General features: G+C 72.4%; 52 protein-coding genes and 3 tRNA genes (1 of these 55 running past the window's edge). 16 read left to right on the top strand and 39 right to left on the bottom strand.

The genetic code is table 11. From position 1 onward, the window contains the following. Positions 1–1,449: the 5' portion of an Rne/Rng family ribonuclease gene (locus tag DS079_RS04355; RefSeq protein ID WP_126985202.1), read on the bottom strand. Its footprint begins 1,245 nt before the window's first position; 1,449 of the gene's 2,694 nt are visible here — the first part of the coding sequence; it begins with the start codon at positions 1,447–1,449; its stop codon lies beyond the left edge, outside the window. Positions 1,450–1,783: 334 nt separating this feature from the next. On the opposite strand from DS079_RS04355, the gene DS079_RS04350 reads away from it, so the two are divergent. From DS079_RS04350 to DS079_RS04330, 5 genes are read left to right on the top strand one after another with little or no spacing between them, the layout of a single operon-like run. After that, positions 1,784–3,340: a cytochrome ubiquinol oxidase subunit I gene (locus DS079_RS04350; RefSeq protein WP_126985200.1), complete on the top strand. Its 1,557-nt coding sequence runs from the start codon at positions 1,784–1,786 to the stop codon at positions 3,338–3,340. Between the two features lie 18 nt (positions 3,341–3,358). Further along, positions 3,359–4,441 (top strand): cytochrome d ubiquinol oxidase subunit II, encoded by a 1,083-nt coding sequence (gene cydB, locus DS079_RS04345; RefSeq protein WP_206516134.1) that lies wholly within the window; start codon positions 3,359–3,361, stop codon positions 4,439–4,441. After that, positions 4,438–6,120, top strand: a complete 1,683-nt coding sequence (gene cydD / locus DS079_RS04340; RefSeq protein WP_241237543.1) for a thiol reductant ABC exporter subunit CydD — start codon at positions 4,438–4,440, stop codon at positions 6,118–6,120. The genes cydB and cydD overlap by 4 nt, the downstream gene beginning before the upstream one ends. Next, positions 6,117–7,766: a thiol reductant ABC exporter subunit CydC gene (gene cydC / locus DS079_RS04335; RefSeq protein WP_126985198.1), complete on the top strand. Its 1,650-nt coding sequence runs from the start codon at positions 6,117–6,119 to the stop codon at positions 7,764–7,766. Before cydD ends, cydC begins: the two co-directional genes overlap by 4 nt. After that, positions 7,763–8,872, top strand: coding sequence for a sensor histidine kinase (locus tag DS079_RS04330; protein WP_126985196.1), 1,110 nt, complete (start codon positions 7,763–7,765; stop codon positions 8,870–8,872). The genes cydC and DS079_RS04330 overlap by 4 nt, the downstream gene beginning before the upstream one ends. 3 nt (positions 8,873–8,875) lie before the next feature. Here the strand turns inward: DS079_RS04330 and DS079_RS04325 are convergent, their stop codons facing one another. From DS079_RS04325 to DS079_RS04295, 7 genes are all read right to left on the bottom strand, one after another. Continuing rightward, complete coding sequence (locus tag DS079_RS04325; RefSeq protein ID WP_126985194.1) at positions 8,876–9,505, bottom strand: response regulator transcription factor; 630 nt, start codon at positions 9,503–9,505, stop codon at positions 8,876–8,878. Positions 9,506–9,568: 63 nt separating this feature from the next. Further along, positions 9,569–10,507, bottom strand: a complete 939-nt coding sequence (gene mutM, locus DS079_RS04320; RefSeq protein WP_126985192.1) for a bifunctional DNA-formamidopyrimidine glycosylase/DNA-(apurinic or apyrimidinic site) lyase — start codon at positions 10,505–10,507, stop codon at positions 9,569–9,571. A gap of 4 nt (positions 10,508–10,511) precedes the next feature. Continuing rightward, positions 10,512–11,264, bottom strand: coding sequence for a ribonuclease III (rnc, locus tag DS079_RS04315; protein WP_010552233.1), 753 nt, complete (start codon positions 11,262–11,264; stop codon positions 10,512–10,514). Continuing rightward, positions 11,264–11,851, bottom strand: coding sequence for a YceD family protein (locus DS079_RS04310; RefSeq protein WP_126985190.1), 588 nt, complete (start codon positions 11,849–11,851; stop codon positions 11,264–11,266). The genes rnc and DS079_RS04310 overlap by 1 nt, the downstream gene beginning before the upstream one ends. Before the next feature lie 4 nt (positions 11,852–11,855). Continuing rightward, positions 11,856–12,347, bottom strand: coding sequence for a pantetheine-phosphate adenylyltransferase (coaD, locus tag DS079_RS04305; RefSeq protein ID WP_126985188.1), 492 nt, complete (start codon positions 12,345–12,347; stop codon positions 11,856–11,858). A gap of 31 nt (positions 12,348–12,378) precedes the next feature. Beyond that, a complete protein-coding gene (locus DS079_RS04300) occupies positions 12,379–12,759 on the bottom strand; it encodes a DUF3224 domain-containing protein (RefSeq protein WP_010552236.1) in 381 nt (126 codons plus the stop codon). Further along, positions 12,756–13,583 carry an AraC family transcriptional regulator gene (locus DS079_RS04295; protein WP_126985186.1) on the bottom strand — a complete coding sequence of 276 codons (828 nt, stop codon included), beginning with the start codon at positions 13,581–13,583 and terminating at the stop codon, positions 12,756–12,758. The genes DS079_RS04300 and DS079_RS04295 overlap by 4 nt, the downstream gene beginning before the upstream one ends. A gap of 80 nt (positions 13,584–13,663) precedes the next feature. Between DS079_RS04295 and DS079_RS04290 the strand changes: the two genes are divergently transcribed. Further along, positions 13,664–14,071 (top strand): VOC family protein, encoded by a 408-nt coding sequence (locus DS079_RS04290; protein WP_126985184.1) that lies wholly within the window; start codon positions 13,664–13,666, stop codon positions 14,069–14,071. Positions 14,072–14,075: 4 nt separating this feature from the next. On the opposite strand, the gene DS079_RS04285 is transcribed toward DS079_RS04290, so the two are convergent. The 4 genes from DS079_RS04285 to DS079_RS04270 all read right to left on the bottom strand — a co-directional run bounded on the left by DS079_RS04285 (position 14,076) and on the right by DS079_RS04270 (position 19,646). After that, a complete protein-coding gene (locus DS079_RS04285) occupies positions 14,076–14,591 on the bottom strand; it encodes a GNAT family N-acetyltransferase (RefSeq protein ID WP_271190680.1) in 516 nt (171 codons plus the stop codon). A gap of 56 nt (positions 14,592–14,647) precedes the next feature. Beyond that, entirely contained in the window at positions 14,648–16,159 is a 1,512-nt protein-coding gene (locus DS079_RS04280; protein ID WP_126985182.1) for an HNH endonuclease signature motif containing protein, read from the bottom strand. A 651-nt stretch (positions 16,160–16,810) separates the two neighbouring features. Next, positions 16,811–17,428, bottom strand: a complete 618-nt coding sequence (rsmD, locus tag DS079_RS04275; RefSeq protein WP_241237541.1) for a 16S rRNA (guanine(966)-N(2))-methyltransferase RsmD — start codon at positions 17,426–17,428, stop codon at positions 16,811–16,813. A gap of 1 nt (position 17,429) precedes the next feature. Then, positions 17,430–19,646: an ATP-dependent DNA helicase RecG gene (locus DS079_RS04270; RefSeq protein ID WP_126985178.1), complete on the bottom strand. Its 2,217-nt coding sequence runs from the start codon at positions 19,644–19,646 to the stop codon at positions 17,430–17,432. Between the two features lie 260 nt (positions 19,647–19,906). On the opposite strand from DS079_RS04270, the gene rpmB reads away from it, so the two are divergent. Continuing rightward, the gene (rpmB, locus tag DS079_RS04265) at positions 19,907–20,104 is read left to right on the top strand and encodes a 50S ribosomal protein L28 (RefSeq protein WP_082358657.1); all 198 of its coding nucleotides are present in this window, start codon (positions 19,907–19,909) and stop codon (positions 20,102–20,104) included. Between the two features lie 237 nt (positions 20,105–20,341). Here rpmB and DS079_RS04260 read toward each other — a convergent pair whose 3' ends face one another. From DS079_RS04260 to thiL, 3 genes are all read right to left on the bottom strand, one after another. Continuing rightward, positions 20,342–21,253 (bottom strand): GNAT family N-acetyltransferase, encoded by a 912-nt coding sequence (locus DS079_RS04260; protein ID WP_126985177.1) that lies wholly within the window; start codon positions 21,251–21,253, stop codon positions 20,342–20,344. After that, positions 21,250–22,326 (bottom strand): NAD(P)-dependent alcohol dehydrogenase, encoded by a 1,077-nt coding sequence (locus DS079_RS04255; RefSeq protein WP_126985175.1) that lies wholly within the window; start codon positions 22,324–22,326, stop codon positions 21,250–21,252. Before DS079_RS04255 ends, DS079_RS04260 begins: the two co-directional genes overlap by 4 nt. Positions 22,327–22,407: 81 nt before the next feature. Then, the gene (thiL, locus tag DS079_RS04250; protein ID WP_126985174.1) at positions 22,408–23,412 is read right to left on the bottom strand and encodes a thiamine-phosphate kinase; all 1,005 of its coding nucleotides are present in this window, start codon (positions 23,410–23,412) and stop codon (positions 22,408–22,410) included. 52 nt (positions 23,413–23,464) lie between these two features. On the opposite strand from thiL, the gene DS079_RS04245 reads away from it, so the two are divergent. Then, positions 23,465–23,965: a DUF3515 family protein gene (locus DS079_RS04245; RefSeq protein WP_126985172.1), complete on the top strand. Its 501-nt coding sequence runs from the start codon at positions 23,465–23,467 to the stop codon at positions 23,963–23,965. Between the two features lie 23 nt (positions 23,966–23,988). On the opposite strand, the gene DS079_RS04240 is transcribed toward DS079_RS04245, so the two are convergent. The 7 genes from DS079_RS04240 to leuC all read right to left on the bottom strand — a co-directional run bounded on the left by DS079_RS04240 (position 23,989) and on the right by leuC (position 30,984). Further along, positions 23,989–25,104 carry a D-alanine--D-alanine ligase family protein gene (locus DS079_RS04240; protein ID WP_126985170.1) on the bottom strand — a complete coding sequence of 372 codons (1,116 nt, stop codon included), beginning with the start codon at positions 25,102–25,104 and terminating at the stop codon, positions 23,989–23,991. A gap of 14 nt (positions 25,105–25,118) precedes the next feature. Continuing rightward, positions 25,119–26,126, bottom strand: coding sequence for an NAD(P)H-dependent glycerol-3-phosphate dehydrogenase (locus tag DS079_RS04235; RefSeq protein ID WP_126985168.1), 1,008 nt, complete (start codon positions 26,124–26,126; stop codon positions 25,119–25,121). Beyond that, the gene (locus tag DS079_RS04230) at positions 26,123–26,926 is read right to left on the bottom strand and encodes a lysophospholipid acyltransferase family protein (protein ID WP_164736104.1); all 804 of its coding nucleotides are present in this window, start codon (positions 26,924–26,926) and stop codon (positions 26,123–26,125) included. Before DS079_RS04230 ends, DS079_RS04235 begins: the two co-directional genes overlap by 4 nt. Beyond that, a complete protein-coding gene (locus DS079_RS04225) occupies positions 26,926–27,507 on the bottom strand; it encodes a DUF2867 domain-containing protein (protein ID WP_010552249.1) in 582 nt (193 codons plus the stop codon). Before DS079_RS04225 ends, DS079_RS04230 begins: the two co-directional genes overlap by 1 nt. Further along, positions 27,504–28,826: a UDP-N-acetylglucosamine 1-carboxyvinyltransferase gene (murA, locus tag DS079_RS04220; RefSeq protein ID WP_126985166.1), complete on the bottom strand. Its 1,323-nt coding sequence runs from the start codon at positions 28,824–28,826 to the stop codon at positions 27,504–27,506. Before murA ends, DS079_RS04225 begins: the two co-directional genes overlap by 4 nt. A gap of 119 nt (positions 28,827–28,945) precedes the next feature. Further along, positions 28,946–29,560 carry a 3-isopropylmalate dehydratase small subunit gene (gene leuD / locus DS079_RS04215; RefSeq protein WP_010552251.1) on the bottom strand — a complete coding sequence of 205 codons (615 nt, stop codon included), beginning with the start codon at positions 29,558–29,560 and terminating at the stop codon, positions 28,946–28,948. A gap of 11 nt (positions 29,561–29,571) precedes the next feature. Next, entirely contained in the window at positions 29,572–30,984 is a 1,413-nt protein-coding gene (leuC, locus tag DS079_RS04210) for a 3-isopropylmalate dehydratase large subunit (RefSeq protein ID WP_126985164.1), read from the bottom strand. A 138-nt stretch (positions 30,985–31,122) separates the two neighbouring features. Here leuC and DS079_RS04205 point away from each other — a divergent pair, with 138 nt between their 5' ends. Next, on the top strand, positions 31,123–31,857 hold the full coding sequence (locus DS079_RS04205) for an IclR family transcriptional regulator (protein WP_010552253.1): 735 nt from the start codon (positions 31,123–31,125) through the stop codon (positions 31,855–31,857). Positions 31,858–31,868: 11 nt separating this feature from the next. Here the strand turns inward: DS079_RS04205 and DS079_RS04200 are convergent, their stop codons facing one another. The 6 genes from DS079_RS04200 to DS079_RS04175 all read right to left on the bottom strand — a co-directional run bounded on the left by DS079_RS04200 (position 31,869) and on the right by DS079_RS04175 (position 35,584). Next, positions 31,869–32,687 (bottom strand): universal stress protein, encoded by an 819-nt coding sequence (locus DS079_RS04200; RefSeq protein WP_126985162.1) that lies wholly within the window; start codon positions 32,685–32,687, stop codon positions 31,869–31,871. A 99-nt stretch (positions 32,688–32,786) separates the two neighbouring features. Beyond that, positions 32,787–32,859: transfer RNA gene (locus DS079_RS04195), tRNA-Glu, on the bottom strand. A gap of 28 nt (positions 32,860–32,887) precedes the next feature. Further along, positions 32,888–32,960: transfer RNA gene (locus DS079_RS04190), tRNA-Glu, on the bottom strand. A 33-nt stretch (positions 32,961–32,993) separates the two neighbouring features. Further along, a tRNA-Gln gene (locus DS079_RS04185) sits at positions 32,994–33,065 on the bottom strand. Positions 33,066–33,254: 189 nt separating this feature from the next. Continuing rightward, a complete protein-coding gene (gene gltX / locus DS079_RS04180; protein WP_126985160.1) occupies positions 33,255–34,772 on the bottom strand; it encodes a glutamate--tRNA ligase in 1,518 nt (505 codons plus the stop codon). 32 nt (positions 34,773–34,804) lie between these two features. Beyond that, positions 34,805–35,584 (bottom strand): fumarylacetoacetate hydrolase family protein, encoded by a 780-nt coding sequence (locus tag DS079_RS04175; protein WP_053916783.1) that lies wholly within the window; start codon positions 35,582–35,584, stop codon positions 34,805–34,807. Between the two features lie 110 nt (positions 35,585–35,694). Between DS079_RS04175 and DS079_RS04170 the strand changes: the two genes are divergently transcribed. The 3 genes from DS079_RS04170 (at position 35,695) to DS079_RS04160 (ending at position 38,413) form a co-directional block, all read left to right on the top strand. Further along, a complete protein-coding gene (locus DS079_RS04170) occupies positions 35,695–36,456 on the top strand; it encodes an SDR family NAD(P)-dependent oxidoreductase (RefSeq protein ID WP_126985158.1) in 762 nt (253 codons plus the stop codon). Next, a complete protein-coding gene (locus DS079_RS04165) occupies positions 36,453–37,238 on the top strand; it encodes an enoyl-CoA hydratase-related protein (RefSeq protein ID WP_126985156.1) in 786 nt (261 codons plus the stop codon). The genes DS079_RS04170 and DS079_RS04165 overlap by 4 nt, the downstream gene beginning before the upstream one ends. A 98-nt stretch (positions 37,239–37,336) precedes the next feature. Next, positions 37,337–38,413 carry an Atu2307/SP_0267 family LLM class monooxygenase gene (locus tag DS079_RS04160; RefSeq protein ID WP_126985155.1) on the top strand — a complete coding sequence of 359 codons (1,077 nt, stop codon included), beginning with the start codon at positions 37,337–37,339 and terminating at the stop codon, positions 38,411–38,413. Between the two features lie 30 nt (positions 38,414–38,443). On the opposite strand, the gene DS079_RS04155 is transcribed toward DS079_RS04160, so the two are convergent. Next, on the bottom strand, positions 38,444–38,974 hold the full coding sequence (locus tag DS079_RS04155) for a DUF2199 domain-containing protein (RefSeq protein ID WP_126985153.1): 531 nt from the start codon (positions 38,972–38,974) through the stop codon (positions 38,444–38,446). 192 nt (positions 38,975–39,166) lie between these two features. Between DS079_RS04155 and DS079_RS04150 the strand changes: the two genes are divergently transcribed. After that, entirely contained in the window at positions 39,167–40,051 is an 885-nt protein-coding gene (locus DS079_RS04150) for a hypothetical protein (protein ID WP_126985151.1), read from the top strand. Between the two features lie 16 nt (positions 40,052–40,067). Here the strand turns inward: DS079_RS04150 and DS079_RS04145 are convergent, their stop codons facing one another. Beyond that, complete coding sequence (locus DS079_RS04145) at positions 40,068–41,009, bottom strand: hypothetical protein (RefSeq protein ID WP_126985150.1); 942 nt, start codon at positions 41,007–41,009, stop codon at positions 40,068–40,070. A 121-nt stretch (positions 41,010–41,130) separates the two neighbouring features. Between DS079_RS04145 and DS079_RS04140 the strand changes: the two genes are divergently transcribed. Together DS079_RS04140 and DS079_RS04135 are read left to right on the top strand one after the other, a co-directional pair. Next, positions 41,131–41,658 carry a PH domain-containing protein gene (locus DS079_RS04140; RefSeq protein WP_126985148.1) on the top strand — a complete coding sequence of 176 codons (528 nt, stop codon included), beginning with the start codon at positions 41,131–41,133 and terminating at the stop codon, positions 41,656–41,658. Next, positions 41,655–42,587, top strand: a complete 933-nt coding sequence (locus DS079_RS04135) for a 3-methyladenine DNA glycosylase (protein ID WP_126985146.1) — start codon at positions 41,655–41,657, stop codon at positions 42,585–42,587. The genes DS079_RS04140 and DS079_RS04135 overlap by 4 nt, the downstream gene beginning before the upstream one ends. Before the next feature lie 59 nt (positions 42,588–42,646). Here the strand turns inward: DS079_RS04135 and DS079_RS04130 are convergent, their stop codons facing one another. Further along, positions 42,647–43,585: a trypsin-like serine peptidase gene (locus DS079_RS04130; protein WP_010552265.1), complete on the bottom strand. Its 939-nt coding sequence runs from the start codon at positions 43,583–43,585 to the stop codon at positions 42,647–42,649. 146 nt (positions 43,586–43,731) lie between these two features. Next, positions 43,732–43,989 (bottom strand): hypothetical protein, encoded by a 258-nt coding sequence (locus tag DS079_RS04125; RefSeq protein ID WP_126985144.1) that lies wholly within the window; start codon positions 43,987–43,989, stop codon positions 43,732–43,734. Positions 43,990–44,067: 78 nt separating this feature from the next. On the opposite strand from DS079_RS04125, the gene DS079_RS04120 reads away from it, so the two are divergent. After that, positions 44,068–46,623: a DEAD/DEAH box helicase gene (locus DS079_RS04120; RefSeq protein WP_126985142.1), complete on the top strand. Its 2,556-nt coding sequence runs from the start codon at positions 44,068–44,070 to the stop codon at positions 46,621–46,623. A gap of 113 nt (positions 46,624–46,736) precedes the next feature. Here the strand turns inward: DS079_RS04120 and DS079_RS04115 are convergent, their stop codons facing one another. The 7 genes from DS079_RS04115 to DS079_RS04085 form a co-directional block, all read right to left on the bottom strand. Beyond that, on the bottom strand, positions 46,737–46,985 hold the full coding sequence (locus DS079_RS04115) for a hypothetical protein (RefSeq protein WP_126985140.1): 249 nt from the start codon (positions 46,983–46,985) through the stop codon (positions 46,737–46,739). Positions 46,986–47,085: 100 nt separating this feature from the next. Beyond that, positions 47,086–47,370, bottom strand: a complete 285-nt coding sequence (locus DS079_RS04110) for a DUF6457 domain-containing protein (protein ID WP_126985138.1) — start codon at positions 47,368–47,370, stop codon at positions 47,086–47,088. Further along, positions 47,370–48,101 carry a respiratory nitrate reductase subunit gamma gene (gene narI, locus DS079_RS04105; protein WP_126985136.1) on the bottom strand — a complete coding sequence of 244 codons (732 nt, stop codon included), beginning with the start codon at positions 48,099–48,101 and terminating at the stop codon, positions 47,370–47,372. The genes DS079_RS04110 and narI overlap by 1 nt, the downstream gene beginning before the upstream one ends. After that, positions 48,098–48,943, bottom strand: coding sequence for a nitrate reductase molybdenum cofactor assembly chaperone (gene narJ, locus DS079_RS04100; protein WP_126985134.1), 846 nt, complete (start codon positions 48,941–48,943; stop codon positions 48,098–48,100). Before narJ ends, narI begins: the two co-directional genes overlap by 4 nt. Continuing rightward, positions 48,943–50,577: a nitrate reductase subunit beta gene (gene narH / locus DS079_RS04095; RefSeq protein ID WP_126985132.1), complete on the bottom strand. Its 1,635-nt coding sequence runs from the start codon at positions 50,575–50,577 to the stop codon at positions 48,943–48,945. The genes narJ and narH overlap by 1 nt, the downstream gene beginning before the upstream one ends. Positions 50,578–50,603: 26 nt before the next feature. Then, the gene (locus DS079_RS04090) at positions 50,604–54,344 is read right to left on the bottom strand and encodes a nitrate reductase subunit alpha (RefSeq protein WP_126985130.1); all 3,741 of its coding nucleotides are present in this window, start codon (positions 54,342–54,344) and stop codon (positions 50,604–50,606) included. Between the two features lie 42 nt (positions 54,345–54,386). Continuing rightward, positions 54,387–55,274 carry an MFS transporter gene (locus DS079_RS04085; RefSeq protein ID WP_241237540.1) on the bottom strand — a complete coding sequence of 296 codons (888 nt, stop codon included), beginning with the start codon at positions 55,272–55,274 and terminating at the stop codon, positions 54,387–54,389. Positions 55,275–55,418 lie beyond the last annotated feature (144 nt).

Raw genomic sequence — 55,418 nt, 5'->3', positions numbered from 1 at the left:
CAGCACGGGGTCGCCGCTCTTCAGCGCGAGCTCGATGCGGCGCGGCTGGCCCTCGAGGCCCACCGCGTCCCAGTTGACCTCGCCGGCGTAGAGCACGGCGTTGCGGCCCTTGCCGATGTCCACGAAGGCGGCCTCCATGGAGGGCAGAACGTTCTGGACCTTGCCGACGTACACGTTGCCGACCATCGAGGTCTGCGACTTCTGGGCGACGTAGTGCTCGACGAGCACGTCGTCCTCGAGCACCGCGATCTGGGTGCTGCCCTGGCGCTCGCGCACCACCATCGAGCGCTTGACGGACTCGCGGCGGGCGAGGAACTCGGCCTCGGTGATGACGCTGCGGCGACGGCCGGCGTCACGGCCCTCGCGGCGGCGCTGGCGCTTGGCCTCGAGCCGGGTCGAGCCCTTGACGGCCTTGACCTCGTCGCGCGCCTCGCGCACCTTGACCACGGTGTTCGGCGGATCGTCCGGGGAGGAGCCGTCGTCCCCGCTGCTCCCCGAGCGGCGGCGACGGCGGCGACGGCGCGAGCTGGAGCTCGAGCCGCCCGAGGAGGAGCCGGAGCCCTCCTCGCCCGAGCCGTCCTCGGTCTCCTCGTCCTCGGAGGAGTCCTCCTGCGCGCTGTCCTCGGCGCTGCGGTCGCCGCTCGGGGAGTCGTCCTCCCCGCGTCCGCGGCCGCGACGGCCGCGGCCCCCGCGACGCCGGCGCCGGCGCGAGGAGCCCGAGCCGCTCTCGGCGGAGCCGTCGGCGCTGTCGTCCTCGCCCTCGGAGTCGGTGTCCTCGGAGTCGTCCTGGTCCGTGTCCTCGTCCTGCGGCGCGTCCTGCTCGCGGGAGGAGGAGCGGCGGGAGCGGCTGCGGGACCGGCTGCGGCGCGAGGGCCGGGCGTCCTCGTCGCGGGTCTCCTCGGCCTCCTCCTCGTCGCGGGAGTCCTCATCGTCCTCGTCCTGCGGGGCGACGGTGGTGCGGGGCTGCGGGGTCGGCGCCTGGAAGAGGAGGGAGGCGAAGTCCATCTGGACCTGCTCGCGGCGGCGCGCCCGGTCCTCGTCGACCTCGGGCTCGGCGGCGGAGGACGTCTCGGACGCGGTGCCGGTCGCGGAGGCGAGGGCCTTCAGATCGTCCAGGACGGGGTTCGCGGCGGTCCCCTGCGCCTGCTCCTGCTGCTCGTCGGCCTCCGGCTCCTCCGTCGGCTGGGCCGTCGGCGCCTGGAAGGTCGGCGCTCCCGCCGGCGCCCCGGCCCGGCGGCGACGGCGCGTCGGCGCGGCGGGCGCGGGCTCGAGGGGCTCCTCGGACTGGGGGGCGACGACGGTGCGCGGCGCGGCGTCCTCGGGCGCCGCAGCGGGCTCCGGGGTCACGGCGGGAGCGCCGGCCGGGGCTCCCGCGCGGCGGCGTCGCCGTGCCGGGGGTGCTGCATCGTTCGACGCGTCGTTCTCGGGATTCTGGGTGCTGTCAGCCATGCGGCCGTCTCCTTCTGGAGGGCCAGCGCACCCTGGCCCCGTCTGGTCATCGTCCCTGGGGACGGAAGTCTCTGGCCCTCGCCGTCGCGCAGCTCCACGCGGGAGCGCTGCGATGCCGATCGCGGGGAGCACTGCGGTCGCGGTGAGTCCGCGTGGCCGGTGCTCGACGTCACGACGCCGGGAGGTTCCCCCGCCCGGTACGGAGCAGGAGAGTGCCTCGGCCAGTATGGCACAGCGTGCATCTGCCGCCGCGGAAGGGGGACCATGGTCCCCGGGGCGGTGCGCGCGGCCCCTCTAGTTTTCATGACAGCGTGTCGTCCACTCGGGAGGATCCATGGAAGCCCTCGACCTGGCACGGTGGCAGTTCGGCATCACCACCGTGTACCACTTCATCTTCGTGCCGCTGACGATCGGGCTGTCCCTGCTCGTCGCGATCATGAACACCCGTGCCGTGTTCGCGAAGGATCCCGTGCGCAAGGACGCCTGGACCCGGATGACGAAGTTCTTCGGCTCGATGCTGATCGTGAACTTCGGCATCGGCATCGCCACCGGCATCGTGCAGGAGTTCCAGTTCGGGATGAACTGGTCCGAGTACGCCCGCTTCGTCGGCGACGTCTTCGGTGCGCCGCTGGCGCTGGAGGGCCTCGCCGCCTTCTTCCTCGAGTCCGTCTTCCTGGGCCTGTGGATCTTCGGGTGGGGGAAGATGCCCGAGAAGATCCATCTGCTGACGATCTGGGCGGTGGCGCTGGGCACCACGCTCTCGGCCTACTTCATCATCGCCGCGAACTCGTTCATGCAGCATCCCGTCGGCGCGCTGCTGAACCCCGAGACCGGGCGGGCCGAGCTCGACCCCTCGCAGGGCTCGATCCTCGCCGTGCTCACGAACGTCACGGCAATGGCGGCCTTCCCCCACGTCGTCTCCGGCGCCTGGCTCGTCGCCGGCGCGTTCCTCACCGGCGTCGCCTCCTGGCACATGGTCAAGCATCACCGGGCGGCCCGCGAGATGGGGCTGGAGACGGAGGAGGGCCAGGAGCAGCACCGCGCCGCCCGTGACCTCTACCGGCCCACCGTCCGCTTCGGCGTGGTGGCGATGTTCGTCTCCGCGATCGTGCTGGTGATCTCCGGCGACTTCCAGGCCCAGATCATGTTCAAGCAGCAGCCGATGAAGATGGCGTCGGCCGAGGCGCTGTGCGAGACGGAGACCGGTGCGAGCTTCTCGATCCTCACCATCGGCGGCCCCGACGCCTTCGCCGAGCAGTGCGGGGACGTCACCCACCTCATCGAGGTGCCGTACGTGACCTCGTTCCTGGCCACCCGCACCTTCGATGCGACGCTGCAGGGCGTCGACGACCTCAACGCCCAGTACAAGGAGGAGTTCGGCGAGACCGCGACGAACATCCACGGCGAGGAGGTCGAGGTCGACTACCGCCCGAACCTCTTCGTCACCTACTGGTCCTTCCGCCTGATGATGGGCCTCGCGGCGTTCAGCGGGATCCTCGCCCTCTGGGCGCTGTGGGTCACCCGCGGCAAGGGCGAGAACGCCCGCACGACGGGCTCGAAGGCCTTCCAGTGGTTCGCCGTGCTCGCGATCCCGATGCCGTTCCTCGCCAACTCCGCCGGCTGGGTGTTCACCGAGATCGGGCGTCAGCCCTGGGTCGTCCACCCCAATCCCGACGACCCGACGGTGCGGCTGATGACGCTGCAGGGCGTCTCCGCCCATCCCTCGTGGATGGTGCTCGCCTCGCTGGTCGCCTTCACCCTCGTCTACGGCGTCCTCGCCGTGATCTGGTTCCGGATGATGCAGAAGGCCGCGCTGAAGGGCGCGCCGCTTCCGCAGCGGGACCCGGAGACCGAGGAGCTCGACACGCCCACCCTCTCCTTCGACTACTGAGAAGGGACCCACCTGCTCATGGACACCATGCTCGACCCCACGGTCCTGCAGACCCTCTGGTTCGCGCTGATCGGCTTCTTCTTCCTGGGCTACTTCGTGCTCGAGGGCTTCGACTTCGGCGTGCAGATGAACGTGGCCGCCTTCTGGCGCCGCGGCCCCGGCACCCGCGGCACGATCCTGCGCACGATCGGCCCCGTCTGGGACGGCAACGAGGTGTGGGTGATCACCGGCGGCGCGCTGCTCTTCGCGGCCTTCCCCGAGTGGTACGCCACCCTGTTCTCGGGCTTCTACCTCGCCCTGCTGCTCCTGCTGCTGGTGCTGATCGTGCGGGTGTGCGCCTTCAAGTGGCGCGAGAAGCACGAGGACGACCGCTGGCGCACCTCCTGGGACGTGGTGCACGTGATCGGCGGCTTCGCACCGGCCCTGCTGTGGGGCGTGGCCTTCTCGAACATCGTCGCCGGCGTCGCGATCGACCAGAACCACTGGGTGACCACCTCGCTGCTGGGTCTGCTGAACCCCTTCGCGCTGCTGGGCGGGCTCGTGTTCGTGCTGCTGTTCTGGCTGCACGGCACCCTGTACCTGACCCTGAAGATCGAGGGCCCGCTGCGCCAGGACGCCCACCGCCTCGCGAGCCGGCTCGTGTGGCCGACGATCGTGGCCGGCGCCGCCTACCTGCTGTGGTTCCAGCTCGCGCACTCGAACACGCCGTGGACCCTGATCCCGCTCGCGATCGCGGCGGCGGCGCTGGTCGCGGTGGTGCCGCTGGGCCGTGCCCGTCGTGAGGGCCTCGCCTTCGGAGCGACCACCACCGCGATCGCCGCGGCGACGATCACCCTGTTCGGCGGCCTGTTCCCGTACGTCATGCCGGCCTCGAACGACCCGGCGAACTCGCTCACCGTCGCGAACGCCTCCTCGACCGAGCACACGCTGACGGTGATGCTGATCGCCCTCGCGATCCTGCTGCCGATCGTCATCGCGTACACGATCTGGACCTACCGGGTCTTCCGCCATCGGATCACCGACGAGGACTCCCCCGCCCCCGGCGAGGGCCTCGTCGAGAAGGCGCGGGCGGGCTACCGGGAAGCGTTCGGCCAGGAGTGAGCACCCCCACGCGCGTGCGGCGAGCACCTCTGGACCCCCGACTGGTCCGGGAGGTGCGCGCCGCGCGCGCCCATGTCGCGCGGACCGTGGTCCTCGGGCTCGTCCAGGCCGCGTCCGTGATCGTCACGGCGCTGGTGATCGCGCACCTCGGCGCGCGGCTGCTCGTCGAGCGGGACGTCCCCGCGGACGCCCCGGGGATGCTCGCCCTGCTGGTCCTCGCGCTCGCCGTGCGGGCGGGGGCGGTGCTGGTCGAGGAGGCGACCGCGCACCGCGCCGCGACCGCCGCGATCAGCGACCTGCGCGCCCGGGTCCTCGCCCACGCCGCCCGGCTCGGCCCGCGGGCCGGGGCCGGCCGCGGCGCGGACGTGACGGCGCTGGCGACGACGGGGCTGGAGAAGCTGCGCCCCTATCTGGTGGGCTACGTCCCCCAGCTGATGCTCTCGGCGACGGTCACCCCGCTGTGCCTGCTGACGATCGCGCTGCTCGATCCGCTCAGCGCCGTGATCGCCCTGGTCACCCTACCGCTCGTGCCGCTGTTCATGATCCTGGTGGGGAAGATGACCGTGGGCCGCTCCGAGAGGCTGCTGGCGGACATGCGCTCCCTGTGGTCCCAGCTGCTGGACCTCGTCGAGGGCCTGCCCACCCTGCGCGCCCTCGGCCGCGAGCGCGGCCCGGAGCGGGTGGTGGAGACCCTCGGCGACCGTCACCGCTCCTCCGCCATGGGCTCGCTGAAGTTCGCCTTCCTCTCCTCGATGGTGCTCGAGCTGCTCGCGACCCTGTGCGTGGCGCTGGTCGCCGTCTCGATCGGCATGCGGCTCGTCTACGGGGAGATGGACCTCGCCCCGGCGCTCGCGGTGCTGGTCCTCGCCCCCGAGGTGTACCAGCCGCTGCGCAATGTCGGCTCCCAGTACCACTCCTCCACCGACGGCCTCGCCGCGGTCGGCGCGGCCTTCGAGGTGCTCGACGAGCACGCCCCGGCCGACGGGACCCGCCCCTCCCCCGACCTCGCCGGCGCGACCCTCGCCCTGCGCGGCGTGAGCGTCGCCTCGCGCGACGGGCTCGCCCCGCACGCGGCCGAGCTCGAGGTCCACCCCGGCCGCATCACCGCGCTGACCGGCCCCTCCGGAGCCGGGAAGACCACCGCCGTGCAGGTGCTGCTGGGCCTGCTGGAGTCCGAGCAGGGCCGCGCCGAGGTGATCGCCGCCGACGGCACCGTGACCGACGTGCGCGAGCTGGAGCGCCGCAGCCTCTGGGACCAGATCGCGCTGCTCCCCCAGCGGCCCGTGCTCCCGCCCGGCACCCTGCGCGAGGTCCTCGCCGGCGCCCGCCCGGACGCGGACGACGACGAGCTCAGGGCCGCCGCGGCCGCCGTCGGCCTCGACGCCGTCATCGCGCACCGCGGCCTCGACGCGGACCTGGGCCGCCGCGGGCAGGGACTCTCCCTCGGCGAGCGGCAGCGCCTGGCGCTGGCCCGCGCCCTGCTCTCCCCCGCCCCGCTGGTCGTGCTCGACGAGCCGACCGCCCATCTCGACGGCGCCGCCGAGCAGATCGTGCTGGACCTGCTGGGCGAGCTGCGCGCCCAGGGCCGCACCGTGCTCGTCGTCGCCCACCGCTCCCGCCTCGTCGAGGCGGCCGACGACATCGTCTCCGTCGACTCGCGAGCGGAGGTCTCCGCATGACCGCCCAGGCCGCCCCGCTGCGCCGCGCCGAGCGCGCCCTCGCGATCCCGCCCGCGCGGCTCCTCGCCGCGGTCCTCGCCGCGGTCGCGACCCTCGGCTCCGCCTTCGCGCTCGCCGCGGTCTCCGCCTATCTCGTCACGCGCGCCTGGACCATGCCGCCGGTGCTCGACCTGACCGTCGCCGTGGTGATGGTGCGCGCCCTCGGCGTCTCCCGCGGCGTGTTCCGCTGGCTGGAGCGGATGCTCACCCACGACGTGGCGCTGCGGGGCGTGGTCTCGCTGCGCACCTCGCTGTTCACGGCGCTCGCCTCCCGCACCGACGACGCCCTGACGCGGCTGCGGCGCGGCGAGCTGCTCTCCCGGCTGGGCGATGACGCGCAGGAGCTCGGCGACCACGTCATCAAGGCGATCGTGCCCGCCCTGGTCGCGGCCGTGATGCTCGTCGTGGTGCTGGCGACCTTCGCACCGCTGTCCCTGCCCGCGACGGCCGCGATGGCGGCCTCGCTGCTGCTGGCGGCGGTGGCCGCGCCGTACTTCGCGCACCGCGCCGCCGCGCTCACTGAGCAGGCCCTGCTCACCACCCGCGGCGACGTCACCTCCCACTCCCTGGAGATCCTCGACGACGCGACCTCGCTGCGGGTCGACGGCCGGCTCGACGGGGCCCTCGCCCGCCTCGCCGCCGCGCAGTCCGCGCACGACGCCGCGATCGACCGGGCCGCCCGCCCCGCCGCGTTCGCGGCCGCCGCGGTGCCCGCGAGCATGGTCCTCGCGGTGACCGGATCACTGCTGGCCGCGGGCGCCGCCTGGACCGCCGGGGACCTCTCCGCCGGGCAGATCGGGATCCTGCTCCTGCTGCCCCTGTCCTCCTTCGAGGCGGCGACCGCCCTGCCCGCCGCGGCGACCCAGCACGCCCGCTCCCGCGCCGCCGCGGAGCGCCTCGACGCGCTGATCGGCGAGGGCGGCGGGGGCGACGGCTCCGCCCCGGTCCCCGCCGAGCGTCCCGCCACGGCGAGCCTGACCGCCCGCGACCTCACGGCCGGCTGGTCCCCCGACGCGCCGTGCGTCCGCGGCCTGGACCTCGACCTCGCCCCCGGCTCCCGCCTCGCGGTCGTCGGCCCCTCCGGCAGCGGGAAGTCGACACTGCTGGCGACCCTCGCCGGGCTCCTCGCCCCGCTGGGCGGCGAGGTCTCGAGCGATGCCGCCTCGCTCCGCGAGGCGGTGACGATGTTCGCCGAGGACGGGCACGTCTTCGCGACCACGCTGCGGGAGAACCTGCGCGTGGTGCGCAGGGACCTCTCCGACGACGAGGCCCTCGCGGCGCTCGCCGCCGTCGGCCTCGACGACTGGCTCGCGACCCTCCCCCATGGGCTCGAGACGATGCTCGGCCCCGACGGGACCACGGTCTCCGGCGGCGAGCGGCGCCGCCTGCTGCTGGCCCGCGCCGTGGTGCGTCGCGGACCGGTGCTGCTGCTGGACGAGCCGACCGAGCACCTGGACACCGCCCGCGGCGACGCCCTGCTCGCGGCGCTGCTCACCCCGGGCGACGAGTCCCTCGTCCCGGCCTCGTCCACGGTCGTCGTCGTCACCCATCGCCCCGAGGCGGTCCCCGCCGACACGCCCGTCCTCAGGATCGGAGAGCCCCGATGAGAGACCGCCCCCGCATCCAGGACCTCGCCGGCGCCGTCCTCGCCGGCGGGGAGACCGAGGACCTCCTGGACCTGATGCTCCGCTCGGCCCGCACCGATCTCCGCGCCCGCAGCGCCGTGCTCGTGATGCCCCTGGACCGCGAGGCGTGGGCGATCGAGATGGTCGACGGGCCCGACGCCCCCTCCCTGCTCGGCGAGCAGGTGCCCTCCGCGCATCCGATCGGGGTGGCGCTCGAGCACGCCGACGCCGATGCGCTCGAGCGGATCGAGACCTTCGCCGTCGGCGCGGAGAGCTGCCGCGCGATGCTCGCCGTGATCGATGCGGCCGAGCACGGCACCGGGCTGCTCGGGGTGCTGCGCCCGGAGGGCTCTGAGGAGTTCAGCGCCGCGGACCGGGAGCGGCTCGACGCGCTCGCGGGGCTCGTCGGCCTCACCCTGCGCGTCCCGACCCTGCAGGCCGACTCCGAGATCGACGACGAGCGCGGACGGATCGCGCGCGATCTGCACGATCTCGCGATCCAGGAGCTGTTCGCGGTGGGCATGGAGCTCGAAGGGCTGGTGGACTCCCTCGGCTCCCCGGACGTGACCCCGTCGAAGGCGCGGATCCGCTCCTCGGTCGCGGTCTCCGTGCAGGGGGTCGAGAACGCGGTCGCGCAGATCCGGCTGATCGTGCAGTCCCTGCGCCGGGAGCGGGCGGAGGCGACGCTCACCGAGCAGCTGCGCCGCGAGGTGGGGCTCGCGACCGCCGGCCTCGGGTTCGTGCCCTCGCTGCGCCTGCCCCCGCATCCCGCGGAGATGGACGCTGAGCTGCCGCCGGAGATCGCCGACGACGTGGTCGCGGTGGTGCGGGAGTGCCTCGCCAACGCCGCCCGTCACGCGCATGCCACCGCGGTCGCGGTCTCCGTGAGCGTGTTCTCCGAGGGCGTGGACCGGGTGGTGCAGGTGAACGTCTCGGACAACGGCCGCGGGATCGACCCGACGGTGCGGCGCCGCTCGGGGCTCGCGAACATGTCCTCGCGGGCCCGGCGCCATTCGGGCTGGGTGGACGCGATCACCCTCGAGCCGGGCACGATGATCTCGTGGCGGGTGACGCTGCCGGTGGCGTGACGCCTACTGCGTCTTCCATCCCGCCCGGCGGCGGGCCGCGACCATCGCCGCGACCTGGGTGCGTCGCTGCATGCCGAGGGTCTGCAGGATGACGGTGACGCGGTTCTTCACCGTCTTCTCCGCGATGCCGAGGGCGCCCGCGATCTCGCGGTTGGAGTGCCCGTCGCCGATCAGCTCGACGATCCGCTGATCGGACTCGGACAGGTCCGGACCGTCCTCGACGCGATCGGCGGGCCAGACGGGGCGACCGGCGTGCACGGCCTGGATCGCCTCGACGATCTCCTGGGAGCGGGCGGACTTCAGCATCAGGCCCGCGGCGCCCGCGGCGCGCGACTCGCGCAGCGCCGCGTCGTCGTCGAAGCTGGTCAGCACCAGCATCCTCTGCTCGGGGTCGAGCTCGCGAGCGACCTTCATGACGTCGATGCCGGTGCCGTCGGGCAGCTGGAGGTCGACCAGCAGCACCTGGGGGCGGATGGCGGGGAGGCGCCGGGTCGCCTCGGCGACGGAGGACGCCTCGCCGATCACGGTGAGGGCGGGGCTCGCGTCGATCGCGGTGACGATGCCGCGGCGGACCACCTCGTGGTCGTCGACGAGCATCACGCGGATCGGGCCGTCCTGCTGGGTCGCTGTCACGTGGCGTCCTTCCTCATCTCGGCGGGCACGTCGAAATCTATCGCACCGGGGACGACGCGGGTCTCAGCGTCTCCGCTGGCACCTCGGGCAGAAGTGCGAGGAGCGGTTCGCGTGCATCACGCGCCGCATCACGGTGCCGCAGCGCGGGCACGGCTCGCCCTCCTTGCCGTACGCGTTCAAGCTCCGGGCGAAGTACCCGCTGCGCCCGTCGACGTTCACGTACAGCGCGTCGAAGCTCGTCCCTCCCACCTCGAGCGCCCGCTCCATCACGTCGCGGGCGGCGCGCAGCAGCGCCGGCGCCTGACGGGGGCCGAGAGCCGCGCCCGGGGTGTCGTACCGGATCCGCGCCGCCCACAGCGCCTCGTCGGCGTAGATGTTCCCGATCCCGGAGACGATCTCCTGGTTCAGCAGCAGCGACTTCACGGCGCTGCGCCGGGAGCGCAGCGCCCGGGCGATCCCGGACAGGTCCGCGGCCGGATCAAGCAGGTCGCGCGCGATGTGCGAGGCGTCCTCCGGCAGCAGGGCGTCGGGGCTGCCCACGCCGGCGAGGACCCCGCCCTCCGCCTCGAGGAGCGGACTCGTCCACAGCCCGCCGAAGATCCGCTGGTCGACGAAGTCGAGCCGCGCCCCGTCGTCCAGGTGCAGGCTGACGCGGCGGTGCCGCATCGGGTCGGAGGCCGGGCCCTCGGACAGCTCCACCGACGGCTCGGTCGTCGCGCCGGGCGTGCTCATCCGCAGCTGCCCGCTCATGCCGAGGTGCGCCATCAGCGCCTCCCCGGCCTCGGCCCCGCCCGGCTCCGCGAGGCGCCACCACAGGAACTTTCCGCGCCGCACCACGGCGGTGAGCCGGGAGCCGACGAGGGCCGCGCGCAGGCGGTCCTCTCCCCCGGCCTGGCGGCGCAGGGAGCGGGGCTCGAGCACCTCGAGCGCGGTGATGGTGCGGCCGACGGTGCGGGGCTCGAGGCCGCGCCGCACCACCTCGACCTCGGGCAGCTCGGGCATCGGGTCAGCCCCTGGGGATGAGGGACTCGCCGCGCTCGGCGAGGACGCCCCGCACCGCGTTCTGGGCGGCGGCGAGCTCGGCGTCCTTCTTCGAGGCGCCGTCGCCGCGGGCGGTGACGACCCCCTCGACGGTGACGGTCGCGGTGAAGGTCTTCTGGTGCTCGAGGCCCGACTCCGTGAGCGCGTAGACCACGTCCTTGCCCTCCGCGGCGGCGATCTCCTGCAGGCGGGACTTGAAGTCGTAGCCCGCCTCGAGGAACTCGTCGGAGTCGAGCATCGGGCTGAGCAGGTCCAGCACGAAGCGGCGCGAGACGTCCTGGCCGAGCGCGAGGTGGACCGCGCCGATCACGGCCTCGGTGGTGTCGGCGAGGATCGAGGCCTTGGCACGGCCGCCGGTGAGGTCCTCCCCGCGGCCCAGGCGCACGTAGGCGCCGAGGTCGAGGCGGGAGGCGATCACGGCGAGCGCCCGGGTCGAGACGGTCGCGGCGCGGCGCCGGGCCAGGTCGCCCTCGGGCAGCGTGGGGTGGGCGGCGTAGAGGTGCTCGGTGACGGCGAGCTGCAGCACGGCATCGCCGAGGAACTCGAGCCGCTCGTTGTGCGGGAGGCCGTCGTGCTCGTAGGAGTAGGAGCGGTGCGTGAGCGCGAGATCGAGCAGCCCGGAGTCCGTGAGGTCCGCGGCCTGCCCGGCGTCCAGCGGCAGCGTGTCCAGCAGGCCCTGCGGGGCGGCGGCCTCGGCGGCGCGGCGCCTGCGCGCCATCAGGCCTTCCCGTCCTGCGCGTCGTCGTCCTTCGGGTCCTCGTCGAACAGGCCCTTCAGCGCGGCGAAGCGCTCGTCGATGACCTCGTGGTGGTGGTCGGGGTCGTCCTCCATGCGGAAGCCGCACTGGGCGCACAGGCCCGGGCAGTCCTCGCGGCACAGGGGTCGCTCGTCGGCCTCCATCGCGAGGGCGTCGCGCACCACGGGGCCGAGGCGCACCTCGTCGTCGACGAGCAGGACGGAGTCCTCGCGCTCCTCGGCCTTGACCTTCTCGGGGTAGAGGAACAGCTCGTCGAAGCGGGTGGCGATGTCCTGGTCGACGGGGTCGAGGCAGCGCGAGCACTCGCCCTCGAGGTGGGCGGTGACGGTGCCGTGGGCGTAGATGCCCTCGACCACGGATTCGAGCTCGAGCTCGATCGCGATGGGGTCGCCCTCGGCGACCTGCATGGCGAGGCCGCCGGCCTCGCGGGCCGGGGCGGGGACGGTGTGCTCGACGCGGCGGTGCGTGCCGGTGCGGCCGACGAGGTCGACGGCGTCGAAGCGCAGGGCGTCGTCGAGCGGCGAGGTGGGGGTGGCGTCGGTGGTCATCTGCTCAGCGTAGGTCAGAGGCGGTGCGGAGCGCCTCCAGCGAGGCGGCGGGGAGCATGTCGGAGACGTCACCGCCGAGGGCGTGCACCTCGCGGACGAGGGAGGAGGAGATGTGGGCGAGGGACTGGTCGGTGAGGAGGAAGACGGTGTCGGTCCCGGCGAGGTGGTGGTTCATCCGCGCCATCGGCTCCTCGTAGGAGAGGTCGAGCTGGGAGCGCAGCCCGCGCACGACGGCGCCCGCTCCGACCTCGCGGCAGAAGTCGACGAGCAGGCCGCGGGGCAGGGTCCGCACCTCGGTCTGCTCGGCGAGGCCCTCGTCGGCGAGAGCGGCGCGGATCGCTCCGGTGCGCTGCTCGAGGTCCAGCAGCCCCTTCTTGGAGGGGTTGTGGGAGACGGCGACGATCACGTGGTGGCCGAGGGCCGTCGCGCGCCGTGTGAGGTCGAGGTGGCCCAGGGTGAAGGGGTCGAAGGAGCCGGGCAGGACGACGGTGGTCATGGCGTTCACTCTAGTGCGGGCGGGGAACGGCTCAGCCCAGCGTGAAGCGCACCTCGTGGCGGCCGTCGTCGTGGATCTCGCCGATCTCGAGGGTGCCGGTGGTGCCGGCGAGGTCGCCGGTGCCGGAGCCGGGGACGATCACGTACTGCAGGGCAGGCGCGCCGCCCGTCATGGTGCCGAGCTGCTGGAGAGCGAGGGTGCCGGTGCGTCCGCCGAGGCTGCCCTCGAAGAGCTCGCTGGCGATGTAGCCGGCGCTGCCGGTCTCGGGGTCGCCGGCGGTGAGCATGGTGCCGCGGGAGGTGCCCTCGGCCTCGCCGGTCCAGGTCTTGGTCAGGGAGAAGCGGTCGGCGGCGCCGTCGATCGGGGCGCCCGGGGCCATCTGCACGGTGAAGGAGGCGGTGTGGCTGGTCATGGCTCCAGTATGTCGCCGCCGGCGCGGCGGGCGTAGGACGAAGGCGTCATGCCCGTCACCGCGCGGACGTCGCGGATGAAGTGGGACTGATCGAACCAGCCGAGGTCGTGGGCGAGGTCCGGGAGGGGGCGGGAGTCGCCGCGGTCGATCGCGGCGATCGCGTCCTGCACGCGGGCGCGCAGCAGGATCCGCTTGGGGCCGACGCCGAGGTGGTGGCGGAAGAGGCGCTGGAGGGTGCGAGCAGAGCGGGCGGTGCGCCGCTCGAGCTCCGCGACGGAGGTGACTGCCGGGTCGGCCAGGACGTCCAGCACCTCGCGGAGATCCTCGAAGCCCGGGGCGTCGGCCGGCTCCAGCGCGCACAGCCAGTCGTCGAGCAGCGGCGCCGCCTCGGTCGCGGTCGCCGCGCCGCCTGCGCCGACGCTCCCCGGCATCCCCGCCCCGAACCACTCCGCGGCCGGGAGCGACCGATCCCGCGCCGCCGCCGGCTCGCCGCGCGTGAACGCCCGCGTGCCGCCGAGCCGGAAGCGGATGCCGACCACTCCCCCGGCGCCGGTCTGGGCGACGTCGAAGCGGCCCCGGGTGACGGGGCCCGTGACCCAGGTGCCGCCGCCGTCGGCCCCCGCGCGCCGGACGCCGCCCCATTCGCGGGTCAGGTGGATCGCGGGCTCGTCGAGGGTCGCGGCGCGGTGGACCTCTCCGGGTTCGAGGTCCCAGCTCACGGACCAGTAGCGGTCCACCCAGCGGCGCAGGGCCGGGGCGGGCAGGGCGTGGTCGTAGCGGGCACGGCGCAGGAACTCCTCGGGACGCAGCACATGGCCGTACATGTGCGGGTGGGATCGCGCGTCGGCCGGTCCCGTCGCGTTCGTCCTATCGCCATCCGACGCCATGGGGCAGTGTGGCAGGCATGACGACGACGCACTCTGACTCCGCCCCCGACCGCTCGCAGGCCGCCGTCGCGCGCCTGGCGATGATCACCCTCGATGCGCTCGAGACCGAGCCGCTGGCGCGGTTCTGGTCGGAGGTGCTCGGCTGGCCGATCGTGCACCTCGAGAAGGAGTACGCGATGCTCGCCGGCCCTTCGCATGCGCTCGGCATCGGCGCGGTGCCGGACCATCGGCCGCCGTCCTGGCCGGACAGCGGCGCGAAGCAGTACCACTTCGATCTCGCGGTCGAGGACCTGGAGGCCGCGGCGGCGCGCTGCGTGGAGCTCGGTGCGGAGCGGGTGGAGGAGCAACCGGGGTCGACGTGGATCGTGCTGCGCGATCCGGCGGGGCACCCGTTCTGCCTGACCGACGCCGCGAACTGGGGCTGAGCGGTCAGCGCACCTCGCTCGCGAGCTGGGCGTAGCTCATCCCGTCGAGCCAGCGTCCGCTGCGGTGGAGGGACTCCTCGCGGAAGGTTCCCTCGAGGCGCATGCCGATCTTCTCCATGACGCGGCGGGAGGCGAGGTTCTCGGCGAAGCAGGATGCCTCGACGCGGCGCACGCCGAGCCCGTCCACGGCGACGTCGCGCAGCGCGGCGGCGAAGGCGGTGCCGAGTCCGCGGCCCTGCACGGCCGGGTCGAGCACCCAGCCGATCTCGGCCTGCTGGCCGGCGGCCTGCTCGCGCATGTCGGCCTGGGACCAGGCATCCTGCCGTTCGATCTTCCCGGCGGCGACGATCCGGCCGTCCTGGAGGCCGACGACGCAGGTGTCGAGGGTGCGGTCCCACCACTCCTGATGGTCGGCGAGGGTGGGGCTGAGGGTGGTGGTCCACTCCTGCACCTCGGGCAGGCGGTACCAGGGCCACACCGCCTCGGCGTCCTCGCTGCGGCCGCGCCGGAGGGTGAGCAGGTCGGTGTGCAGCGGCCAGCCGAGCTCGTCGAGGGTGGACGGCCGGACCAGCGGTGTCAGAAGGGCGGTGGGCCGCAGCCGTCGCGGGGGTCGAGGCCGGGCGGACCGGGGTCGTCGGCGTCGCCGGCGTCGGGCCGGGACCAGTACTCCAGGAGGTGCTCGCCCCAGCGCTGCTCCTCGATCGCGTCGAGTCGCTCCTGCGGCGATTCGTCGAGCGCGCCGCTGTGCAGGATCGCCTCGAACTCGAGATCGGCCTCGTACTGCTCCCAGGCGCGGCGGAGCTGCTGGCCGAGCTCGCGGGTGACGAGGTCGCCGTCGGGCCTGGAGTCGCAGACGGCGAGCTCGCCGATCCTCCACCGGGTCACGCCGGTGGTCTCGTCCCGGACCGGGTCGAGGAGGCCCGCGGTCTTCATGCGGTGGTGGCGGCGGCAGAGGCGGTGCAGGTTCTCGATCGTGGTGGGGCCGCCGCGGGCGGGGTGCTCGAGGTCGAACTCCTCGATGTGGTCGCTCTCGCCGACGGTCATGACGTTGCAGTCGCAGCCGGGGACGGCGCAGACGGGGTCGATGAGGCGCAGGTTCTCGGCCATCGCGCGGCTGACCCGGTAGGTCCTCGAGGCGGCGGGGGCGTAGCCGCCCCTGGCCGGGTCGGCGAGGACGCGTTCGAAGGCCGGCGCCTTCGCGGCGAGCTCGCGGGCCATGCGCGCGGGGATCGGGATCGTGCCGTCGAGCGTCGCGGGCGCATGCGAGCGTCCCAGCAGGGTCAGCACGGGCACGACGACGGAGATGCGGAAGGCGGGCTCGGGCACCTCGATGCCGCCGGTCGCGAGCGGGGAGCGGGTCATCACCGCGTAGCGCAGCGCGGGAAGCGGCATGGGCCGGCCCTCGCGGGCGACGTCGCCGTCGAGGTCGAAGGGGATCGGCGCTCCGGTCTCGAGCGCCTGGCGCTGAGCGTCCTGGACGGCGCGGGCGGCGGAGTCGAGACGGCGGCCGAGCGCGAGGAGCTCGGGGATCGGGCCGACGACGGTGAGGCAGCCGGTGCCGTCGCCGTCCGGGGAGGGGGTGAGGTGGACGGCGCGCTGCTCGCGGGGCGTCTCCTGCAAGGCGGCGCGGCCGAACCAGTCGATCAGCAGACGCAGCTCGCGGTAGAAGCGCTCGACGTCGATCGCGTCGAGCTGCCAGGCTGCGACCCGTTCGTCGACCTGGCGACGCTGGTGGAAGGTCAGGCGCAGCACGCTGCGCAGCAGCCACTCGAACCAGTCCACCGGCAGCTCCCCGGCGCCGACACGGGCGAAGCAGGCGGGCAGGTCGGTGACGGCGACGTGCGCGTCGCGCAGCCGCACCTCGCCCCGGCCGAGCTTCGTGCGCAGGCCCGCTGCGGCGGCGAGGGCGTGCAGGGCCTTGTCGTCGTCCTCGTCCTCCTCGGTCCAGAGGGAGGCGAGGTCCTGCATCTCGGCGACGTAGAAGGCGGCCTGCTGCTCGCGGCGCCGGCGGTAGATGCGCAGCACCGTCTCTGCCTCGGCGGTGCGGGGTGCGACGTCGGCGCGCTCGACGAGGGACTGCGGTGTCAAGGGCCGGCGGGCCCGCACGGGGCGACGCGGCGGCTCGCCCGGGCGGACGGAGGCGGCAGGGATGGAGGCAACAGGGTCGTCGGGGCGGGCAGATGCGGGGCGGGCAGATGCGGGGCGCGGCGGCACATCGAGGCGTGGCTCGTCTCCCATCGCTCTTCCTCCCCCGCGTCTTGATGAGCGTTCTTCGTCGACCGCTCCGTGCTCCTCATTCTACGACTGATATCCGACATTCTCCAGAGGCGCCGCCATCTCGCCCGAATTTGTGGATAACCGGGACGTGGGGAGGAAACATTGCGCGGAAATGCACAGCCATTCCACATCGTGTGGATACTCGTGGGTCACCTGCACAGGTCGCGGCTCGTCGTGCGTGACGCGCGAACACCAGGCGCACAACCAGGAGCCAGCCTCACGACATCTCACACGCCCCACCAGGAACATTCTTGACCGTCGTCGTAATACACAAATGCGCGACGAACGCAAGGCGTGGTCCTGAATTGTGGATGGAGCTCTGCCGGACTGAGGGTTGCGGGCAGATCGATGTGGACAGAGTGCAGGTGCGCCTCGAGGCGCGGCCGACGAGAGCCGAGGCGACTGCGGGCATGATGCGGGGCCGCGGGAGACGCGAGCGTCGCGATCCCGACGGGGCGGCGGTCAGTCCGCGGCGGGAGCGCCGTCCGCCGCGGGCTCGTCCTCGTCGCCCGCACTCTCGTCCTCGACCAGCGGCCCTCCGAACTGCAGCACGGTCTCGCCGTAGGACTTCGTGCCGTCGCCGGCCCAGCCGTCGGGCCACTCGAGGGGGCGGCTGCGGGAGGAGCGCTCGAGGACGACCAGGGCATCGTCGGTGAGCGCGGGGCGGAGCGTCACGAGGAGCTGCTCGAGCTCCTCGGTGGAGACGTCGTAGGGCGGGTCGAGGAAGACGAGGGTCGCGCCGTGGCCGGCGAGGCCCGCGGCGACGGCGCGGGCCTTCCCGGCGCGCACGTCCACCTGGGCGGCGAGGCCGAGGTCCGCGGCGGTGCGGCGCAGCTGGCGGGCCGTCGGCCCGTGGACCTCGACGAGGACCGCGTGGGCGGCGCCGCGGGAGAGGGACTCGAGGGCGAGCGCGCCGGTGCCGGCGTACAGATCGAGCACCCGAGCGCCCGCGAGCGCGCCCCAGCCGTCGAGGCGGCTGAACAGGGCCTCGCGCACGCGGTCCGAGGTGGGGCGGGTGCCCTTCCCGGGCGGGCCGGGGATGGTGCGACCTCCGAGAGCGCCGGAGATGATCCGCGGCATGTCAGCTCCTCTCCACGTCGGGGTCGGCATCGCGCAGTCGCGCGGCGACGGCGGCGGCCAGTTCGGGGTGGCCGTCGAGCTCGGGGTCCTCGGCGACGAGGGAGAAGGCGTCCTCGCGGGCGGCCTCGATCCAGCGGGCGTCGCGCAGCACGTCCAGGTGCTTCAGGGTGCGCTGCAGTCCGGACTGCTCCTCCCCCACCAGGTCGCCGGCGCCGCGGCGGCGCAAGTCGAGCTCGGCCAGCGCGAAGCCGTCGGGCGCTTCGGCGATCGCGCGCAGATGCCGCGAGTGCACCTCGTCCACGACCGCGCTGGTGTCGAAGAAGGCGAGGCCGGGATGCTCGCCGCGGCCCACCCGGCCGCGCAGCTGGTGCAGCTGGGAGACGCCGAAGCGCTCCGCGTCCAGCACGATCATCACCGAGGCGTTGGGGATGTCGACCCCGACCTCGATCACGGTGGTGGAGACGAGCAGGTCCAGCTCGCCGCGCACCATCTGCTCCATGACCTGCTGCTTCTCCTCGCCGCTGAGCCGGCCGTGGAGCACGCCGATGCGGGCGCCGGCGAGCTCGGGGCGGGAGGCGAGTCGCTCGGCGACCTGGACGACGCCGCGGGCGGGGTCGAGGGCGGGGGTCTTCTCCTTTCCGTTCTCGTCGAGGACGGGCTGCGCGGGGGTGTCGTCGGCCTCGTCCTCGTCGATCCGGGCGCAGACGACGAAGACCTGGCGGCCCGCGCGGATCTCCTCGCCGGCGCGCTGCCACATGCGCTGCTCCCAGGCGGGGAGCTTCTCGTGGACCACGAAGCTCTCGACGCCGGCGCGGCGGCCGGGGCTCTCGGCGAGGGTGAGCACGTCCAGGTCGCCGACGGTCGCGAGCGCCGCGGTGCGCGGGATCGGGGTCGCGGTCATGACCACGACATGCGGACTCATGCCCTGCGGGCCCTTGGCGCGCAGCCGCCGACGGTGATCGACGCCGAAGCGGTGCTGCTCGTCGATGACGACGAGGCCGAGGGAGGCGAACTCGACGCCCTCGGTGAGCAGGGCGTGGGTGCCGACCACGATCCCCGCCTGGCCGGAGGTCACGTCGAGCAGGGTCTCGCGGCGGGCGGAGGTGCGCTGGGAGCCGGTCAGCAGGCGCACCCGGGTCGCCTCGGGCGGGGCATCGAGCTGGCCGGCGCGGCCGAGCTCGCCGAGGAGCTCGAGCACGGTGCGGTGGTGCTGCTCGGCGAGCACCTCGGTGGGGGCGAGCATCACCGCCTGATGGCCGGAGTCGACGGCGCGGAGCATGGCGCGCAGGGCGATGACCGTCTTGCCGGAGCCGACGTCGCCCTGGAGGAGGGCGCTGGTGGGGTGGCCGTTGCCGATGCGCTCGGCGAGCAGGTCACCGATCTTGCGCTGGCCGTCGGTGAGGGAGAAGGGCAGACGCTCGTCGAAGAGCTGCTGGAGCGGGCCCTCGGCGCGCAGCTGCGGGGCGGGCGTGCGCTCGTCCTGGGCGCGGCGCTGGGCGAAGATCGCCTGGAGGACGAAGGCCTCCTCGAAGCGGAGGTGAGCCATGCCGCGGCGGGTGTCGTCCATGGTCAGCGGGGTGTGGACGAGACGGGCGGCCTCGGCGAGGTCGGGCAGGCCCCGCCGGCGCAGGATCTCCGCGGGGACGGCGCTGGTGGCGGAGCCGGCGAACTCGAGGCCCTTCTCCATCGCGGAGCGCATCGTCGCGAGCGAGATGTTCTGCTTCAGAGGGTAGACGGGGCGGGGGCGCTGCGCCCAGGCGCGGCCCTCCTCCGTGTCCTCGACGGTCTCGAAGTCGGGATGGGTGAGCTGGAGGCCGCCGCGGTAGTCGTCCCGGCCCACCGCGCCGTGCACGCCGATGGTGGCGCCGACAGGGAGGCGCTTCGCGTACCACTCGACGTGGTGCTGCTTGGGCAGGAAGAAGGTCAGCGGCAGCTCGTCGGAGCCGTCGGAGACGGTGGCCTCGACGATGAAGCCGTAGCGGGACCTCATCTGCCGCGAGCGGAACGACTCGACCTGCACGATGGCGCTGACCTCCTGCCCCTCGGAGATCTCGCGCAGGGAGCGCAGCGGGGCGGGCTCGACGTAGCGGCGCGGGACGAAGCGGAGCATGGCGTCGAGATCGCGCACGCCGAAGGAGGCCATCGCCTTGGACTCCTTGGAGACCAGCAGCTCCGTCAGCGGCATGGAGCCGCGCGTGGCGGAGGTCCTCCTGGCCATCGTGGCGACCCCTTCCGTCCCGGTAGAGTGCTGGTGCGGTGCCCATCGTGCCATTGCCCTGCGACATCGTGAGGGACTCCACAGGACTGTGGACGGGCCCTCCTCTTCAGACGCCGGGGCATCTGGGCTATGATTCCGTGGTTGCCCTGACCGCCGGGGGCTCGCACCTCCGTGCTCACCCAGGTCACCGACCCCGCCGTTCCGGCGCGGGGGCTGGAGCGGGCACCGCGATCAGAACATCGACGTACCAGGAGACGACAGTGGCTGCTTCCACGTGTGACATCTGCGCCAAGAGCCCGCGCTTCGGCAAGGCCGTGTCCCACTCGCACCGCCGCACCTCGCGTCGCTGGAACCCGAACATCCAGTCGGTCCGCACTGTGATCAACGGCACCAGCAAGCGCGTGAACGTGTGCACCTCCTGCCTCAAGGCAGGCAAGGTCAGCACGCTCGGTGCCTGAGCGAGACCGCAAGGACTCAATTCCACGAGAGCCCCCACCCGATCGGGTGGGGGCTCTCGTGCGTCCGGGGGCGGGGTGAGGACCGCTCAGCGCACGACGCCGGAGACCTGGGCGAGCAGGGCGGCGCAGCGCTCCTCCTCCCCGGTGCGGTGGACGCCCGACGCGCCGGCCCACCATTCGGAGTGGTCGTGGGCGAAGGCGTGGGGGGGAGTCGGCGGTGTGGTCCACGGCGTCGCCTCAGGGCACGTCGCGCAGCTGCGCGGTGAGAGCGTTCGGGATCTCGACCAGATGCACAGGGTCGACCGCCTCGCGGCGCAGGGGCGCGAGGAGCGGGGCGGTGTGCGGGTCGGTGGGGTGGTTGTCGAGGTCGAGAGTCGCCACGCCCGCGGCTCGGAGGTCCTCGAGCCAGGCCGCGAGGCAGAGGGCGACATCGCCGCGGGCGTGCGGGGAGGCGGCGTCGACTGCTTCGAGGGAGCCTTCCCGGACTGGGCCGACGGGCTCGTCGTAGAGATCGGCGAGGGCGGTGATCCGGCCGTCGCGGAGCACGGCCCAGGAGTGCTCGTGCACGGCACCCTCGTAGAACTCCTCGCCGACGACGGGACGGATCGTCTCGCGCGGCGCGGTGGGCGACCAGCTGGCGTGCTGCCAGGTGTAGCGATCCACGAGGGCGTCGATCAGCTGGTCGCGCGGCAGGCCGGTCCAGGGGATGACGCGGACGGCGCCGTCGCGCCCCTCCCGCGCCTCAGCGCACCAGCGAGCGGTGCGCTCCGCGGCGAGCTCGAGGCGCAGGAGCGGGACCTCGAGGTAGGTCACCGCGCCGAGAGAGCGCAGGAAGAGTTCCCGCTCGAAGCCGGGCACGACCTTGTCCCTCAGTGGATTATCGCTGTAACTTCCAAGTTCCTGCATCAGCGCTGTGCCGTGACCGCAGCGCCGGTGCCCCTCCGCGATCTCGATCTCGACGAGATCACGGAGAGGATGCGCCGGGTTCGGGCCGACGCGGCCCACGCCGACCAGCTCGCCGCCGGCCTCCAGCACCAGGGCACGGAAGCCCTCCCTCCACCGGTCCGGCTTCAGCCAGCTGAAGCGGTGGCCGTCGCGGGTGACGTCGGCCTCGGTGGCGGGACGGAACCGCCGCGCCGGATCGCTCACTCGGCGGTCGCGCCCGCGAAGGTGGCGGTGTCGATGACGGCGCGGAAGCGGACGTCGCCGGCGACCACGCGCTCGTAGGTCGCGTCGGCCTCGTCGACCGAGATCGTCTCGATCTTCGCGGCGATGCCGTGCTCGGCGCAGAAGTCGAGCATCTCCTGGGTCTCGGCGATGCCGCCGATGTTGGAGCCGGCGAGCACCTTGCCGCCGCCGATCAGCGAGCCGAAGCTCAGCGCCTGCTTCTCCGGCGGGAGGCCGACGACGGCCATGACGCCGCGCGGGGCGAGCAGGCGCAGGTAGCGGTCCACGGGGATGTCAGCGCTGATCGTGTTGAGGATCAGGTCGAACCCGCCGCGGTGGTCACGGAAGAAGTTCTCGTCGGAGGTCGCCAGGACCCGCGTCGCGCCGAGGGCGAGGGCGTCCTCCTCCTTGCGCAGGGTGCGGGTGAGGACGGTGACCTCGGCACCCATGGCGGCGGCGATCTGCACGCCCATGTGGCCGAGCCCGCCGAGGCCGAGGACGGCGACGCGCTTGGCGCGGCCGGAGACCTGCTCGCCGGCGCCCCAGCGGCGCAGCGGGGAGTAGGTGGTGATGCCGGCGCACAGCAGCGGGGCGGCCTGGTCGAAGGGGATCTCGTCCGGGATCCTCAGCACGAAGCGCTCGTTGACGACGACCTTCTCCGCGTAGCCGCCCTGGGTGATCGTGCCGTCGACGTCGGTCGCGTTGTAGGTGCCGACGTTGCCGTTCAGGCAGTTCTGCTCCTGGTCGGCGAGACACTCCTCGCAGGTCCCGCAGGAGTCCACCATGCAGCCCACGCCCACGCGGTCCCCGACCTTCCAGTCGGTGACGTCGCTGCCGACGGCGGCGACGGTGCCGGCGATCTCGTGGCCGACGGTGAGCGGGAAGTGCGCCTCGCCCCACTCGTTGCGGATGGTGTGGATGTCGCTGTGGCAGATGCCGGCGGCCTCGATGTCGATGACCACGTCGTCCGGACGGGGGTCGCGGCGCTCGATCGTGGTGACGCGGAACGGCTGGTCCGGGCCGGTCTTCTGCAGGGCCTTGACGGTGATCGGCATGGTGGTGGTGCTCCTCCGTGGCGTGCGGGTCGGGCGCGGTCGCGCCGCCGATCAGCCTAGTCCGGGCGGGGCGCGGCGTGCTCAGGCGAAGTGGTCGAAGCCCTCGCCGGGGATCGGGGTGCCGTCGAGGGTCACGACCGGTCCGTCCCCCGCCTCGTGGAGCCGGCCGATGGGGCGGAAGCCGGTCGGCACCTCGTCCGGGGCGAAGGCGGCGAGCATCGCGTGCTCCTCGGCGCCGTGGAGGACCCAGGCCCAGGGGTCCTCGCCGAGCTCCTCGGCGAGGGCGGCGAGGGTCTCGACGTCCGGGGCGAGGGCGGCGCGGTCGAGGTCGATCCGCACCCGCGAGGCGGCGGCGAGGCGGCCGCCGTCGCGGACCAGCCCGTCGGAGAGATCCATCATGGCGTGCGCGGTGCGGCCGGCACTCCAGCCGAGGGACAGGTCGACCTCGGGGGCGTCGTGGTGGCGGACGAGATCGGCGGCGTCGGGGGTGGTGATGCCCTCCAGCGAGATCGAGCCGGCGGCGTCGACGTGGACCTTCCCGCCGAGGACCAGGGCGAGGCCCGCGGCGGAGCGGCCCAGGCGCACCGTGCCGATCGTGAGCACGTCGCCGGGGCGGGCGCCGGAGCGCAGCACGGGCGCGTCGCCGGGCGCCATCGCGCCCATCGCGGTGACGGCGAGGGTGAGGCGGTCGGCGCGGCCCAGGTCGCCGCCGACGATCACCGCGCCGTCGGCCGCGGCGCGCTCGGCGAGGCCGGCGCTGAGCTCCTCGAAGACGGACGGGTCCGTCCCGGCCGGCGCGGAGAGCGCGACGACGAGAGCGAGCGGACGGGCACCCATCGCGGCGACGTCGGCGAGGTTCTGCACCGCGGCCTTCCGTCCGATCCAGCGCGGGAGCGTCGCGCCCGGCAGGAAGTCGTGCCCCTCGACCAGCGCATCGGTGGTGACCACGAGACGGTCCGAGGGCAGGCGCACCACCGCGGCGTCGTCGCCCGGACCGACCTCGACCTGCTCGCCCGTGGGGAGCTGCGGGAGCACGGCGGCGAGGATCGAGGCCTCGGAGAGGCCGGGGCGGGGCTGCGCGGTCATCGCACCAGTCTGCCCGATCCCGCTTCCCAGATCGCACCGGTACCCTCGGTGCGTGCTTCCTCGACGTGACGCCGCCCTCTCCCTCACCGCGCTGCTCGCCCTCGGCCTCGCCGCCTGCGGCACCGTGCAGGTGCCCGCCGGGGAGGCCGCCACGGACCCGGTGTGCGCCGACATCGTGCTCGCCGCCCCGCCGCAGGTGCTCGGCATGGACCGGGTGGAGACCTCGAGCCAGGGCACCGCCGCCTGGGGCAGCGGGGAGGACACGGTGGTGATGCGCTGCGGCGTGACCCCGCCCGGGCCGACCACCGACCAGTGCGCCACCCTCGCCGACGAGAACGAGATCGAGGTCGACTGGGTCGTGAAGGAGATCGAGGGCGACACCTTCCTGTACACGACCTACGGCCGCGAGCCCGCGATCGACGTGTCCGTGCCGCGCTCGGCGGCACCGGACCAGCCCTCCGCCGCCGCGCTCGACCTCACCCAGGTGATCACCCGGAACATCGAGGCGACCTCCCGCTGCATCGGCCCCGGGGACGAGGACTACGAGGGCTGAGCGGCCTCCGCGCCGGCCGAGGCTCAGCGCTGGCCGAGGCGGCGCGAGGCGGCCTGGTCCACGAGGTCCGCGATCAGCTCGGCGTAGCTCAGCCCCATCGACTCCCACAGCACCGGGAACATCGAGTACGGGGTGAAGCCCGGCATGGTATTGACCTCGTTCACGATCACGCGGTGATCGGCGGTGACGAACATGTCGACCCGGGCGAGGCCCTCGAGGCCGAGCGCCCCGAAGGCGCGCCGGGCGATCTCGCGGGCCTCCTCGAGCACCCCATCGGGCAGACCCGCGGGCACGTCGATGCTCACGGTGCCCTTGCCGAAGTACTTCGCCTCGTAGTCGTAGAAATCGAGGTCGGCGCCGACCTTCACCTCGCCGGGCAGAGTGGTGCGGGGCTCGCCGCCGTCGCGCGCGGCGAGCACGCCGCACTCGATCTCGCGGGCGACGACCCCCTCCTCGATGAGGACCTTGGGGTCCTCTCGGAAGGCGGCCTTCATCGCGTGCTCCAGCTGCGCGGCCTCCTCGACGCGGCTGACGCCGAGGCTGGAGCCGGCACGGGCCGGCTTGACGAACCAGGGTCGCGGATGATGCTGCTCGAGGTGGGCGAGGACGCGGCCGGCGCCGTCGGCCCAGCGGTCCTCGTGCACGACGATGCCGGGGGCGCACTCGATGCCGGCCGCACGCAGCGCGACCTTCGTCGCGGCCTTGTCCATCGCGGTGGCCGAGGCGAGGACGCCGGAGCCGACGTAGGGGATGTCGAGCATCTCGAGCATGCCCTGGACGGTGCCGTCCTCGCCGTAGGGCCCGTGCAGCAGCGGCCAGACGACGTCGATCTCGGCGAGCGGCTCGACGCGCCCCTCGCGCAGCACGCGCAGCGCGGTCCGCTCTCCCGCGCGGTGGCAGGAGGAGGGCAGCAGCACCTCGTCGCCGTCGGCGGCGACCTCGGGCGCCCGGCCGCCGACCATCGTCCAGTCCGAGGGGTCGTCGGAGACGTGGACCCAGCGGCCCTCGGGGGTGATGCCGATCGCGACGACGTCGAAGCGGGTGCGGTCGATCGCGGCGAGGATGCCGCCGGCGGTGATGCACGAGATGCCGTGCTCGCCGCTGCGGCCGCCGAACAGGAGGGCGACGGTGGTGCTCATGGGGTCGAGGGTAATCACTCCGGGCGGACCGAGCGTGACAGCAGGGCCGTGGTGACCTCGTCGATCCTCGCGCCGTGGTCCACGACCGCGACCACCGAGCGGGTGATCGGCATGTCGACCCCGTGGCGTGCGGCGATGTCCGCGACGGCGCGGGCCGTGGCGACGCCCTCGGCGGTCTGGCCCACCTCCGCCGCGGCCGCGGCGACGTCGAGCCCGCGGCCGAGCGCGAGACCGAGGCGGTGGTTGCGGCTGAGCGGCGAGGAGCAGGTCGCGACGAGGTCGCCCATGCCGGCGAGGCCCGGGAAGGTCTCGCGGCGCCCGCCGAGCGCGACGCCGAGACGGGTGATCTCCGCCAGTCCCCGCGTGATCAGGGAGGCGGTGGTGTTGTGGCCGTGGCCGAGCCCCGTCGCGGCGCCGACGGCGATCGCGATGACGTTTTTCACGGCCCCGGCGACCTCGACCCCGACCACGTCGGTCGAGGTGTAGGCGCGCAGGTAGGGCGCGGAGCACCAGGAGGCGAAGGTCTCGGCGAGGGCCTCCTCCGGGGCCGCGACGACGCTCGCGCAGGGGCGGCGCTCGGCGATCTCGCCGGAGAGGTTCGGGCCGGAGAGCACGCCCACGAGGGAGGGGTCCGCTCCCCCGGCCCGGGCGAGGATCTCGCTGATCCGGGCGTCGGTGCCGCGCTCGATGCCCTTGGTGAGGGAGAGCACCGGGACGGCGGGGAGGGCGGGCCAGGGGGCGAGGGTCGCGCGCATCGACTGGGCGGGGATCGCGACGACGACGCCGTCGGCGCCCTCGAGCGCGGCGGCGACATCGGCGGTGGCGCGGAGGGTCGCGGGGAGCTCGTGGTCGCCGAGATAGGCGCTGTTGCGGTGCTGCGTCCCGATCTCGCGGGCGACCTCCTCGCGGCGCGCCCAGAGGGTCACCTCGGCGCCGCCGTCGGCGAGGACCTGCGCGAAGGTGGTCCCCCAGCTGCCGGCGCCGAGGACGGTGAGGCGCGGGGCCCTGCGCGGCGCGCTCATCGTCGCGGCTCCGTCGGGGCGCGGAAGCCGGGATCGGTGCGGCCGATCTCGGGACGGTGGGCGTCCGTGCGCGGGTCGTGGAGGTGATCGGGCGGGGTGAGGCCGCGCAGCTCGCCGAGGAGGGCCGCGATGCGGGCCATGAGGTCCTCGGTGATGCGCAGAGCGGCCTCGTGCTCGGTCTCGCCTTCACCGATCGCGACCGTGTACGGCGCGCCGACGCGCATACGCACGCGTCGGCCCCGGCCGGGGCGCGGGAGCGGGGAGCCGACGGGCCACAGCCCCCGTCCGCCCCAGGTCGCGATCGGCAGCAGCGGCGCGCCGGTGCTGAGCGCGAGGCGGGCCGCGCCGAGCCGGGCCTGCATCGGCCAGAGCTCCGGATCGCGGGTGTAGGTGCCCTCGGGGAAGACCATCAGCAGCTCGCCCCGGCCGAGCGCCTCCCGGGCGGCGTCCAGGGCATCCCCGGAGCGGCTCGTGCCGCGCAGCACCGGGATCTGCCGGGCCGAGCGCAGCAGGGCGCCGAGCACCGGCACGCGGAACAGCGACTCCTTGGCCAGGAAGCGGGGCGCGATCCCGGAGGCCTGCAGGAGGTGCCCGTAGCCGAAGGGGTCGAAGGCGCTGAGATGGTTGCCGCAGGCGATCACGGCGCCGCTGGCCGGGAAGTTCTCGGTGCCCTGCCACTGCGGGCGGGAGAGCAGCCTGACCAGGGGCCGCAACGGGAGCTGCGCGAGGCCGATCACGAGCCCGGCACGACGGGCGGGATCGCGGGCGGTGCCCACGTCCCAGCTGCGCAGGAGCGGCATCAGCGCGTCGAGGACGGACCGCGACCCAGGGCGCGGCGGGAGACCTGGGAGGTGAGGGAGGCCGCGCGCCGGTCGCCGGACAGCGCCCGGCGGCGGATCGTCGTCGGCGCCCGACGGGCGAGCGTGTTCACGGCCGCGGCGTGCATCAGGCGGCGCGGCGCGAAGGCGAGCCGTCCCCGCACGGTCTTGTACTTCACCGCCGTGGTCACCTGCAGCAGCTCCCCGCCGGGCAGCAGCGCCACGCCGATGCGGACGGCGAGCTTGTCGTCGTCGTCCACGATGAGGGCCTCCGAGCCCACCACCTCGTCGGCCACGAACTCCTTCTGCGGCGGCGGGACCATGTCGAACAGACGCACCGCCTCGTCGCGCAGGGCGCGCAGGCCGCGGGAGCCGAGCGGGGTGTTCTCGTGGGCGAAGATCGCCTCGGCCCACACCCGCGGATCCGACTCCTCGACCCCGCCGGTCGGGACGATCACGACGTCGCAGTAGTCCGGGATCGGGATGTCCCGCAGGGCGAGGGAGCCGGCCGCGCCGGCGATCGGGGTGCCCCCGGTCCCGAGCTCCGCGCGCTCCTCGCTCACTCCTCCCCCTCCCAGTACTCGGCCCCGAGGGCGGTGAGCTTGTCGCGGAAGGACTCGTAGCCGCGGTCGATCAGGCCGATGCCGCGGATGGTGGAGACGCCCTCGGCGCCGAGCGCCGCGATGAGGTACGAGAAGCCGCCGCGCAGGTCCGGGACGGTGATGTCCGCGGCGTGCAGCGACATCGGGCCCGAGACGACCGCGGAGTGGTTGTAGTTGGAGCGGCCGAAGCGGCAGGAGGAGCCGCCGAGGCACTCGCGGTAGACCTGAATCCGGGCGCCCATGTCGTTGAGCGCGCGGGTGAAGCCCAGGCGGTTCTCGTAGACCGTCTCGTGGAGGATCGAGATGCCGTCGGCCTGGGTGAGGGCGACCACGAGCGGCTGCTGCCAGTCGGTCATGAAGCCGGGGTGCACGTCGGTCTCGAGCGCGATCGCCTTCAGCGGGGTGCCGGGGTGGTAGAAGCGGATGCCGTCCTCGCGGATCTCGATCCCGCCGCCGACCTTGCGGTAGATGTTCAGGAAGGTCGACATCGGCTTCTGCTGCGCTCCGCGCACGAAGACCGAGCCCTTGGTGACCAGCGCGGCGCAGGCCCAGGAGCCCGCCTCGATCCGGTCCGCGAGGGCGACGTGCTCGTAGCCGCCGAGCTCGTCGACGCCCTCGATGGTGATGGTGCGGTCGGTCTGCAGGGAGATGATCGCGCCCATCTTCTGCAGCACCGCGATGAGGTCCTCGATCTCCGGCTCGACCGCGGCGTTGACCAGCTCGGTGACGCCCTGGGCGCGCACCGCGGTGAGCAGCACCTGCTCGGTCGCGCCGACGCTCGGGTACTCGAGGTGGATCTTCGTGCCCTTCAGGCCGTTCGGCGCGGTGATGTGGATGCCCATCTCGCGCTTGTCGACGTGGGCGCCGAAGCTGCGCAGCACGTCGAGGTGGTAGTTGATAGGCCGGTCGCCGATCCGGCAGCCGCCGAGGTCGGGGATGATCGCCTCGCCCAGGCGGTGCAGCAGCGGGCCGCAGAACAGGATCGGGATGCGGGAGCTGCCGGCGTGGGCGTCGATGTCGGCCACGTGGGCCCGCTCGACGTTCGAGGGGTCCAGGCGCAGCTCACCGCCGGCGACATCGTGCTCGATCTTCACGCCGTGGATCGACAGCAGGTTCGAGACGATCCGGACGTCGGAGATGTCGGGGACGGAGCGGAGCACGCTCGGCGAGGTGCCCAGCAGCGCGGCGACCATCGCCTTGGAGACCAGGTTCTTGGCGCCGCGGACGGTGATCTCGCCGTCGAGCGGGCGCCCGCCGCGCACGTGGAATGTGGAGCTCATGGTGTCCTTGCCTGGGGGGACGGACGTCAGCACGCCCATATCTGACCGGCTCACCATACCGGAGCGGCCTGCCCGCCCCATGGGAGGGGTGGGCAGGCCGCGAGGGTGCAGGTGGTTCCTCAGTGCGTGTCGGCGGTGCGGGCCGGCAGCGTCTTCGGCATCCAGGAGGGGCGCTTCTGCTCGAAGGCGGTGATGTCCTCCTCGTGGCGGAGGGTGAGGCCGATGTCGTCCAGGCCCTCCATCAGGCGCCAGCGGGTGTAGTCGTCGATCTCGAAGCGGAACGTCGAGTCGCCCGCGCTGACCTGACGGTTCTCGAGGTCCACGGTCACCTCTGTGCCCGGGGTCTCCTCGAGGATCTTCCACAGCTGCTCGATGTCGTCCTGCGCGAGGATCCCGGCGACCAGGCCCTGCTTGCCGGAGTTGCCGCGGAAGATCTCCGCGAAGCGGGTCGAGAGCACCGCCTTGAAGCCGTAGTCGCGCAGCGCCCACACGGCGTGCTCGCGGGAGGAGCCGGTGCCGAAGTCGGGGCCGGCCACGAGCACGGAGCCCTGCGCGTAGGCGGGCTTGTTCAGCACGAACTCGGGGTCGTTGGTGCGCCAGGCGTGGAACAGGCCGTCGTCGAAGCCGGTCTTGGTGACGCGCTTGAGGTAGACGGCGGGGATGATCTGGTCGGTGTCGACGTTGCTGCGACGCAGCGGGACGCCGATGCCGGTGTGCGTGGTGAAGGCTTCCATGGCGGGGCTCCTCAGGCGTGGGTCAGCAGGTCGGACGGGGAGGACAGGGTGCCGCGCACAGCGGTGGCGGCGGCGACGACGGGCGAGACGAGGTGGGTGCGCCCGCCCTTGCCCTGCCGGCCCTCGAAGTTGCGGTTGGAGGTGGAGGCAGCCCGCTCGCCCGGGGCGAGCTGGTCGGGGTTCATGCCCAGGCACATCGAGCAGCCGGCCTGGCGCCACTCGGCGCCGAAGTCGAGGAACACCTTGTCCAGGCCCTCCTGCTCGGCCTGGAGGCGCACGCGGGCGGAGCCCGGCACGACCAGGACGCGCACGTCGGGGTGCTTGGTGCGGCCCTCGAGCACGGAGGCGAAGGCGCGCAGGTCCTCGATGCGGCCGTTGGTGCACGATCCCATGAAGACGGTGTCGACCTTGATGTCCTTCAGCGCCGTGCCGGGGACCAGGTCCATGTACTCCAGCGCCCGCTCGGCGGCGTAGCGGTCGGTCTCGTCGACGAAGTCCTCCGGGGCGGGGACCGCGGCGGACAGCGGCAGGCCCTGGCCGGGGTTGGTGCCCCAGGTGACGAAGGGCTCGAGCTCGTCGGCGTCGATGACGACCTCGGCGTCGAAGGTCGCGTCGTCGTCGGTGCGCAGCGTCCTCCAGTACTCCACGGCCTCGTCCCAGTCCTTCCCCTGCGGGGCGTGGGGACGGCCCTTGACGTACTCGAAGGTGGTCTCGTCGGGCGCGATCATGCCGGCGCGGGCACCGGCCTCGATGGACATGTTGCAGATCGTCATGCGGCCCTCCATGGAGAGCTCGCGGATCGCCTCGCCGCGGTACTCGAGCACGTAGCCCGCGCCGCCGCCGGTGCCGATCTTCGCGATCACGGCGAGGATGATGTCCTTCGCGGTGACGCCCGGCTTCAGGGAGCCGGTGACGGTGACCGCCATGGTCTTGAAGGGGGTCAGCGGCAGGGTCTGGGTGGCCAGCACGTGCTCCACCTCGGAGGTGCCGATGCCGAAGGCCAGCGCGCCGAAGGCGCCGTGGGTGGAGGTGTGCGAGTCGCCGCACACGACGGTGATGCCGGGCATGGTCAGGCCCAGCTGCGGTCCCACGACGTGGACGATGCCCTGATCCTTGTCACCGAGGGAGTGGATGCGCACGCCGAACTCCTCGGCGTTGCGGCGCAGCGTGTCGATCTGGGTGCGCGAGGTGATGTCCGCGATCGGCTTGTCGATGTCGATCGTGGGGGTGTTGTGGTCCTCGGTCGCGAGGGTCTGGTCGATGCGGCGGGGCTCGCGCCCCTCCTGGCGCAGGCCGTCGAAGGCCTGCGGGCTCGTGACCTCGTGCAGGAGCTGGAGGTCGATGTAGAGCAGATCCGGCTCGCCGTTCTCACCGCGGCGGACCACGTGATCCGCCCACACCTTCTCCGCGAGGGTCCCCGCCATGTCGATCCTTCCCTGCATCCTTCGTGGGGATGCGTGCTGATGCGCCGTCGCACCCGGTCTCGGGCGCTGCACTCATCGTGGGCGGGTCCACGATCCGATGCACTTGCGTCTCACTCAATAAGACGGCAATATCGGAGCATGGACAACACCCCGGAGGAGAACGGAAGCGGCGTCGGCGTGCTCGACAAGGCCGCCGTCGTGCTCGGCGCCCTCGAGGCCGGCCCTGCCACCCTCGCCCAGCTCGTGCAGTCGACGGGACTGGCCCGCCCCACCGCGCACCGCCTCGCGGTGGCGCTCGAGTACCACCATCTGGTGGCCCGTGACATGCAGGGCCGCTTCATCCTCGGTCCGCGCCTCGGCGAGCTCGCCGCGGCCGCCGGCGAGGACCGGCTACTGGCCTCGGCCGGGCCCGTGCTCGCGGCCCTGCGGGACCACACCGGGGAATCCGCGCAGCTCTACCGTCGCCAGGGCGACCACCGCATCTGCGTGGCCGCCGCCGAGCGGCCGATCGGCCTGCGCGACTCGGTCCCGCTCGGGGCGGCGCTGACGATGCGGGCGGGCTCCGCCGCGCAGATCCTGCTGGCCTGGGAGGAGCCGGACCGGCTCCACCGGGGTCTGCTCGGGGCGCGCTTCACCGCGACCCAGCTCTCGGCGGTGCGCCGTCGCGGCTGGGCGCAGTCGATCGGTGAGCGCGAGCCGGGCGTCGGCTCCGTCTCCGCGCCCGTGCGCGGGCCGAACGGGCGCGTGGTCGCGGCGCTGAGCATCTCCGGGCCGATCGAGCGGATCACCCGTCAGCCGGGCCGGCTCCATGCCCCGTCCGTGATGAGCTCGGCGAACCATCTCACCGAGCTGCTGCGCCGCGCCGGCGCCTGATCACCCGCGCCTCACTCCCGCTCGATCCACACGGGCGTGTTGGCGTAGCGCAGCACGTTCACGAGCTGGCGCGGCGCGGCGATCTTCCCGGAGCCGCCCTCGTCCCGCTCCCCCGCCACGACCATGACGCTCGCGTTCTCGCTGGCCTCGACCAGCTGCTTGGCGTTGTCGGAGGTCGCCACGGCCACGTCCTTCACGAAGACCGAGGGGTGGCTGAGCGCGATCCGCTGCGCCGTGGCGGCAAGGATCTCCTGGGCCTGCTCGGGCGAGGTGCCCGGCCGCACCACGAGGTGGATGTCCCGTCCGTAGGCCTCCGCGAGGTCGGCGGCGCGGGCCACCACCTCGGTCGAGGTCTCGTGGTGCACGAGGCCGACGGGGCCGTCGCCGTCGATGTTCCCCCGCACCACCACGACGGGGCAGTGGGCGCGGGCGGCGAGGGCGAGGCTCTTGGAGCCGACGATGAGGGTCATCAGCCGGCCCAGCCCCCGCCCGCCGAGGACCAGCAGGTCCGAGCCCTGGCTGGCGTGGACCAGGACCGGCACGGAATTGCCGTCGATCACCTCGGTGGTGATCTCGACCTCGGGGGCCCGCTCCCGCGCGAGCTCGGCGGCCTCGCGCAGCAGGGTGTCGGCCGCGCTGCGGAAGCCGGAGCCCGGCATCCCGGAGATCGGGTCGACGTTGACATCGAGCTCGGTCCACACGAAGGCGTGGACGAGATGGAGGGCGCCGCCGACGGTGACGGCATGGCGTGCGGCCCAGCGGACCGCCTGATCGGACTCGTCCGCGTCGAAGACGCCGACCGTGATCCTCGGAGCTTCTGTGTGCGTCATGTCACGACGATACTCTGTCGGAGCCGCCCGCCGACAGGACCTCGGACAGGACCTCGGAATGCAGAAGGAGCCGGCACCAGTGGTGCCGGCTCCTGCTCGTACCCCGTACCGGATTTGAACCGGTGTTACCGCCGTGAGAGGGCGACGTCCTGGGCCACTAGACGAACGGGGCGGGTGCGAGATCCGTGGATCTCGCCTCGTACCCCGTACCGGATTTGAACCGGTGTTACCGCCGTGAGAGGGCGACGTCCTAGGCCGCTAGACGAACGGGGCGCGGACCGCGCAGCGGATGATCGCTGCGAAGCGCTGGGGTACCAGGACTCGAACCTAGAATGACGGTACCAGAAACCGTTGTGTTGCCAATTACACCATACCCCATGGTGAGAAGCACTTTCCGCAGTCCTTCACGTTCCGTTCCCCGGTGGTTTCCGTGGACTTCCCGCGCTGTTCTGCGTGCCGTACCGAGTGAAGACTCTACCGGCTTCTCCCGCGGAGCACAAAGCGAGAGGGCCCTTTCGGGCTGTGAGGCTCGGCACGCTGTCCTGCCGGGCCCCACAGCCCTGCCGCTCAGGCCTCCGCCGCGAGGCGCTCGCGCAGGGCGCGCAGGCGCACGAGGCTCGAGGAGCGGCCCAGGAGCTCCATGGACTCGAACAGAGGCGGGGAGATGCGTCGGCCGGAGATCGCGGCGCGCAGCGGCCCGAAGGCGAGTCGGGGCTTGATGCCCATGTCGTCCACGATCGCGCCGCGCAGGGCGGGCTCGAGCGCCGCGGCCGTGAAGGCGTCCTCCGCGATCGCCTCGACCTCCAAGATCGCGCGGTCGAGCACCGCGACGGGGTTCTCGCCGAGCTTCTTGGTCGCGTCGTCCTGGACCACGAGGTCCTCGTCGGCCACGAAGAGGAAGCCCATCAGGTCGCTCGCCTCGCCGAGGAGGTTCATGCGGGTCTGCACCAGCGGCGCCGCGGCGACGACGAGGGCTCGCTGCTCCTCGGTGACGGCCTCGCCGAGCACTCCCCCGGACTGCAGGTACGGGATGAGCCGCTCGACGAAGGCGTCCTCGGGGAGCAGGCGGATGTGGTCGGCGTTGATGGCGGTGGCCTTCTTGAGGTCCACGCGCGCCGGGTTCGGGTTCACGTCGGAGGCGTCGAAGCGCTCGACGAGCTGCTCGCGGCTGAAGATGTCCTCGTCGGCGCTGAAGCCCCAGCCGAGCAGGGCGAGGTAGTTGACCATGCCCTCGGGGATGAAGCCCTGCTCCCGGTAGAGGAAGAGGTCCGCCTGCGGGTCGCGCTTGGAGAGCTTCTTGTTCCCCTCCCCCATCACGTAGGGGAGGTGGCCGAACTCGGGCACGCGCTCGGCGACGCCGATCTCGATCAGCGCCCGGTAGAGCGCGATCTGGCGCGGGGTGGAGGAGAGGATGTCCTCGCCGCGCAGCACATGGGTGATGCGCATGAGGGCGTCGTCCACGGGGTTGACCAGGGTGTAGAGCGGCTGGCCGTTCGCGCGCACGACGACGAAGTCGGGCGTGGAGCCGGCCTTGAAGGTGATCTCGCCGCGCACCATGTCGGTGAAAGTGATGTCCTCCTGCGGCATGCGCAGTCGCCAGGTGGGCTCGCGGCCCTCGGCGCGGAAGGCGGCCTTCTGCTCCTCGGTGAGGTCGCGGTCGTGGCCGTCGTAGCCGAGCTGCGGGTCGCGGCCGGCGGCGCGGTGGCGCTCGGCGATCTCCTCAGCGGTGGAGAAGGACTCGTAGATGTGCCCGGACTCCTTCAGCCTGGCGATCACGTCCTGGTAGATCTCGCCGCGCTGGGACTGGCGGTAGGGGCCGTCCGGGCCGCCGACCTCGACGCCCTCGTCCCAGTCGATGCCGAGCCAGCGCATGGCGTCCAGCAGCTGATGGTAGGACTCCTCGCTGTCGCGGGCGGCGTCGGTGTCCTCGATGCGGAAGACGAGCTTGCCGCCGTGGTGACGGGCGTGGGCCCAGTTGAACAGGGCGGTGCGCACCATGCCGACGTGCGGGGTGCCGGTGGGGCTGGGGCAGAAGCGGACGCGGACCTCATCGGGGGTCGAGGCAGCGGCGGGGGTGGTGGTCACGAAGGGTTCTCCCTGGAGGTTCGGGGGCGGGCTCAGCGGCGCACGAGGGGGTTGGACAGGGTCCCGATCCCCTCGATCTCGACGTCGATCCGGGCGCCGGGCTCGACGGTGCGGACGCCGGCGGGGGTGCCGGTGAGCACGATGTCGCCGGGCAGGAGGGTCACGACGGAGGAGATCTCGGCGATCAGCTCGGGCACGCCGCGCACCATGTCGGCCGTGGAGCCGGACTGGGCGGTCTCGTCGTCGACGCGGGAGGAGATCGCCAGTCCTGCGGCAGGATCGAGATCGGTCTCGATCCAGGGCCCGATCGGGCAGGAGGTGTCGAAGGCCTTGGCGCGGAACCACTGGTCCTCGGCGCGCTGGGAGTCCCGGGCTGTGAGGTCGTTCGCGCAGGTGTATCCCAGCACGTGGTCGGCGACCTGCTCGGGCGCGAGGTCCTTGGCCATCCGCTTGATGACCACGGCCAGCTCCGCCTCGAGGCTCACCTCCTGGCTGTAGGAGGGGACGACCACGGGGTCGCCGGGGCCGACGACGGCGGTGTTGGGCTTGAGGAAGTACAGGGCCTGGTCGGGCACCTCGTTGCCGAGCTCGGCGGCGTGGGCGGCGTAGTTCCGGCCGACGCACACCACCTTCGAGCGCGGGATGACGGGGGCGAGCAGCCGCACGTCCTCGAGCGGGAGGATCTTCCCGGTGGGGCGGATCTCTGTGTACAGGGGATCACCGGTGATGCCGTAGACCATGTCCTGGCCGTCCTTCTCCTGGACGATGCCGAACATGGGGTCTTCGCCGGTGGTGAATCGGGCGATGCGCATGCGCGCCAGTCTAGGCGCTCGCCTCGCCCGGCTCGGAGCGGGGGCGGCGGGATAGGCTCGCGCGCAGACGGACCGATCGCGCGACGGAGCGCGGGGAAGGCGGCAGACCGATGGATGTCGCAGGGAATGTCGCACTCGTGACCGGGGGCGCCTCGGGCCTGGGGCGCGCGACCGGGGAGGCACTGGCCGCGGCCGGCGCCCACCTGGTGCTCGTGGACCTGCCGGGCTCAGACGGCGAGGTCGTCGCCGGGCGACTCGGCGGCGGGGCGCGCTTCGTCGCGGCCGACGTGACCGACGAAGCGCAGGTACGGGAGGCCGTGGAGCTCGCTGTATCGCTCGGTCCGCTGCGAGTGGTCGTCAGCTGCGCCGGGATCGTGCAGGCGAAGCGGCTGGTGGGTCGCGACGGACTGATGCCGCTGGCGGGCTTCGAGCAGGTGGTGCGCGTGAACCTGCTGGGCACGGCGACGGTGATGGGCGTCGCCGCCGAGGCTATGCAGTCGGTGCCGCAGCTGGGCGAGGAGCGCGGGGTCGTCGTGAACACGGCGTCGGTGGCCGCCTTCGACGGGCAGATCGGGCAGACCGCCTATGCGGCCTCCAAGGGCGCCGTCGCCTCGCTCACGCTGCCCGCCGCCCGGGAGCTCGCCGCCTCGAGGATCCGGGTGATGGCGATCGCGCCGGGCACCTTCGAGACGCCGATGATGGCGGGGCTGTCCGAGGAGGTGCGCGACTCCCTCGCGGCGCAGGTCCCGCATCCGTGCCGGCTGGGCCGGCCCGCGGAGTACGCGGCGCTGGTGCGGCACATCGTGGAGAACCCGATGCTCAATGGCGAGGTGATCCGTCTCGACGGGGCGATCAGGATGGGTCCGCGATGAGCGGAGGGGAGCTGGTGCTGACCGCACAGCACGAGCATGTCCGTGTGCTGACGCTGCACCGCCCAGAGGCGCTGAACGCGGTCGACGACGCCCTCGCCACCGCGCTCGGCGACGCGGTCGCGGAGGCCGAGGCGGATCCGGCGACGCGGGTGATCGTGCTGACCGGGGCAGGCCGGGCGTTCTGCGCCGGGATGGACCTCAAGGCCTTCGCCCGCGGGGAGAGCGCCCACTCCCGCACCCGGCCCGAGCGGGGCTTCGCGGGGATCGTGGGGCATCTGGTCTCGGTGCCCGTGATCGCGGCGGTGAACGGTCCGGCCGTCGGACTCGGGGCGGAGCTGGTGCTCGCGAGCGACCTGGCGCTGATCGACCCGGCGGCGCATCTGGCGCTGCCCGAGGTGCGTCGCGGGCTGATCGCGGTGGCGGGCGGGGCGATGCGCCTCCCGCAGCAGGTGCCGCCCAAGCTCGCGCTCGAGAAGCTGCTGACCGGGGACCGGATCTCGCCGCAGGAGGCCCTGGAATGGGGGCTGGTCAATGCGGTCAGCGCGCCCGGCGCGGTGCTCGAGGAGGCGCTCCCGCTGGCGGAGCGGATCGCGTCGAACGCGCCGCTCGCGGTGCGGGCCACGAAGGATCTCGTGCACGTGACGGTGCACGAGGACAGCTGGGGGCGGGCGGCCTGGCGGCGGATCCGGGAGGCCCAGCAGCGCGTGTTCTCGAGCGAGGACGCCGCCGAGGGCGCGGCGGCCTTCGCCGAGAAGCGGGAGCCGCGGTGGGAGGGGCGGTGAGCCCCCTGCACGGCAGGGCGCTGCACCGTGGGCTGGACCCCGCCGCCGCACTCCCCTATGCTTGAATCCTCAAGCATTCAAGCGGGGAGCGCAGTCAGATGAGCATCGATCCTGGATCCATCACCTTCGGCCTGGACACCTTCGGGGACGTCACCGTGGACGGCGCAGGAGATCCCGTCGCGCCGGCGCAGGTGATCCGCGACATCGTCGCCCAGGGCGAGCTCGCCGACCAGGTGGGCATCGACCACTTCTCGATCGGCGAGCACCACCGGCCCGACTTCGCGGTCAGCGCGCCGGACATGGTGCTCGCCTCGCTCGCGCAGCGCACCGAACGGATCACGCTGGGGACCGCCGTGATCGTGCTCAGCTCCGACGACCCGCTGCGGGTGGTCGAGCGCTTCTCCACGCTGGACGCGCTCTCGCAGGGCCGGGCCGAGCTCACCGTGGGCCGAGGCTCCTTCACCGAGTCCTTCCCGCTGTTCGGCTTCGCGATGCAGGACTACGAGACCCTCTTCGAGGAGAAGCTCGACCTGCTGGTGACGGCGCTCGCCGGCGAGCCGATCACCTGGTCCGGCACCACCCGCGCGCCGCTGAAGCAGCAGTCGCTGCACCCCGCGCTGGAGCGGGAGCTGCCCACCTGGGTCGCCGTCGGCGGGAGCCCGAACTCGGTGATCCGCACCGCCCGCCACGGACTGCCGCTGATGCTCGCGATCATCGGCGGGCCCGCGCAGCGCTTCGCACCCTATGTCGACCTCTTCCACGAGGCGACCACGAAGCTCGGCGGGCAGCGCCGTCCCGTCGGCGTCCACTCCCCCGGGCACGTCGCCGCGACCGACGCCGCCGCGCGCGAGCAGCTCGCCACGCACTGGATCCACAACCGCAACGAGATCGGGCGCGAGCGCGGCTGGGGCCCCTCGGGCCTCGCCGAGTTCGAGGCGGAGGCGGATCACGGCGCGCTGTACGTCGGCTCCCCGGAGACCGTCGCGCAGAAGATCGCGCAGACGATCACCTCGCTCGGCATCGACCGCTTCGACCTCAAGTACGCCAGCGGCCCCATGCCACACGAGCAGCTGATGGAGTCGATCCGGCTCTACGGCACCGAGGTGATCCCGCGGGTGCGGGAGCTGCTGGCCGAGGCGCAGGCCCCCGAGGGATCGGCCTTCGACGAGGTCTGAGAACCTCTCCCCTTCGCCCCTCGCCGCGCCTCACCGGAGCAGGAAGGCACGGATGCGCAGCTCGGCCTCCTCCCGGGTGATGCCGCCCAGGAGGTCGCGCCCGAGCGGGCTCTCGTTCGTGGGATCGGGGCCGATCAGCGGGCGGAGGTCGCCGCGAGAGTGCACGAGGACCGACACGGGGCCCGCCGTCTCGTAGCCCGGCAGCGCGCTCGCGAGGCGGCCCGGGTAGACCGTGCGATAGGCCTCGTCCCCGAGGTGATCGAGGATGTCGAGGACGTCCTCCTCGGCCAGGGACACCCATGGCGAGTACTCCATGCGGCGCTCGGGGTCGTCGCGGATCGGCACGTGCATCGACACCCGCACGTACTGCTCGGCCCCCTCGGGGCGCTCGATCCAGCACAGGTCGTCGGTGATCTCGGCGTCACGGAGCTCGTGCGGGGCGAGCCGGAGCACGAGGTCCGGGACCGCGAAGGACAGCACCGGCCAGGGCCGGTCCCTGGTGCCGTCAGTGCCGAGGTGGGTCGCCGCGCAGGCGCGGCAGTCGAAGTCGATGCCGGACATCGGGGGGCTCCTTTCAGGGGCGATGTCCCGGAACGCTACGGGCGGCTCTGCGCCCGCACACCTGCCCTGCGCGCGATGTGGACGGCGGGGCGTTGGGGAGGAAGCACTGCTCGACCTGCCGACGCCGACGGCGTCCTGGACGAGGGGCGAGCCAGCTCCAGGTCACCTCGCCGTGCCACGTACTCTGCTCCCATGACCGATCGGGGGATCACCATGACCGAGAGCGCGGACTCGACCAGCACCACTCGTGAGCGACGCATCGCGACCGCGGCCGCCGCGCTGGCGCGGCACGCTGATCCCGGCCCCACGGCGCTGGGCAGCCTGACCGACGAGCAGCTGGTGGTGCTGCACGGGGCAGGGGATCCTCCGGCGCTGCTCACACCGTGGCTCGACCGATCGGCGGGAAGCGATGCCGAGCGTGAGCTGCTCCTGTCCTCCGCGGTGCGCGGCCAGCTCGCGAGCGGCGGCGTGGCGCCGGAGCGCACGCTCGCGTCAGTCGAGGGCCGCGAACCGGTGGGCGATCCCGACGACCTCCTGCCCGCCGCGCTGCCGGCCGGGATCGTGGGGCGTCGGGTCTACTCGCGGCGACGCGTGACCCTGAACGACCTCGACGACCCGGCGCGCGGCGCGGTGCAGGCCTTCGCCGACCTCGACGGGTCGGTGATGCAGGAGCAGATCTCCGCCAACGGGATCCACCACTTCACGATGAGCACGGCCGACAGCGCCGCCCGGGTCCAGGCTCTCTGGATGCTGGGCGACCCGGAGCTCGACGGCGCACCGGTCGGCGAGGCCGCCCAGGAAGTCCGCTCCGGGACCTTCGAGGAGCTCCTCGCCGACAGTGATCTCGGGGCGATCCTCGCCTCCCCCGTCCGGCGGGTGCAGATCCTCGTCGAGGACCGCGCGGAGGGAGAACGTCGGATGCTCTGGGTGGTGCACGACGGCAGCTCCCCGGTAGCGCTCCAGCCCGCGGACCCGACGTCGGAGGACCAGTCCCTGGAGCTCTCCGTGCTCGATGCCGTGCGGGTGGGTCGCGACGACCTGCGTGCCCAGCTCGTGGAGTTCCTCAGCGCGGACTGATCCGAGGTCGCCGCATTCAGCCGAAGATGAGGTCCCCGACGGCCTCGACGCCTCGCTGCGGCATGTCGATGATCGGGTCGAGGATGGGCACCGCGTCCCTGATGGCCTCGCTGCCGTCGCTGAAGAGGTCCTCGGCCCCGCCGAGCACGGTGTCGGTCCCCTCGCGGAGGCCGCTCCAACCCGTGAGCTGCTCGACCGTGTGCCCCGGCATCTCCAGCAGTGCTCGAGTCGGCGATCCGCCTCCGATCGAGTCCGGATTGTGCGCCGTCGCGACGGTGAGGGCGTTCCACCCGATATCCAGGGCCCCGGTGGCGATCCCGCCCACGCCGCCGACGATCTTCGTCACGGGGTGGGGGATCATGCCGACAGCCGTGAACGCCATGTCCAGCCCGTTGATGCCGTAGGTGATGCCCGCGTCGAGCACCCCGAACAGATCGCCGTCCTGGAAGGCCTGGAGCCCGTCGTACATCGCGATGCCCATGGTGGCGGCGTCGCCGACGAGGTTGAGGACGTCGCCGAAGGTGCCCAGGTCGAACATCCCGGCCACATCGATCGCAGAGGTGACCCCGGCGAAGATATCCAGGCCCAGCAGGCCGTTGTCGCCGAGGAGATCACCCCAGAAGCCGTCGCTCTCGAGCGGCTCGTACTCCTCGAGCCACCTGCCGATGGTGTCCCAGAGCGACCCGCCGCCGTCCCCGTCGCTGGCCTGGTCCTGCTCCTCGGCCTCGCGCTGGAGCTCCTCGAGACGTCGCCGCAGATCCTCCAGGGCCTCCTCGATGCGCTCCCGCACCCGGCTCTCGAAGTCGTCGCGGAACCGGTCGGCGTCGGGGCCGATCCAGGTCGCCGTGCGCACGGCGATGCCGATCCGGAGCGCCAGCCCCTCGAGCTGACGCGCCCCGCTCCCCGTGAGCTCCGCCTGTGCCCGAAGCGCCTCGGTGTCCGCCCCCAGGAAAGTCATGATCCCCACCCCGCCCTCTCGCCATGTCGTCGGGTGAAGCCTAGACAGCGAGGCCGCCGCCCGCGATGGGGAGCACTCCCCATCAGCTCGTGCGCTCGGGACCGTGCGGCATCATGGAGACGTGTCGTCGTCCCGCCCCAGCACCCCGGTCGTCCTCTTCCGCGCGCCGGAGCGCCCCTGGTCCCTGATCGTCGCGATCGCGCTCGCCGTGCTGGTCCTGCTGCCCCTGGCGATCCTGGTCGCTGTGCTCGGAGCGACCTCGGGCTCCACCGCAGGGATCGTGCTCGGCCTCGTCGCCGGACTCCTCATCCTGCTGGTCAGCTGCATGTTCGTGATCACCATGAGGCAGCGCTTCACCGTGACCACGGCGGGGATCGAGGTCGCCTCGCACCTCAGCACGCGTCGTCTGCCGTGGTCTCAGATCCGGCTGGTCCGTGTGGGACCCGCGACCTTCCGCGCTCCGCGCGCCACCGAGATCGTCCTCGCGGACGGGTCCACCGTCAGGCCGCCCGCCACCTCGATGAACTTCGCCCTGTGGCGGGGAGAGATGCCGACGGCCCACGGGGCCGACGGGACGTCGCCGACCCGCTGCACCCTCGCGGCGATCGACGCGCATCGGCGCTATCTGGCCGGGGAGTTCGGGCGGTGACGGTGCTGACGGCCGCGGAGGCCGCAGCTGCGCGCACGGCGCACGAGGAGCGGGCCGATGCGCTGACCGCCGCGCATCGGCAGCGGAAGCAGCGCGGCGAGAAGCATGCGGTGGAGGACTTCCTGTTCACCTACTACCCCTTCTCCCCCGCTCGGCTGCGGCGCTGGCACCCCGGATGGCGGGTGGGATACGAGGCGTCGGCCGATCTCGATGCCGACGGGAACCCGGTCATCGCCGATGTGGACGAGGCGGGGAGGCGGTCCTGGTACGTGGAGTCGCCCGGCCCGAAGGCGGTGCGGCGGGCGGATGTCGCGCGGTATCTGGCGGAGCGGGCCTCTGCCTTCTCGTTCATGACGCGGCTGCTGCGGGCCTCGACGCTCACGCGGCGCCGGCCGGAGTTCGGCTGCTTCGGGCTGCACGAGTGGGCGATGGTGCACCGGGTCCCCGAGGGCGGACAGCGGCATGAGGACCTGCCGCTGCGCCTGACCCCCGCCGAGACCGACGCTGTCGTGGAGCGGGAGAACCTGATCTGCTCGCACCTGGACGCGTTCCGCTTCTTCACCCCGTCGGCCGCGCCGCGGAACGCCATGGAGCCGACCCGTGCGACGCAGGTCGACAATGACAACCCGGCCTGCCTGCACGTGGGGATGGACCTGTACAAGTGGGCCATGAAGCTCACGCCGCTGCTGCCCTCGGACCTGGTGCTGGACTGCTTCGAGCACGCCCGCGCCACGCGGGTGCTGGACATGGAGGCGAGCCCGTACGACGTGCGGCCGCTGGGCTACGGGGTGGTGCCGATCGAGACCCCGCGCGGGAAGGCGGAGTACGTGCGGCGCCAGCGGGAGCTGGCCGCCGGGGCCGACGCGCTGCGCGAGCGGATCCTCGCCGAGCTCGAGGGGCTCGAGGCGAGCACGCCCGGCGCGCGCTGAGACGCTGGAAGGGCCGGCACCCCGCGGGATGCCGGCCCTTCTCAGGGGTGGGGCTGCGCTCAGGCGGCCGCCTCGTCGTAGGCGGCCTGCGCCTCGGCGCCGAAGTACGGGCCGTACATCACGTTCGCCTGGCCGTTGTAGCCGAAGCTGTTCACGGAGTTCTGCGCCCCGTCGCCGAGGAACCAGGGCCCGCCGGAGGAGCCGCCGGTCATGTCGCAGGAGATGCCCTGGGAGAGGGTGCCGCCGATGGTGTCGTCGCTCGCGGTGCCGGAGCAGCTCTCGAGGGACTCGCCGTCGAAGGGCGCGGCGGCCGGGTAGCCGTAGGCGTCGTAGTCGGCGCCCCGCTCGCGGTTGAAGGCGATCGAGGTGGAGCCGACGGCGTCCTCGAGGGTGCCGCTGCCGCTCTCGGGGCTCACGGTCGCGAAGGCGACGTCGTAGCTGATGTCCTCGCCGGAGACCCACTCGTCGGTGGAGACGAGATCGGTCGCGGCCCAGGTGCCGTAGGGGGCGTCGCCGTGGTCGTAGCCGGGCACGAAGACCCAGTTGGTGGCCCAGGTGCCGGCGTCGTTGACGCAGTGCCCGGCGGTCGAGACGGTCGAGCCGTTCGAGGAGGCGACGGAGTTGCCGGAGCAGACGTAGTCCTGGCCGCCCTGGGTGAAGAAGACCTTGCCGACGGTGTCCTTCGACTCGGCGGCCTTCTTGTTCTTGCCCGGCGCCTCGGCGCTGCGGCCCTGGACGGTGGTGGGCTCGCCCTTCTCGACGTCCGCGTGCGACGGGGCGTCCTCGGGCGCGAGGTCGTCGGCGGGGATCGCGGCCTCCATGCGCTCGGAGGTCCAGTAGCCGTGCGCGTCGGTCTGCGCGGTGCCGGAGAGCTCGGTGCGCTCGACGTCGGAGCCGTCCGCGGTGGCGGCGCCGGCGCCGCCGACGGCGAGGCCCGCGACGAGGGCGGCACCGCCCAGGAGTCTGGTGCAGCGACGGAGAACGGTGGAGTGCGTCACGGGAGTGCCTTTCGACAGCGGGACAACGGGGGTGGGATGACGACCCTGCAGGGCCGTGACCGCACGCTACGTGACGTGAGAGAGGTCACTCCGCCCGGGAGTTCCCGGTCGTCCGCTTCTGTCCGATTCGACGTCCGGGACGCCTACTACTGGTCGGTAGCTTCCTGACCGCTGGAAGCTCCCGGGGCGTCCCCGTCGTCCTCGCAGGCCGCGGCGGATTCGACATCGTCGGCCGACAGGGCCCCGGAGGTGTCGTCCGCAGCATTGTCACGATCAGGTAACGATCGCTGGAGCGGGGTGGGGCGGGCGGCGGCGCGGGCGGCCTCGTCCCAGTGCTCCCGCGCCCCCTCGCCGCTCTTCTCGGCGTCGGTGAGGGAGGGGTCCTCGGAGCGTCGTGCAGGCATCGTCGTCCTTCCGTCGGCGGGGCGGGCGCGTCGAGCGTAGCGCCGTCCGCCTGCGGAGCACCCTGGCAGACTGGGCCCATGCCGAGCCTGACGCCCTTCCTCCCCCCGCGCACCGCCGAGAACGCTCAGGACGCCATCGTCGACGGGTTCGTCTCCGCGCAGGAATCGGTCGGCCGCACCCTCTACCCCCACCAGGAGGAGGCGCTGCTCGCCATCGCGGCCGGGGACCACGTGATCGCCGCGACCCCCACCGGCTCGGGCAAGACCACGATCGCCTACGCCGCGATCTTCGCCGCGATGGCCCGCGGTGAGCGCTCGTACTACACCGCCCCCATCAAGGCGCTGGTGAGCGAGAAGTTCTTCGACCTCGTCGCGCAGTTCGGCGCCGAGAACGTGGGCATGATGACCGGCGACTCCGCGGTGAACCACGATGCGCCGATCATCGTGTGCACCGCCGAGATCTTCGCCAACCACGCCCTGCGCGACGGTCCCGGCTCCGAGGTGGGGCTCGCGGTGATGGACGAGTTCCACTTCTACGGCGACTCGCAGCGCGGCTGGGCCTGGCAGGTGCCGCTCGTGGAGCTGCCCCGCTGCCAGTTCGTGCTGATGAGCGCGACCCTCGGCGACGTCTCCTTCTTCGTGGAGGACCTCGAGGAGCGCACCGAGCGCGCCGTGACGGTGGTGGCCGATGCGCCGCGGCCCGTGCCGCTGGACTTCCGCTGGTCGCTCACACCGCTGCCGGACACGATCACGACGATCCTCGAGGACCGCGACGCCCCGGTGTACATCGTCCACTTCACCCAGAAGGAGGCCCTCGAGCAGGCGCAGGCGCTGCAGGGCGGGAAGATCCTCAGCACCGAGGAGAAGGAGCGGATCCGCGAGCTGATCGGCGATTTCCGCTTCTCCAAGGGCTTCGGACAGATCCTCTCCCGCCTGGTGCGCGAGGGCATCGGCGTGCACCACGCCGGCATGCTCCCGAAGTACCGGCGCCTGGTGGAGAAGCTCGCCCAGTCCGGGCTGCTGAAGATCATCTGCGGCACCGACACCCTCGGCGTGGGCATCAACGTGCCGATCCGCACCGTGCTGCTGACGGGGCTCGCGAAGTTCGACGGCAAGCGGATGCGCTTGCTGAACGTCCGCGAGTTCCACCAGATCGCCGGGCGGGCGGGACGCGCCGGGTACGACACCGTCGGCCACGTCGTGGTGCAGGCGCCGACGTGGACCATCGAGTTCGAGCGCGAGCGCGCCAAGCAGCGGGCCCGCGAGGAGGCCGGCAAGGCCCCCAACAGTGCGAAGAAGCGGAAGAAGGAGCCGAAGCCCCGCATCCCCGAGGGCGCGGTGAGCTGGTCCGAGGAGAACCTCACCAAGCTCGTCGAGAACCCGCCCGAGGCGCTGCGCCCGCACCTGCGGATCACCGCCTCGATGGTGCTCGCGCTGATCGCGCGGCCGGGCGATGCGGTCGCCGCCGGGCGCCACCTGATCATGACCAGCCACCAGACCCGCACCCAGAAGCTGAAGCTGGTGCGCGAGGCGGTGGAGATCTTCCGCGGCCTGCGGGACGCGGAGATCATCGAGGTGCTCGAGGAGGTGGATCATCTGGGGCGTCGCTTCTCCCTGGTCGAGGACCTCCAGCTCGACTTCACGATGAACCAGCCGCTGGCCACCTTCGCGATCGCGATGATCGACTCGCTGGACGAGGAGTCCGAGACGCTCACCCTGGACACCGTCTCGATCCTCGAGGCCATCCTCGAGGACCCGCGCCAGATCCTGCTGGCCCAGCAGAACGCCGCCCGGGGCGAGCTGCTCGCCGAGCTCAAGGCCGACGGGGTCGAGTACACCGAGCGGATGGCGCGCCTGGACGAGGTCACCTGGCCGAAGCCGCTCGAGGAGGACCTCGAGGCCGCGCTCGAGATCTACGCCCGCAGCCGGCCCTGGGTGCGGGCCGAGGACCTCTCCCCCAAGTCCGTGGTGCGCGAGATCCACGAGACCGGGCAGACCTTCAGCGAGTTCGTGCAGCGCTACGGCCTGCAGCGCTCCGAGGGGATCGTGCTGCGCTATCTCTCCGACGCCTACCAGGCGATGCGGCGCACGGTCCCGCAGGACCTGCGCACCGAGGAGCTCGAGGACATGATCGAGTGGCTCGGGGTGCTGGTGCGCGGGATCGACTCCTCGCTGCTGGACGAGTGGGAGGCGCTGACCCATCCGGAGGACCTCGAGGACGGGGCCTCGGAGATCCGGCCGACGAGCCCCCGCGGCCTCTCCGCCCAGACGAAGGTGCTGCGCACGATGGTGCGGGCCGCCCTGTGGCAGCGCGTGGAGCACTTCGCCTTCGAGCGCGAGGAGCGGCTCGCCGAGCTCGACGGCGCCTCCGGCTGGGACCGGAAGCGCTGGGCGGAGGCGATGGACGCCTACTACGACACCTATGACGAGGTCGGCATCGACGGCTCCGCCCGCTCCCCGCAGCTGCTGCAGATCACCGAGGAGTCCCGGCTGTGGCGGATCCGGCAGGTGCTCGACGACCCGGAGGGGAATCACGACTGGGCGATCGAGGCGGAGCTCGACCTGGAGGCGACCGACGAGGCCGGCGAGCCGGTGCTCACGATCACCCACGTCGGCGACATCGCGGACCGCTGAGGACTCCCCCCCGGGCGCGCCGCCCCAGGCGACGACCAGGGACGACGACGGCCGATGCCCCGTGCGGGGCATCGGCCGTCGTCGTGGTCAGCAGCGACCTGCAGCGGAGACGCTCAGTACTGCGGGTTCGTCTCGATCCGCTTCTGCGGGTTGGTCTCGATCTGAGGGTTGGTCTCGATCTTCTGCACGGAGACCGCGGCCTGGGGGTTGGCCTCGATCTTCTGCGGATTGGCCTCGATGGCGCCGGCGGCGCCGGCGCCGGCGACGCCGAGCGCGCCGGCGAGCATGAGGCCGGCGGCGAACCTCGCCGCACGGCCGGCGTGAAGGGTGTTCTTGGACTGCGAAGGACGGAAGCTGATCACCGGACAGGTCCTCTCGGGGGTGACGGGGGCGGCTGGATGGGCGAGTCCGCAGGTACCAGACTACCGTCTGTGAACGCAATCACAAGAGGTGACATGCGTGTCACCCGGGCCGGCGCTGCCCCGCCCTCTCCCGGGTGAGCGACTCGACCGCCGCGCAGGCCTCCTCGAGCCCGGCGCCGCGCGCGACCGCGGCGCCGACGAGGAACGCGGAGATCGGCGCCATCGAGCGCTGCACCCCGTCGGCGACCACTCCCGTCATCAGGTGGACCCGGTCCACGTCGAGGTCCACGCCGCCCACCTCGAGGTGCGCGGCGATGTCCCGCATCCACGGCAGCAGCGTCGTCTCCCAGTCGCTCTGCAGCGTCACCGGTTCTCTCGTCGACATCAGAAGTTCACCTTCTCCCAGCCGCGGCGCTCGGACTCGCGGCGCGGGTCCTTGCTCCGGTAGACGATGTAGGGACGGGTCAGGTACCCGACCGGCGCCGCGAAGACGTGCACGAGGCGCGTGAACGGCCAGACCGCGAACAGCAGCAGAGCGCTGAGCACATGGAGCTGGAAGAAGATCGGCGCCTGGCCCATCAGCTCCGTCGAGGGCTGCAGGGTCCAGAACTGCCGGAACCAGATCGAGACGCCCTCGCGGTAGTCGTAGTCGCCGAAGGTGGTGTGCACCAGCGTGGCGAGCACGCCGAAGACGATCACGAGGGAGAGCAGCAGGTACATGATCTTGTCGCCGACGGTCGTCGCGCCGAAGACGCGCGTGTTCGTGCGCCGGCGGTAGATCAGGATCAGCAGCCCGCCCACGCAGGCGACCGCCGCGGCGAGGCCGATCGTGACCGCCATGAGGTGGTAGACGTGATCGGAGATGCCGAAGAAGCGGGTCCAGGACTTCGGGATCCCGAGGCCCACCACGTGGCCGACGAAGATCCCGATGATCCCGAAGTGGAACATCGGCGAGCCGATCGAGAGCAGCTTCGACTCGTAGATCTGGCTGGAGCGGGTGGTCCAGCCGAAGCGGTCGGCGCGGAAGCGCCACACGTGTCCCAGCACGAAGACCGCCAGCACCATGTAGGGCAGCACCACCCACAGCAGCAGGTCGAGGGTCGAGGTGTCGTTCATGAGGGGCGTCCTCTCAGCAGGTCCAGCGGGACGGGTCCGGGGGCGGTGGCCCGGGAGTCGCAGCCGCTCGCGGCGAAGGTCTGACCGGCCAGCGCCCCGGCGTCGGCGTCGAGGCCGTAGCCGTCCAGGCCCACGGTCTCCTCCTCGGGGCCCTCCTCGGCCAGGCGGAGCACGGCGGCGCGGTCGTCGGCGTCCAGCGGCGGCAGCGTCCCGCACAGGGCGAGCAGCGCACCGTGCCAGGGCGAGGAGATCTCCTCCAAGTGGAGGCGCAGCAGCTCCACGCCCGGGCGGTTGCCGCGCAGGATCTTCGCGCCGCGCTCCGGGTCGTGGCCCGCGGCGAACTCCAGCACGAGCGGCAGATGGTCGGGCAGCTCCTGCTCGCCGACCTCGACCCCCGCGGCGCGGAAGTCCTGCTTGATGCGCAGCAGCGCCATCCCGCGGCGGCGGGTGTCGCCGTGGCTGAAGTAGGTGAGGTGCAGGCATCCCCGGCGGCGGGTGTCGAAGGTGTCGACGTACTGCTCCTGGACGAGGACGGGATCCGCCTCCTGCAGGGCGTGGAGAGTGCTGCGCAGCTCGGTGCGGCCCGGCTCGGGCAGGTCCTCCACGAGCTCGGCCACCTGCCCGATCCGCGAGAGGGTCGCCTCGTCGGGGTAGGTCAGCAGCCAGGAGACCGCGAGCCAGGTGGCGCGCAGCTGCGGGGTCGTGAGGCCGGAGGCGTGCAGCAGGTCCCTCGGCGAGCGCACCCGCTTCGGGGCGAGGGTCGCGGCGCCCGTTCCCCCGCCGTCCGCCGCGGACGCGCCGTCGGCCGAGCGCCTGCCGAGCAGGCGGGCGAGGGCGCCCATCAGGCACCTCCCGTCGCCGGCTCGGGGAAGAGCCCGTCGGGGCGGCCGCGGCCGTCCCAGTTCAGCAGGTTGATTCGCACGCCCTCGGGACGGTCGGGTCCGTTCTGCTGGCGCTTGGTGGCGTAGCCGGGGCCGGACATGCCCAGCGACTCCTCCGGCAGGGACATGCTCATGCCCGGTCCGCCGGGGGCGTTCAGCGGGCAGTCGGTGCCGACGCCCTCGAGATCGTGCGCGGACTCGTGGTGGCCGACGGGGATGACGTAGCGGTCCTCGTACTTCGCGATGGCCAGCAGGCGGTACATCTCCTGCATCGTCTCGCCGTCCATCCCGACGGCGTTCGCGATCCCCTCCCTAGGCTCGTTCCCGAGGTTGATGTCGCGCATGTAGGAGCGCATCGCCGCCATCCGGTACAGCACCCGCTCCACGGTGGGGACGTCCCCGGCGGTGAAGAGGTTCGCGAGGTACTCCACCGGGATGCGCAACGCGTCGATCGCGGCGAAGAGGTTCTCGGCGTCCTCCGCGTCGTAGCCGGTGTCGCGAACGACGTCGACCACGGGCGAGAGCGGCGGGATGTACCAGACCATCGGCATCGTGCGGTACTCGGGGTGCAGCGGGAGCGCGACCTCGTAGTCCTTGATGAGCTTGTAGGTCGGGGATTTCTGCGCGGCCAGCAGCCAGTCGTGCGGGATCCCGGCGGCCTTCGCGCCGGCGATCACCTCGGGGTCGTGCGGGTCGAGGATGATGTCGCGCTGGGCGCGGTAGAGCTCCTTCTCGTCCCGGGTGGAGGCGGCCTCGGTGACACGGTCGGCGTCGTAGAGGACCAGGCCGATGTAGCGCAGACGGCCGACGCAGGTCTCCGCGCACACCGTCGGCTCCCCCTGCTCGATGCGGGGGTAGCAGAAGGTGCACTTCTCGGCCTTGCCGGTGCGGTGGTTGAAGTAGATCTTCTTGTACGGGCAGCCGGTGATGCACATCCGCCAGCCGCGGCAGCCGTCCTGGTCCACCAGGACGATGCCGTCCTCCTCGCGCTTGTAGATCGCGCCCGAGGGGCAGGAGGCGACGCAGGTGGGGTTCAGGCAGTGCTCGCAGATGCGGGGCAGGTAGAACATGAAGGTCTGGTCGAACTCGAACTGCACCTTGTCCTCGATGCCCTTGAGCATCGGGTCCTTGTCCTTGTGGAGGTAGGTGCCGCCGAGGTCGTCGTCCCAGTTGCCCGACCACTGGATCTGGGTGCGCTCCCCCGTGATCAGCGACTTCGGAGGTGCGGTGGGGATGTTCTCCTGCTGCGCGGGGGCGTTGAGGAGGTTGTCGTACTCGTACGTCCAGGGCTCGTAGTAGTCCTCGATGCCGGGCAGGCGCGGGTTGGAGAAGAGCTGCAGGAGCTTCTTCACCCGCCCGCCCGCCTTCGGGGTGAGGCGCCCGGAGGAGGTCAGCTCCCAGCCGCCCTTCCACTTCTCCTGGTCCTCGTAGCCACGGGGGTAGCCCTGCCCGGGCCGGGTCTCGACGTTGTTGAACCAGATGTACTCCGTGCCGGAGCGGTTCGTCCACGCCTGCTTGCAGGTCACCGAGCAGGTGTGGCAGCCGATGCACTTGTCGAGGTTCATCACCATCGACATCTGGGCCATGACGCGCATGTCGTCTCTCCTCGTTCTCTCGGTGCTCAGTACTCGACGGGGGCGGTGCGCTTGCGGATCATCGTGACCTCGTCGCGCTGGTTGCCCGTCGGGCCGTAGTAGTTGAAGGCGTAGGACAGCTGGCCGTAGCCCCCGATGAGGTGGGAGGGCTTGAGCATGATGCGGGTCAGCGAGTTGTGGATGCCGCCGCGCATGCCGTCCCGCTCGGTCAGCGGCACGTTCACGGTGCGGTCCTGGGCGTGGTGCATGAAGGCGGTGCCCTTGGGCATGCGGTGGGAGACCACGGCCCGCGCGGCGACGACGCCGTTGCGGTTGGTGGCCTCGATCCAGTCGTTGTCGGTGATGCCGACGGCCTCCGCGTCCTCGACGCTCATCCAGATGGTCTGGCCGCCGCGGGAGAGGTTCATCATGAAGAAGTTCTCCATGTACATCGAGTGGATCGCCCACTTGTTGTGCGGGGTCAGGTAGCGCACCGAGATCGAAGTGCCCGCCTCGTCCTTCTCCCCGAGCGCCCGCTCCCCGAACAGGGCGGTCATGTCCAGCGGGGGCCGGAACACGGGCAGCGCCTCCCCCATCTCGAGCATCCAGTCGTGGTCGAGGTAGTAGTGCTGGCGCCCGGTGAGGGTGTGCCAGGGCTTCTTCCGCTCGACGTTGATGGTGAAGGGGCTGTAGCGGCGTCCGCCGGACTCGGAGCCGGACCACTCCGGGCTCGTGATCACGGGGACCGGCGCGGCCTTGGTGTCGGAGAAGTGGATGCGCTTGCCCTCCTGCTCGGCGGCGAGGTCGTGCAGATGGGTGCCGGTGCGCTTCTCGAGGGTCTTGAACCCCTCGGTGGCCATGTGCCCGTTGGTGGTGCCGGACAGGCCCAGGATGAACTCGCAGGCCTGCAGGTCCGTCTCGAGCTTCGGCCGGCCCGCGGCGGGGCCGGTGCGGTGGACGCCGTTGAGGCGGCCGAGCTCGGCGACGTATTCCTTCACGTCGTAGGTGATGCCCTTGGTGGTCATCCCGAGCTTCTCGAGCAGCGGGCCGATCGAGGTGAACTTCGCGTGGATCTGCGTGTAGTCCCGCTCGACCTCCACGAGGGTGGGCATGGTCAGGCCCGGGACCGGCTCGCACTCCCCCTTCTTCCAGTCGCGGACCCTGCCGTGCGGGGTGGCGAGCTCGCCAGGGGTGTCGTGCTGGAGCGGGAAGGCGACGACGTCCTTGCGGGTGCCCAGGTGCGTCTGGGCCAGCTCGCTGAAGCGCCGTGCGATCCCGGCCCAGGTCTCCCAGTCGGTGCGGGACTCCCACGGGTTCGAGATGGCGGGGTTGAAGGAGTGGACGAAGGGGTGCATGTCCGTGGTGGACAGGTCGTGCTTCTCGTACCAGGTCGCGGCCGGCAGCACCACGTCGGAGTGGAGGGTGTGGCTGGTCATGCGGAAGTCGAGGGTGAGCATCAGGTCGACCTTCCCGATCGGCGCCTCCTCCCGCCAGCGCACGTCCCGGGGACGCAGGTGCTCCGGGGTCTCCTCCTCCGTGGCGGCGGAGTCGACGCCGAGCAGGTGGCGGAAGAAGTACTGGTCGCCCTTGGCGGAGGAGCCCAGCGTGTTGGCCCGCCAGATCGACCAGATCTTGGGGTGGTTCTGCGGGGCGTCAGGGTCCTCCGCGGCGAAGTTGATCCCGCCCTGCTTCAGCTGGTCGACGAGATACGGGATCGTCTCCTCGCCCGCGGCGGCGGCGCGGTCGGCGACGTCGAGGGAGGAGATGTCGAACTGGGGGTAGAAGGGCTGCCAGCCCAGGCGCTGCGAGAGGGCGACGGCGTCGGCCGTGGTGGTGCCCGCGAAGCGGCCCGCGCCGGTGGTGGCGGCGAGGGTGTCGGCGCCGAAGCGGTCGTAGCGCCACTGGTCGGTGTGCATGTACCAGTAGGTGGTCTGGGTCATCTGGCGCGGGGGCCGGGCCCAGTCCAGGGCGTTGGCGAGGTGGAGCCAGCCGGTGATCGGGCGGACCTTCTCCTGGCCGACGTAGTGGGCCCAGCCGCCGCCGTTGACACCCTGGGTGCCGCAGAGATTGGTCAGGGTGAGGAAGGAGCGGTAGATGGTGTCGGAGTGGAACCAGTGGTTCGTGCCGGCGCCCATGATGATCATCGAGCGGCCGCCGGAGTCGATCGCGTTCTGCGCGAACTCGCGGGCGATGCGCGCCGCGGCCACGCCCGGCACGCCGGTGATGGTCTCCTGCCAGGCGGGGGTGTAGAGCGCCTCGGCGTCGTCGAGGCCGCGCGCCCACTGCCCCGTCAGGCCCTCGCGGCCCACCCCGTACTCGGCCAGCAGCAGGTCGAAGACGGTGGTGACGATCCGGCCGTCGATCTCACGCACGGGCACGCCGCGCGCGACGTCGCCGCGACCGCCCTGCCCGGCCGTGTCGAAGCGGGGCAGCAGCACCTCGGCGACGTCCTCGTGGTGGCCCAACAGCGACAGGGCCGGGTCGAGGTCGTCGAGCTCGAGGTTCCAGCGGCCCTCCCCGTCGGCGCTGTAGCGGTGGCCGAGGGTGCCGTTCGGGACGACGATCCCGCCGCTCGCGCGGTCGAACATCATGGGCTTGAAGTCGGCGTGCTCGGTCGCGGCCTCGGCGGTGCGGCGCTCCCCCGCCTCGCTCGCGACGAGGAACTTGCCGGGCACGAAGGCGCCGTCCTCGCGCCGCTCGAGCTGCACCAGGAAGGGCAGGTCGGTGTACTCGCGGGAGTAGTCCTCGAAGTAGGGCACCTGCTTCTCGACGTAGAACTCGCGCAGGATCGTGTGGCCCATCGCCATGGCGAGCGCGGCGTCGGTGCCGGGGTGCGGGGCGAGCCATTCGTCGGCGAACTTGACGCTCTCGGCATAGTCGGGGGCGACGGAGATGACCTTCTGGCCGCGGTAGCGGGCCTCGGCCATCCAGTGCGCGTCGGGGGTGCGGGTCAGGGGCACGTTCGAGCCCCACATGATCAGGTAGGCGGCGTCCCACCAGTCCCCGGACTCGGGCACGTCGGTCTGGTCGCCGAAGACCTGCGGGGAGGCGGGCGGGAGGTCCGCGTACCAGTCGTAGAACGACAGCATCGAGCCACCGATGAGCTGGTGGAAGCGGGCGCCGGAGGAGAAGGAGACCTGGCTCATCGCGGGGATCGGCGAGAAGCCGGTGGCGCGATCGGGGCCGAACTCCTTCACGGTGTGGACATAGGCGGCGGCGACGAGCTCCTCCGCCTCCTCCCAGCTGGCGCGCACCAGTCCGCCCTTGCCGCGGGCGCGCTTGTAGCGCATCGCCTTCTCCGGGTCGGAGACGATCGCCTTCCACGCCTCGACGGGGTCGCCGCCGGGCACCTTCGCCTTCTCCTCGCGGAACAGGCGCAGCAGCTCGGAGCGGACGTAGGGGTAGCGCACCCGGGTGGGCGAGTAGGTGTACCAGGAGAAGGAGGCGCCGCGGGGGCAGCCGCGCGGCTCGTACTCGGGCTTGTCCGGGCCGGCGGAGGGATAGTCGGTCTCCTGCGACTCCCAGGTGATCACGCCGTCCTTGACGTACACCTTCCAGGAGCAGGAGCCGGTGCAGTTCACACCGTGGGTGGAGCGGACCACCTTGTCGTGGCTCCAGCGCTCGCGGTAGAAGGAGTCGCCGCCGCGGCCGCCGACGCGATGGGTCTCGCGGTTGTCCTCGCTGATCCGCTCGGAGCGGCTGAACATCTTCCGCGCCCCGATCAGCGCGTCGAACGCCGGTGAGTCCATACCCGGCTCAGCGGGGTCCTGGCGGTCCTGGATGGTCATGGGAAAGCTCCTCCTGGGCGGGGACGGGTCAGCAGTGAAGGATCAGGCGGTGGCGGCGGCCCGGCGGGCGCCGCGGCCGACGAAGAGGGTGACGACGACAGCGCCGAGGGTGGCGATCAGCAGCAGGACGATCCCGAGGGAGTAGCTGCCGCGGGCGGCGTGGATCGCGCCCATCACCAGCGGCGGGACGAAGCCGCCGAGGCCCCCGGCGGCGCCGACGAAGCCTGTGACGGAGCCGACGACGGACGGGTCGGCGGCCTGGGCGACCAGGGCGAAGACCGCGCCGGAGCCGAGGCCGAGGCCAGCGGCCATGACGATGAAGTCGATCGTGCCCAGCGGCATCAGCGCGGGCTGGAAGGCGAGCATGAGCGCGGCGAGGGCCACGGCCACGTAGGAGATCAGCAGCGTGCGCACGGCGCCGATCCGGTCCGAGAGGGTCCCGCCGAACGGGCGCATGATCACCGCGACGATGACGAAGCCGGCCATGCGGAAGGAGGCGTCGGCCGCGGTGAGGCCGTACCAGTTCTTCAGCATCGTGGGCAGGAAGACGGAGAAGGCGACGTAGCCGCCGAAGGAGAGGGCGTAGAGGTAGCAGGCCTGCCAGGTGACCTTCTGCCGCATGGCGAGCAGGGTCTGGGAGAGCATGCTCTTGCCCGAGGGCTTCCAGGTGGGGGCGTCGTGCATGAACAGCCAGGCGAGAACGGCGTAGAGGACCAGCGCGATCGCGGTGACGATGAAGGGGGCGGCGCTGCCGGCCGCCTCCACGAGCGGCACCGTGGTGAAGGCGCTGATGGCGGTGCCGCCCATGCCCACCCCGTACAGGCCCGTGGCCATGCCGCGCTTGGCCGGCGGGAACCACGAGTTCACGAACGGGACGCCGATCGCGAAGGTGGTACCCGCGATGCCGAGGAAGAATCCGCCGAGCAGCAACGTGGAATAGGAATACTGGCTCTTCGCATCTGAGGGTGTAGGTGCGGGTCACGGGGTGGGCGCGTCGGTGCCGGGATAGACGTCGAGGTCTCCCGATGATGGAAGTTCTGACGCTCGCCATCTGGAAGACCTCGACGTGCCCCA

This window comes from Brachybacterium paraconglomeratum (genome assembly GCF_003994255.1).
GTDB lineage: Bacteria > Actinomycetota > Actinomycetes > Actinomycetales > Dermabacteraceae > Brachybacterium > Brachybacterium conglomeratum.
The sequence above is the reverse complement of the archived record's forward strand: the minus strand, read 5'-3'. Positions and strand labels throughout refer to the sequence as shown.

Excerpts from the sequence above, each read along its gene's own strand:
- leuD (WP_010552251.1), bottom strand. The coding sequence starts at position 29,560 with ATGGAAGCCTTCACCACGCACACCGGCATCGGCGTCCCGCTGCGTCGC.
- rsmD (WP_241237541.1), bottom strand. The coding sequence starts at position 17,428 with ATGCCGCGGATCATCTCCGGCGCTCTCGGAGGTCGCACCATCCCCGGC.
- DS079_RS04330 (WP_126985196.1), top strand. The coding sequence starts at position 7,763 with ATGAGAGACCGCCCCCGCATCCAGGACCTCGCCGGCGCCGTCCTCGCC.
- DS079_RS04205 (WP_010552253.1), top strand. The coding sequence starts at position 31,123 with ATGGACAACACCCCGGAGGAGAACGGAAGCGGCGTCGGCGTGCTCGAC.
- DS079_RS04155 (WP_126985153.1), bottom strand. The coding sequence starts at position 38,974 with ATGTCCGGCATCGACTTCGACTGCCGCGCCTGCGCGGCGACCCACCTC.
- DS079_RS04255 (WP_126985175.1), bottom strand. The coding sequence starts at position 22,326 with ATGCCGATCACCGTCAAGGCCCTGCAGAAGACCGGCCCGGACCAGCCG.
- DS079_RS04125 (WP_126985144.1), bottom strand. The coding sequence starts at position 43,989 with ATGCCTGCACGACGCTCCGAGGACCCCTCCCTCACCGACGCCGAGAAG.
- DS079_RS04145 (WP_126985150.1), bottom strand. The coding sequence starts at position 41,009 with ATGACTTTCCTGGGGGCGGACACCGAGGCGCTTCGGGCACAGGCGGAG.
- DS079_RS04295 (WP_126985186.1), bottom strand. The coding sequence starts at position 13,583 with ATGTACGGCCATGTGCTGCGTCCCGAGGAGTTCCTGCGCCGTGCCCGC.
- narH (WP_126985132.1), bottom strand. The coding sequence starts at position 50,577 with ATGCGCGTCATGGCCCAGATGTCGATGGTGATGAACCTCGACAAGTGC.
- DS079_RS04270 (WP_126985178.1), bottom strand. The coding sequence starts at position 19,646 with ATGGCCAGGAGGACCTCCGCCACGCGCGGCTCCATGCCGCTGACGGAG.
- DS079_RS04350 (WP_126985200.1), top strand. The coding sequence starts at position 1,784 with ATGGAAGCCCTCGACCTGGCACGGTGGCAGTTCGGCATCACCACCGTG.
- murA (WP_126985166.1), bottom strand. The coding sequence starts at position 28,826 with ATGAGCTCCACATTCCACGTGCGCGGCGGGCGCCCGCTCGACGGCGAG.
- DS079_RS04300 (WP_010552236.1), bottom strand. The coding sequence starts at position 12,759 with ATGACCAGCCACACCGCCTCCTTCACCGTGCAGATGGCCCCGGGCGCC.
- leuC (WP_126985164.1), bottom strand. The coding sequence starts at position 30,984 with ATGGCGGGGACCCTCGCGGAGAAGGTGTGGGCGGATCACGTGGTCCGC.
- DS079_RS04150 (WP_126985151.1), top strand. The coding sequence starts at position 39,167 with ATGACCGATCGGGGGATCACCATGACCGAGAGCGCGGACTCGACCAGC.
- DS079_RS04175 (WP_053916783.1), bottom strand. The coding sequence starts at position 35,584 with ATGCGCATCGCCCGATTCACCACCGGCGAAGACCCCATGTTCGGCATC.
- DS079_RS04310 (WP_126985190.1), bottom strand. The coding sequence starts at position 11,851 with ATGACCACCGACGCCACCCCCACCTCGCCGCTCGACGACGCCCTGCGC.
- cydB (WP_206516134.1), top strand. The coding sequence starts at position 3,359 with ATGGACACCATGCTCGACCCCACGGTCCTGCAGACCCTCTGGTTCGCG.
- DS079_RS04110 (WP_126985138.1), bottom strand. The coding sequence starts at position 47,370 with ATGTCGACGAGAGAACCGGTGACGCTGCAGAGCGACTGGGAGACGACG.
- DS079_RS04165 (WP_126985156.1), top strand. The coding sequence starts at position 36,453 with ATGAGCGGAGGGGAGCTGGTGCTGACCGCACAGCACGAGCATGTCCGT.
- DS079_RS04230 (WP_164736104.1), bottom strand. The coding sequence starts at position 26,926 with ATGCCGCTCCTGCGCAGCTGGGACGTGGGCACCGCCCGCGATCCCGCC.
- DS079_RS04235 (WP_126985168.1), bottom strand. The coding sequence starts at position 26,126 with ATGAGCGCGCCGCGCAGGGCCCCGCGCCTCACCGTCCTCGGCGCCGGC.
- DS079_RS04160 (WP_126985155.1), top strand. The coding sequence starts at position 37,337 with ATGAGCATCGATCCTGGATCCATCACCTTCGGCCTGGACACCTTCGGG.
- DS079_RS04170 (WP_126985158.1), top strand. The coding sequence starts at position 35,695 with ATGGATGTCGCAGGGAATGTCGCACTCGTGACCGGGGGCGCCTCGGGC.
- DS079_RS04120 (WP_126985142.1), top strand. The coding sequence starts at position 44,068 with ATGCCGAGCCTGACGCCCTTCCTCCCCCCGCGCACCGCCGAGAACGCT.
- cydC (WP_126985198.1), top strand. The coding sequence starts at position 6,117 with ATGACCGCCCAGGCCGCCCCGCTGCGCCGCGCCGAGCGCGCCCTCGCG.
- narJ (WP_126985134.1), bottom strand. The coding sequence starts at position 48,943 with ATGGGCGCCCTCGCCCGCCTGCTCGGCAGGCGCTCGGCCGACGGCGCG.
- coaD (WP_126985188.1), bottom strand. The coding sequence starts at position 12,347 with ATGACCACCGTCGTCCTGCCCGGCTCCTTCGACCCCTTCACCCTGGGC.
- mutM (WP_126985192.1), bottom strand. The coding sequence starts at position 10,507 with ATGCCCGAGCTGCCCGAGGTCGAGGTGGTGCGGCGCGGCCTCGAGCCC.
- DS079_RS04240 (WP_126985170.1), bottom strand. The coding sequence starts at position 25,104 with ATGAGCACCACCGTCGCCCTCCTGTTCGGCGGCCGCAGCGGCGAGCAC.
- rnc (WP_010552233.1), bottom strand. The coding sequence starts at position 11,264 with ATGGCGCGCAGGCGCCGCGCCGCCGAGGCCGCCGCCCCGCAGGGCCTG.
- DS079_RS04090 (WP_126985130.1), bottom strand. The coding sequence starts at position 54,344 with ATGACCATCCAGGACCGCCAGGACCCCGCTGAGCCGGGTATGGACTCA.
- narI (WP_126985136.1), bottom strand. The coding sequence starts at position 48,101 with ATGAACGACACCTCGACCCTCGACCTGCTGCTGTGGGTGGTGCTGCCC.
- DS079_RS04200 (WP_126985162.1), bottom strand. The coding sequence starts at position 32,687 with ATGACGCACACAGAAGCTCCGAGGATCACGGTCGGCGTCTTCGACGCG.
- DS079_RS04290 (WP_126985184.1), top strand. The coding sequence starts at position 13,664 with ATGACGACGACGCACTCTGACTCCGCCCCCGACCGCTCGCAGGCCGCC.
- thiL (WP_126985174.1), bottom strand. The coding sequence starts at position 23,412 with ATGACCGCGCAGCCCCGCCCCGGCCTCTCCGAGGCCTCGATCCTCGCC.